This is a genomic window from Streptococcus pseudopneumoniae (assembly GCF_001073085.1).
Classification (GTDB): Bacteria; Bacillota; Bacilli; order Lactobacillales; family Streptococcaceae; genus Streptococcus; species Streptococcus pseudopneumoniae_M.
Genome location: NZ_JVFV01000024.1, coordinates 1 through 41,870 on the forward strand (window position 1 = coordinate 1; position 41,870 = coordinate 41,870).

40 protein-coding genes and 2 pseudogenes are annotated in these 41,870 nt (G+C 38.9%); 6 read left to right on the top strand and 36 right to left on the bottom strand.

The window, feature by feature from the left end; all coding sequences use genetic code 11:
* From ADH90_RS04925 to cdaA, 7 genes and pseudogenes are all read right to left on the bottom strand, one after another.
* A pseudogene (locus ADH90_RS04925) lies at positions 1-253 on the bottom strand (CCA tRNA nucleotidyltransferase); the annotation flags it as partial.
* Positions 250-1,017, bottom strand: a complete 768-nt coding sequence (gene dapB, locus ADH90_RS04930; RefSeq protein WP_049530212.1) for a 4-hydroxy-tetrahydrodipicolinate reductase — start codon at positions 1,015-1,017, stop codon at positions 250-252. The gene dapB and the pseudogene ADH90_RS04925, both read right to left, overlap by 4 nt.
* A 281-nt stretch (positions 1,018-1,298) precedes the next feature.
* Entirely contained in the window at positions 1,299-2,147 is an 849-nt protein-coding gene (locus ADH90_RS04935) for a DegV family protein (protein WP_049530213.1), read from the bottom strand.
* 3 nt (positions 2,148-2,150) lie between these two features.
* A complete protein-coding gene (locus ADH90_RS04940) occupies positions 2,151-2,525 on the bottom strand; it encodes a DUF1149 family protein (protein WP_001050093.1) in 375 nt (124 codons plus the stop codon).
* A 65-nt stretch (positions 2,526-2,590) separates the two neighbouring features.
* A complete protein-coding gene (glmM, locus tag ADH90_RS04945; RefSeq protein ID WP_049530214.1) occupies positions 2,591-3,940 on the bottom strand; it encodes a phosphoglucosamine mutase in 1,350 nt (449 codons plus the stop codon).
* 21 nt (positions 3,941-3,961) lie between these two features.
* A complete protein-coding gene (locus ADH90_RS04950) occupies positions 3,962-4,753 on the bottom strand; it encodes a CdaR family protein (RefSeq protein ID WP_049530215.1) in 792 nt (263 codons plus the stop codon).
* A complete protein-coding gene (gene cdaA, locus ADH90_RS04955) occupies positions 4,740-5,597 on the bottom strand; it encodes a diadenylate cyclase CdaA (protein ID WP_049530216.1) in 858 nt (285 codons plus the stop codon). The genes ADH90_RS04950 and cdaA overlap by 14 nt, the downstream gene beginning before the upstream one ends.
* A 134-nt stretch (positions 5,598-5,731) precedes the next feature.
* Here cdaA and ADH90_RS04960 point away from each other — a divergent pair, with 134 nt between their 5' ends.
* Positions 5,732-6,700, top strand: a complete 969-nt coding sequence (locus ADH90_RS04960; RefSeq protein WP_049530217.1) for an NAD(P)/FAD-dependent oxidoreductase — start codon at positions 5,732-5,734, stop codon at positions 6,698-6,700.
* A 396-nt stretch (positions 6,701-7,096) separates the two neighbouring features.
* Here ADH90_RS04960 and ADH90_RS04965 read toward each other — a convergent pair whose 3' ends face one another.
* From ADH90_RS04965 to rlmD, 17 genes are all read right to left on the bottom strand, one after another.
* Entirely contained in the window at positions 7,097-8,476 is a 1,380-nt protein-coding gene (locus ADH90_RS04965; protein ID WP_049530218.1) for a sensor histidine kinase, read from the bottom strand.
* Positions 8,467-9,126 (bottom strand): response regulator transcription factor, encoded by a 660-nt coding sequence (locus ADH90_RS04970; protein ID WP_000238913.1) that lies wholly within the window; start codon positions 9,124-9,126, stop codon positions 8,467-8,469. The genes ADH90_RS04965 and ADH90_RS04970 overlap by 10 nt, the downstream gene beginning before the upstream one ends.
* 19 nt (positions 9,127-9,145) lie before the next feature.
* Positions 9,146-9,883, bottom strand: a complete 738-nt coding sequence (locus tag ADH90_RS04975) for a lantibiotic immunity ABC transporter MutG family permease subunit (RefSeq protein ID WP_049530219.1) — start codon at positions 9,881-9,883, stop codon at positions 9,146-9,148.
* A complete protein-coding gene (locus ADH90_RS04980) occupies positions 9,883-10,620 on the bottom strand; it encodes a lantibiotic immunity ABC transporter MutE/EpiE family permease subunit (RefSeq protein WP_049530221.1) in 738 nt (245 codons plus the stop codon). Before ADH90_RS04980 ends, ADH90_RS04975 begins: the two co-directional genes overlap by 1 nt.
* 2 nt (positions 10,621-10,622) lie before the next feature.
* Positions 10,623-11,318 carry a lantibiotic protection ABC transporter ATP-binding protein gene (locus ADH90_RS04985; RefSeq protein WP_049530222.1) on the bottom strand — a complete coding sequence of 232 codons (696 nt, stop codon included), beginning with the start codon at positions 11,316-11,318 and terminating at the stop codon, positions 10,623-10,625.
* A 307-nt stretch (positions 11,319-11,625) separates the two neighbouring features.
* Positions 11,626-12,537, bottom strand: a complete 912-nt coding sequence (gene whiA / locus ADH90_RS04990) for a DNA-binding protein WhiA (protein ID WP_000011302.1) — start codon at positions 12,535-12,537, stop codon at positions 11,626-11,628.
* Complete coding sequence (locus tag ADH90_RS04995) at positions 12,534-13,511, bottom strand: YvcK family protein (protein ID WP_049530223.1); 978 nt, start codon at positions 13,509-13,511, stop codon at positions 12,534-12,536. Before ADH90_RS04995 ends, whiA begins: the two co-directional genes overlap by 4 nt.
* Complete coding sequence (rapZ, locus tag ADH90_RS05000) at positions 13,508-14,398, bottom strand: RNase adapter RapZ (protein ID WP_049530224.1); 891 nt, start codon at positions 14,396-14,398, stop codon at positions 13,508-13,510. The genes ADH90_RS04995 and rapZ overlap by 4 nt, the downstream gene beginning before the upstream one ends.
* 51 nt (positions 14,399-14,449) lie before the next feature.
* Positions 14,450-14,830 (bottom strand): RidA family protein, encoded by a 381-nt coding sequence (locus tag ADH90_RS05005; protein WP_001140424.1) that lies wholly within the window; start codon positions 14,828-14,830, stop codon positions 14,450-14,452.
* Between the two features lie 9 nt (positions 14,831-14,839).
* A complete protein-coding gene (yihA, locus tag ADH90_RS05010; protein ID WP_049530225.1) occupies positions 14,840-15,427 on the bottom strand; it encodes a ribosome biogenesis GTP-binding protein YihA/YsxC in 588 nt (195 codons plus the stop codon).
* Between the two features lie 8 nt (positions 15,428-15,435).
* Entirely contained in the window at positions 15,436-16,668 is a 1,233-nt protein-coding gene (gene clpX / locus ADH90_RS05015) for an ATP-dependent Clp protease ATP-binding subunit ClpX (RefSeq protein ID WP_007555413.1), read from the bottom strand.
* 201 nt (positions 16,669-16,869) lie between these two features.
* Positions 16,870-17,376 (bottom strand): dihydrofolate reductase, encoded by a 507-nt coding sequence (locus ADH90_RS05025; RefSeq protein ID WP_049530226.1) that lies wholly within the window; start codon positions 17,374-17,376, stop codon positions 16,870-16,872.
* Between the two features lie 127 nt (positions 17,377-17,503).
* Positions 17,504-18,022: a Dps family protein gene (locus ADH90_RS05030; RefSeq protein WP_049530227.1), complete on the bottom strand. Its 519-nt coding sequence runs from the start codon at positions 18,020-18,022 to the stop codon at positions 17,504-17,506.
* A 148-nt stretch (positions 18,023-18,170) separates the two neighbouring features.
* Positions 18,171-19,952 (bottom strand): ABC transporter ATP-binding protein, encoded by a 1,782-nt coding sequence (locus tag ADH90_RS05035; protein ID WP_049530229.1) that lies wholly within the window; start codon positions 19,950-19,952, stop codon positions 18,171-18,173.
* Positions 19,953-19,965: 13 nt separating this feature from the next.
* A complete protein-coding gene (locus ADH90_RS05040; RefSeq protein WP_049530230.1) occupies positions 19,966-21,699 on the bottom strand; it encodes an ABC transporter ATP-binding protein in 1,734 nt (577 codons plus the stop codon).
* Positions 21,700-21,929: 230 nt separating this feature from the next.
* Entirely contained in the window at positions 21,930-22,688 is a 759-nt protein-coding gene (gene tpiA, locus ADH90_RS05045) for a triose-phosphate isomerase (protein ID WP_049530231.1), read from the bottom strand.
* Between the two features lie 117 nt (positions 22,689-22,805).
* Positions 22,806-24,173: a 23S rRNA (uracil(1939)-C(5))-methyltransferase RlmD gene (gene rlmD / locus ADH90_RS05050; protein ID WP_049530232.1), complete on the bottom strand. Its 1,368-nt coding sequence runs from the start codon at positions 24,171-24,173 to the stop codon at positions 22,806-22,808.
* 55 nt (positions 24,174-24,228) lie between these two features.
* Here rlmD and ADH90_RS05055 point away from each other — a divergent pair, with 55 nt between their 5' ends.
* From ADH90_RS05055 to ADH90_RS05065, 3 genes are all read left to right on the top strand, one after another.
* Positions 24,229-25,002, top strand: coding sequence for an aminoglycoside 3'-phosphotransferase (locus ADH90_RS05055; protein ID WP_049530233.1), 774 nt, complete (start codon positions 24,229-24,231; stop codon positions 25,000-25,002).
* 9 nt (positions 25,003-25,011) lie between these two features.
* Complete coding sequence (recX, locus tag ADH90_RS05060; protein WP_049530235.1) at positions 25,012-25,788, top strand: recombination regulator RecX; 777 nt, start codon at positions 25,012-25,014, stop codon at positions 25,786-25,788.
* 88 nt (positions 25,789-25,876) lie between these two features.
* Positions 25,877-26,410, top strand: coding sequence for a nucleoside tri-diphosphate phosphatase (locus ADH90_RS05065; RefSeq protein ID WP_049530236.1), 534 nt, complete (start codon positions 25,877-25,879; stop codon positions 26,408-26,410).
* Positions 26,411-26,489: 79 nt separating this feature from the next.
* On the opposite strand, the gene ADH90_RS05070 is transcribed toward ADH90_RS05065, so the two are convergent.
* The 5 genes from ADH90_RS05070 to ADH90_RS05090 form a co-directional block, all read right to left on the bottom strand.
* Positions 26,490-27,257 (bottom strand): epoxyqueuosine reductase QueH, encoded by a 768-nt coding sequence (locus tag ADH90_RS05070; RefSeq protein ID WP_000567559.1) that lies wholly within the window; start codon positions 27,255-27,257, stop codon positions 26,490-26,492.
* Between the two features lie 70 nt (positions 27,258-27,327).
* On the bottom strand, positions 27,328-28,524 hold the full coding sequence (locus ADH90_RS05075; protein ID WP_049530237.1) for an MFS transporter: 1,197 nt from the start codon (positions 28,522-28,524) through the stop codon (positions 27,328-27,330).
* A gap of 224 nt (positions 28,525-28,748) precedes the next feature.
* Entirely contained in the window at positions 28,749-30,092 is a 1,344-nt protein-coding gene (gene asnS / locus ADH90_RS05080; protein ID WP_049530249.1) for an asparagine--tRNA ligase, read from the bottom strand.
* 150 nt (positions 30,093-30,242) lie between these two features.
* Positions 30,243-31,421 (bottom strand): pyridoxal phosphate-dependent aminotransferase, encoded by a 1,179-nt coding sequence (locus tag ADH90_RS05085; protein ID WP_049530238.1) that lies wholly within the window; start codon positions 31,419-31,421, stop codon positions 30,243-30,245.
* Positions 31,418-31,906 carry a DUF5590 domain-containing protein gene (locus ADH90_RS05090; protein WP_049530239.1) on the bottom strand — a complete coding sequence of 163 codons (489 nt, stop codon included), beginning with the start codon at positions 31,904-31,906 and terminating at the stop codon, positions 31,418-31,420. The genes ADH90_RS05085 and ADH90_RS05090 overlap by 4 nt, the downstream gene beginning before the upstream one ends.
* 261 nt (positions 31,907-32,167) lie before the next feature.
* On the opposite strand from ADH90_RS05090, the gene ADH90_RS05095 reads away from it, so the two are divergent.
* Positions 32,168-32,716, top strand: a complete 549-nt coding sequence (locus ADH90_RS05095; RefSeq protein WP_049530240.1) for an NAD(P)H-dependent oxidoreductase — start codon at positions 32,168-32,170, stop codon at positions 32,714-32,716.
* Between the two features lie 49 nt (positions 32,717-32,765).
* Here the strand turns inward: ADH90_RS05095 and ADH90_RS05100 are convergent, their stop codons facing one another.
* Positions 32,766-33,956 carry an O-antigen ligase family protein gene (locus tag ADH90_RS05100; protein ID WP_049530241.1) on the bottom strand — a complete coding sequence of 397 codons (1,191 nt, stop codon included), beginning with the start codon at positions 33,954-33,956 and terminating at the stop codon, positions 32,766-32,768.
* Positions 33,957-34,166: 210 nt separating this feature from the next.
* Between ADH90_RS05100 and birA the strand changes: the two genes are divergently transcribed.
* A complete protein-coding gene (gene birA / locus ADH90_RS05105; protein ID WP_049530242.1) occupies positions 34,167-35,102 on the top strand; it encodes a bifunctional biotin--[acetyl-CoA-carboxylase] ligase/biotin operon repressor BirA in 936 nt (311 codons plus the stop codon).
* Between the two features lie 67 nt (positions 35,103-35,169).
* Here the strand turns inward: birA and ADH90_RS05110 are convergent, their stop codons facing one another.
* The 6 genes and pseudogenes from ADH90_RS05110 to ADH90_RS11145 all read right to left on the bottom strand — a co-directional run.
* Positions 35,170-36,360, bottom strand: coding sequence for an acetate kinase (locus ADH90_RS05110; RefSeq protein WP_049530244.1), 1,191 nt, complete (start codon positions 36,358-36,360; stop codon positions 35,170-35,172).
* 49 nt (positions 36,361-36,409) lie between these two features.
* Entirely contained in the window at positions 36,410-37,363 is a 954-nt protein-coding gene (locus tag ADH90_RS05115) for a class I SAM-dependent methyltransferase (protein ID WP_049530245.1), read from the bottom strand.
* Between the two features lie 103 nt (positions 37,364-37,466).
* Complete coding sequence (locus ADH90_RS11740; protein ID WP_049530246.1) at positions 37,467-38,582, bottom strand: N-acetylmuramoyl-L-alanine amidase family protein; 1,116 nt, start codon at positions 38,580-38,582, stop codon at positions 37,467-37,469.
* A gap of 118 nt (positions 38,583-38,700) precedes the next feature.
* A complete protein-coding gene (locus ADH90_RS05125) occupies positions 38,701-40,308 on the bottom strand; it encodes a CTP synthase (protein ID WP_049530247.1) in 1,608 nt (535 codons plus the stop codon).
* Between the two features lie 321 nt (positions 40,309-40,629).
* Positions 40,630-41,205 carry a DNA-directed RNA polymerase subunit delta gene (gene rpoE / locus ADH90_RS05130; protein ID WP_000418422.1) on the bottom strand — a complete coding sequence of 192 codons (576 nt, stop codon included), beginning with the start codon at positions 41,203-41,205 and terminating at the stop codon, positions 40,630-40,632.
* Between the two features lie 524 nt (positions 41,206-41,729).
* Positions 41,730-41,870: pseudogene (locus ADH90_RS11145) on the bottom strand (ABC transporter permease); the annotation flags it as partial.

Below are 41,870 nucleotides of genomic sequence, written 5' to 3' on the forward strand. Positions count from 1 at the left end.
CTTCGTACTCTTCATCTCCGTCTAAAACCAAGACGGTTCCATGCTCAATCCCGATATCAGCTGTACGAGGGAAAATCTGCTTGGTCTCTTCTGGATAAGATGACGTCGCGATATCCACATCATGAATGGGACGATTGAGTAGAGCATCCCTAACAGAGCCCCCAACAAAATAGGCTTCAAAGCCAGCTTCTTTAATTTTTTCTAATACTGGTAAAGCCTTCTGAAATTCAGAAGGCATTTTTGTTAATTTCATAGTAAGTGTTCTAATCCATAGACAAGCTCATGACGCTTGACAACTTCTTTGATTCCCAAATTCACCCCTGTCATGAAGGAGCTACGATCATAGGAGTCATGACGTAGGGTCAATCCTTCTCCCTGATTTCCAAATATAACTTCCTGATGAGCTACCAAACCTGGCAAACGGACTGAGTGGATTCGCATACCATCAAAGTTGGCTCCACGTGCCCCTGAAATGAGTTCTTCCTCATCACTAGCACCTTGTTGGATAGACTCACGAACTTCTGCCATCAATTCCGCTGTTTTGATAGCTGTTCCGCTCGGAGCATCTTTTTTCTTGTCATGGTGAAGCTCAATAATCTCTACATTTGGGAAGTATTTTGCAGCTTGTGCCGCAAATTGCATGAGCAAGACAGCACCCAAAGCAAAGTTAGGAGCAATCAAGCCACCCAAGTTTTTAGAACGAGAAAATTCTTTTAGTTCTTCAATCTCTTGACTAGTGAAACCTGTTGTTCCAACTACTGGAGCAAAGCCATTTTCAAGAGCAAAGCGTGTATTCTCATAGGCAACAGCTGGTGTTGTAAAGTCAACCCATACATCTGCCTCAAAACCTGCCAAGTCATTCTTATCATTGAATACTGGAATTCCCTGCCAGTCAGATGCAGACTCAAAAGGATCTAAAACCGCTACCAGTTCAAGTTCAGGATCAGACAAAACCATTTGACAAGCAGATTGGCCCATTCTCCCCTTAAAACCAGCAATAATTACTCGAATACTCATCTCAATCTCTACTCCTATTTAAGATACAAAGGACCTTAGCTGCCCATGAAAAATAGGGAATGGCGCTGACTTTCCATGAAAGGCAAGACAGGCAGCTTTTTTCAAGAGGCAGGTAGTCCGTGTGCAATTTCTAAGATACAAAACCTGTAAGAACACAAAGTGAATTTGGAGTTCTGATCAAGGAGTGTATACTTCTTGGAAGAACTATCTTTTTCAAACAGGGTTTCAGGCGTGTTCAATTTTCAAGATCCAAAGGACGTAAGCTATCCATGAAAAATAGTCTAGATTATTGGTGTATAGCCCAGAGCAATACTTCCTTCTCCCAGGTGAGTCCCAATAACACTACCGAAGGTTGCAATTGAAACATCTGTAGCCACTCCACCATAGATTAAAAGCTGGCGCAAATCTGCTGCTTTTTGAGGAGCATTTCCGTGAATGACAGTAATCTGGTAATTCCCATTAGCTGTTGCTTCTTTAACAATTTCAACTAAGCGTTTTGTAGCCTTTTTCTCTGTACGAACCTTTTCATATACTTCTATCACACCTTGGTCATTGAAGTATAGGATTGGCTTGATACTAAGGAGATTCCCCAAAATAGCCGCACCATTAGAGAGTCGTCCCCCCTTAACTAGATGGTCAAGATCATCCACCATGATAAAGGCTGAGGTATTTTCAATCTGTTCAGTTACTTTATCTAAGATAGACTCAAAGCCATCTCCTTGCTCTGCCCATTTAAAGACACTCTCAACCATATAGCCTAGGGGAGCGCTTGTAATACGGGTATCAGGAAAGGCAATGGTTAACCCTTCATATTCATCCTTCATAAACTGGATGTTTTGGTAAAATCCTGAAATTCCAGAAGATAGGAAAAGACCTAAGGCATGTGTATAGCCTTTAGCTTTTAATGATGATAAAATTTCATCCAACTTGGCAATACTTGGTTGGCTCGTTTTTGGCAATTCGCTTGCTGAAGCCATTTTTTCATAAAATTCTTGAGCGGTTAGATTTACACCTTCAACATACTCCTGTCCATCGATATTCACAGGAATGTCTAGCACAAATAAATCTTCTTTCCGCAAGGTTTCCGCTTGTAGAAAAGCAGATGAGTCTGTTATGACCGCTAACTTCATTTCTTAAAACTCCAAATTAATTCCCGGTAAATCAAGGGCAATTTCTGTTACTTCATAAGTCAAACGATTAAGCATATCCAAACATGGACGAGCTAGTGTCTCAACCTCTTCTTGGCTGAAATCACTTGGTTGATCGATAATTCGACCTTCAACATGGTTGACTTGAGAAATCGTTCCACTAATGACAAATCTATCAAAGACAATCATAAAGCTCAAAACAACTACTAAAGAGGTAACTTGATTTTCTTGATCATGCTGAAGCAACTGGAAGTTTACATCTACCTTAGTTTCAGGTGCTCCATTTTCATTTTCCCATTCAAAGTTACGCGCATCGAAGTGATACTGGCTAACAAATTCTTGTTCACGTTTTAAATTCATTTTCATCTCCATTGGTACAATATAGTTGTCATTGTACCATATTTTTTTATTTTCTGCTAGATTTACTAAATACCAATCTCAGTTTTAACAACTTGGACAATAGTGTCTACATAGTAGTCTACTTCCTCAGTGGTTGGGGCTTCAGCCATGACACGCAAGAGTGGCTCCGTTCCACTTGGGCGAACGAGGATGCGACCATTTCCTGCCATTTCTTCTTCCATCTTCTCGATAATAGCTTTGATAGCAGGAACTTCCATAGCTTTTTCTTTCATGGTATTTTCCACACGGATATTGACCAATTTTTGTGGGTAAATTGTCACTTCTGAGGCCAATTGAGACAAACTCTTACCTGTTTCTTGCATGATCTTCGTCAATTGAACAGCTGAAATCTGACCATCACCAGTAGTATTATAGTCCATCAAGATAACGTGACCTGACTGCTCACCTCCGAGATTGTAGCCAGATTTTCTCATTTCTTCAACTACATAGCGGTCTCCAACTGCAGTAACTGCCTTATTGATCCCTTCACGATCCAAGGCCTTATGGAAACCGAGGTTGGACATAACTGTTGTCACAATCGTGTTTTGAGCCAATTGACCTTTTTCAGAGAGGTATTTCCCAATGATGTACATAATCTTGTCACCATCGACAATTTCGCCATTTTCGTCAACAGCAATCAAACGGTCGCTATCACCATCAAAGGCTAAACCGATAGCTGACCCGCTTTCTTTTACAAGTTCTTGCAAGGCTTCTGGATGAGTTGAACCAACGTTCAAGTTGATGTTAAGGCCATCTGGTGTTTCACCGATAACTGTTAATTGAGCACCTAGGTCTGCAAAAATTTGGCGAGCACTTGTTGCAGCTGCTCCGTTAGCAGTGTCCAAGGCAACCTTCATCCCTTCAAGAGGAGTTCCAGTTGAAACAAGATAGGATTCATACTTACGTAAACCTTCCGGGTAGTCAACAACCGTACCCAAGCCCTCTGCACTTGGACGCGGAAGAGTATCTTCACTGGCATCAAGCAAGGCTTCGATTTCTGCTTCTTTGTCATCGTCTAGTTTAAAGCCATCACCACCAAAGAATTTAATTCCATTATCAAGGGCTGGGTTGTGACTAGCTGAAATCATGACACCTGCGCTCGCACCTTCTACTTTAACAAGATAAGCTACTGCTGGTGTTGCAAGAACTCCTAGTTTATAAACGTGAATTCCGACCGAAAGGAGACCAGCAATCAAAGCTGCTTCTAGCATTTGACCTGAGATACGAGTGTCACGTCCTACAAAAACTTTTGGTGCTTCAGTCGTATGTTGACTGAGAACATAACCTCCAAAACGTCCCAATTTAAAAGCTAATTCTGGCGTAAGTTCTACGTTTGCTTCTCCACGGACTCCATCCGTTCCAAAATATTTACCCATGTTATATCCTTTTCTAATTTTTTAGTCTTTATTTGAAGAGTCTGGTTTGGTTTCAGACCCTGTAGTAGAAGATTTCGTTGAAGATGAGCTAGTCGTTGAAGAGGTAGAACTACTTGCTGATCTAGCTTGTTTCGTTGTTATCTTCATGGTTGTTTCATACGGTGTAATCACCGTTGGTAAAACTGTTCCATTCTTATCAATAGCTTGTAAAGGAACTGAACCCGTATAATTTCCAGTAATTTTTTCACTCGTTGGTAAGACAGCTACAATCTTATCAATCTTAGATAAGGTATCGGCATCACTTGTAACTGAAACGCGTTCATCTGAAACGGTCACACTATCAATGAGAATTCGTTCATCAACCTTACCAGAATCAATCTGTGGAGTGACTGGTAAATTATCCCGTGTTGCCTTCTTCCCAATTTTAACGGTGATTTTTTGTGGTGTTGCTAGAGCTGTTAAACCGTTTGGAAGATTCTCAATGGTCAAGGGAACTTCAATGGTTCCTTCGGTAGCTTGTGTCAAATCTGCAATAACCTTGAATTTACGAGTACTTTCTTGCATCTCACTAGCCAAGGTCACTCGATTAGATCCAGTTAAAAATACCGTTACTTCTGAACTAAAACCGCTAATAAAATACTGCTCACTATCGTACTGAATATCAATCGGTACATTTACGACCGTATTGGTATAGGTTTCTGTTCGAGCCGGTCTTGCATTATTATTATTTTGGTAATTAATAGAGGTAGCGTAGATAAATAAAACGCAAGCAAAGAGGAGTGAGGAGATGATATATAAACTATTTTTTTTCATTCTTCCAGCCTCCTAATATACGCTCTGTTAAGCTTGGCTCTTGTGAATTTTCCGGGATCAGTATACGACGTAGTTCTTCCTCAAATTCTTCCATCGTTAAATCATGCTTAAAGACGCCATTATAGGTAATGGAAATGCCTCCAGTTTCTTCTGACACAACAAATGTTAAGGCGTCTGATACTTCAGATAAACCAATAGCTGCACGGTGTCGTGTTCCAAACTCCTTAGAAATACCAGTGTTCTCAGTAAGTGGAAGATAAGCAGATGTTACAGCTATACGATCACCTTTTATAATGACTGCACCATCATGTAAAGGTGTGTTTGGAATGAAGATATTGATTAAGAGTTCTGCAGAAATTTTAGCATCTAAAGGAATCCCCGTGGAAATATATTCCTGCAAGGTTCTGACACGCTGAACTGATACCAGTGCTCCAATTTTACGCGGGCTCATATATTCTACCGATTTGACAAAGGCCTGAATCATCTGTTCTTCTGAACTTATTGGTGTACTTGAAAAGAAATCAGTCGCACGTCCTAAACGCTCTAAAACTGTCCGAATTTCTGGGGAGAAAATAACTACCGCTGCGATAACACCGTAAGTAATCAATTGATTGATCAACCAAGAAATAGTCGTTAAGCCCAAGGTATTTGCTGCTATCTGAGCTAAGATAAAAACTAAAACACCTCGAACCAGGATCATAATCTTGGTTCCTGCAATTGATTTTGTAAATTGGTATAAGATATAGGCAACGATAAGAATATCAATCACATTTATCAGAATACTCCAAGGACTGGAAAATAAACTAGACCAGTATTGAAGATTAGATAATTGCTGAAAATTCATTCTGGGCCTCCTCTCCATAAAAAAGCTACTCTTCATTATATCATTTTATATGAAAATTTTCTTCCCCCTACTTCATTTTAAATTGGTAGAAAATATGATAGAATAAAATGATAGAAATGAATTAAGGAGAAACCATGTCCGAACTATATGATATTACCATTGTAGGAGGTGGACCTGTCGGTCTTTTCGCAGCCTTTTATGCTCACCTTCGTCAAGCCAAAGTACAAATCATCGATTCTCTTCCTCAACTAGGTGGTCAGCCTGCTATCCTATACCCTGAAAAACAAATTCTCGATGTTCCTGGTTTTCCAAACCTCACAGGGGAAGAATTGACTAACCGCCTTTTGGAACAACTTGAAGGGTTTGAGACACCTGTTTACCTCAATGAAACTGTTCTTGAGATTGAAAAAGAGGATGATGTTTTTAAGATTACAACTAATAAGGGAAATCATACTTCTAAAACCGTTATTATTGCTATGGGTGGTGGTGCCTTTAAACCACGTCTACTCGAATTAGAAGGTGTTGAAGGCTATGATAATATCCACTACCACGTTTCTAATATTCAACAATATGCTGGTAAGAAGGTAACCATTCTGGGTGGTGGTGACTCAGCCGTTGACTGGGCTTTAGCTTTTGAAAAGATTGCTCCAACTACACTTGTTCACCGTCGCGATAACTTCCGTGCACTTGAGCATAGCGTCCAAGCCTTGCAAGAGTCTTCTGTGACTATCAAAACACCATTTGTGCCGAGTCAACTTCTTGGTGATGGAAAAACTTTAGACAAGCTTGAAATCACAAAAGTCAAAACCGATGAGACTGAAAGCATTGAACTCGATCATCTCTTTGTCAACTATGGCTTTAAATCTTCTGTAGGTAATCTTAAAAAATGGGGATTAGAACTGAACCGCCATAAGATTATCGTCAATAGCAAGCAAGAGTCAAGCCAAGCTGGAATTTACGCTATCGGTGACTGCTGCTACTATGAAGGTAAGATTGATTTAATTGCCACTGGTCTAGGGGAAGCACCAACTGCTGTTAATAATGCTATCAACTATATCGACCCCGAACAAAAAGTACAACCAAAACACTCGACAAGTCTATAAGAAAATGAAGTTGGTCAAAATCAAAATTTGATGAAAAAATCAAGTAAAATTTCATGATAAAACGCATAATAACAAGTATCTAAAGAACTTGCTATTATGCGTTTTTATGATTTTAAAAACTTTTCCACTAACCACCTTTATTTGCTTTTTATAGAAAGTTTAATACTTATTGATTAGTTTTTTTAATATTTCCCCTCATTCCGACATATTCAGACTAACAAACTCTGTGCACCGTATGAGTAATACTAGATAATATTCTATCTTAGTGTAATTTGTAGTGAAAGTTCGAAGTTAACATTTACAAATTGACGTTAAATACAGTTATGAACATGTTATAAAGTTTGATGTTAGTGGCTGTTATACTAATTATTACATAAGTCAAATGTTAATCTGGGCTCATTTATTATTCTGTATCGGTAATCTAAATATAACTTCAGCACCACAACAAGCTTCTCTATTTTTCAAGATTACTGATCCACCATGTAATTTAATTATTTGTTCAGTAATAAATAGTCCAATACCATAATTGGTTGTAGAATGCCTACTATAATCTCCACGATAGAACTGTTCTTTTGCGTGAATTAAATCGATATCAGAAAAACCTTTCCCGTTATCTAATACTGATATTTCTAAAAATTCATCTACAGTTTTTATATTCAATTCCAATATAACTATTCCATTATTATTTTCAATTGAATTCGCTAAGACATTTTGCAATGCTCTCTCTAAGAGTTTCAAGTCTACACTCATTATACCATCTTCAACTACTACATTAGTTTTTAGATTGTTAGAATTAATTGACATTAGTTCTTTAGAAACTGTTACCAATTGTTCTGATACAGTTTTTACTGCCAACGATTGTGGCTGGTATTCAGTGGCATTAGAATTCTTATTCATGATTAGAAGTGTTTTTATATATTCAGATATTCTATTGCTGTTCCTCAGTATATAATCTATATAAATACTCTGGTCCTCTGTCACAGATGTCTTTTTAAGCAACTCAGCATTTCCTTGAACAATAGATACCGGAGTTTTCAAGTCATGTATCAAAGCAGAAATCTGTTTTTGCTTATTTTCTTCCTGTAGCCACTCTTTGATTAATGACTCTTGCAAAGCATTTCTCATTTTCTCCAAGCTAAATAGAACTTCATTAAATTCTTTGACTCTTGAATAATGCAGTTCAAAATCTAAAGTTTGTTCTGATATTTTTTCGGAAGCGGCTAATATAGGTGAAAGCTGTTTTACAAGATATTTAGCCCATACTATTGTAACAACCAATGTATTTAGTAAACTAACTAAAATAAGAATACTGACATACACTGTATTGACATTAGGAAAATATTTTGCCATGAAGTTATTTGTAAAATAGGGTTTTACTGAATATTGAATAATACAATAACCGTCATTTCGTAAAATTTCTATATAGCTATAAGATGGGGTATTATATACTTTCTCATTATTATAGTATCGAATTGCTCTATCTTCTTCATCTTTACTCATTGAACTAGAAATGATATTCCCATCCTTTGAAATTAATAGATATGAAGCATTATCTGGTATAAGATTTTTATCAAAAGTCTCTGTATTGGCTATCGCATTCTTCCTCTCATAAATCTGATTTTCTGTGTAATCGGCAGGTAAAATAAATCCTAATGAATACATGGTGTTGAACATCAGAATTACTAAACCAAGTGAAAGAAACAGTACAATTCCTACACTTATTAGATATTCTAAAAATATTATTCTTAGCGATTGCCCTTTTAATTTTATTCCCATTTATATCCAATTCCCCATACAGTTACAACTGGAGATACACCTTCCTTCTGTAATTTTGCGCGAATATTCTTAATATGTTCTGAAATAGCTGAAGAATTACCTATTCCATCATATCCAAATATCATCTCATAAATCTGTTCTCTTGAAAATACTTGCCCACGCCTACGAGCTAGAAGTTCACAAATTCGATACTCAGATTTTGTAAAAGGAATTTTCTTATCATTTACATAAATCATATTCGCTGATAAATCAAATCTAATTTCTCCAAGATTTAAACTTAAATGTCTCTCTCGGTTTTCTCGACGTAAATGAGCATCAACTCTCGCAATTAATTCGTTTACCCCAAAAGGTTTTAGAATGTAATCATCAGCTCCTGTTGATAAACCCGAAACAATGTCACTTTCCAAAGATTTTGCAGTTAAAAATAAGATGGGACAGTCTACTCTATCTCTAATAGATTTACAATAAGATATACCATCTATCTTTGGCATCATTATGTCTAATAAAATTAAATCATACTCTGATAATTTAGAAATAGGCACCTCTGTTGGATTTTGAAAAATATCTACATGATATAATTTTTGCGTTAAAATATTTTTGATTAAAACTAAGAGATCCATTTCATCATCTATAGCTAATATTTTCACCATCCTATTACCACCTTCATTTCTATTCCATATTAGTTCTGCCGTTCCATTTATTAAACCAAATCAAACTTACAAATAAAATTACAACTATCATTGGTGTTGCAACTAAAGACCATTTAAAAAATTCATAATAAAATAAGTTTTCACCAGATATTTTATCTACAAAATAAAGACCACAAAGTCTTGAAGACCAAGAACTTGGTATGTAATACCAAATCTTATCCCCCATACTTGTAACAGCAAGCAGAGCTATCAATGTTTCAAAGAAACCAAGACCAATAGAGGCACCACTCCCAAATCTGAGGCTAATAACCAGATGTATTAAATATAACGGAACAACTCCTATAATCATTAAGACTAATTCCAATACCAAATCATAAAATTCTTGATAATTAAAAAACATCCAAAAACTACTTTGGAGTAAAACAAGTGATAGAGATGCACACAACAATAAGGATAATAACTTACCAATATACATACTAGTTCTTGATTGCGAACCAGTTAACATTATCTGAAAACAACCTGCTTCTGCTTCCATTTCTATTACCTTTGCAGTAATAAAACCAATAATAATCGGGAACAATGCACCTAACGTAATCAAATAATTTAATGTGACATCCTCAATTGAATACCTACTTAGGCTTGTAAATTTAAAACCAGCATATATCATAATCACAAATAGTATTGGGAGAAACAGATATAACCAGGGTAACCAAGTATGTTTTATCTTATATAGTTCAGACTTTAAAATATTTATCACTATCCCACCTCCTGTTTTGCAAACCAAATAGATGATAAGTAAGATAATAGAAGAAATAACAGAATTGAGAAGATACATGGAGGCAAAATGGATGTACTTAACATCATATTTCCTGAATCTGCTGGTAGTCCATTTGGCATAATTTTCAGCATTGGAACCATAGCTCTTATACTCCAACTATATGGGGAAAACAACCAATAATCTCCAGCAGAAAACATAATTCCAAGTACAACACCTAGTAAACCATTTATCATAAGACTAATAGAAAAACCAAACTTTTTAGCTAATAGTAGGCAAAATGGAATTTGCCATATGCTTGATACCACTAATACTATACTCGAAACTAATAAAGTACTAAAGCTATAGCTTAAAAATATTTGTTCTCCAAAAATAAATTGCACAATTAAAACTGCTATCAAATGAACCAAACTTGTCATTAGAATCAAACAGCTTGCTACAATAATTTTTGATATCCAAATCTTTCTTAAATCAATACTAAGAGGATAAACTGCCCTATATTTTATTTTTTTATCTTCGTATCGATTCATTAAAGCAGGAATCAGTGCATAAGTAATTGGCATAATTAGAGTATACCACCAATTATATGAATCTACTGTAAAATATGGTGGTGCCAGTATATAAGAAAGAATTATCAAAGATATAGGTATTATATAGATTATTTTTTTTAAAAAAGTTCTTTTATATTTTAAATAATCACTAAGGATATAATTTATCATTTTTAATTCTCCTTCTTTACTACTTCCAAAAATAAATTTTCTAAACTTTCTTGAGAGTTTTTTATATCTTGGTATTTTAATTCACCTTCACATATTATCCCGATATAATCTGCAACTTGCTCAACTTCGGAAATATTATGGCTGGATAGAATTACTGTAATGCCTTGTTTTGGAAAGCCAAGAATCATCTCTCTTAATTCTTGAATTCCCAATGGATCTAAGCCGTTGGTTGGCTCATCTAAAATTAATAATTTAGGATTATTTAACAGTGCTATTGCAATTCCTAATCGTTGTTTCATTCCCAAAGAAAATTTTCCACTTCTTTTTTTACCTGTATTTGATAGACCAACGATTTGTAGAACTTCATCAATTCTTGATTCGGGTAATCCAAGTAACATTGTTCTTACTTTTAAATTTTCTCTTGCACTTAAGTTCTCATATAACGGAGGTAGCTCTATCAAGGCACCAATTTGTTCGAGATCCTTTCTACTCCATGTATGATTATCAAAGATAATATCTCCGGACGATTTGTGGAGCATTCCTGTTATCATCTTTAGTGTAGTTGATTTCCCAGCACCATTTGGACCAAGTAATCCGTAGATACAATTCTCTTTCACTTGTAATGAAATATTATTCACTACAAGTTGATTCCCAAATTTCTTTGACAAATTCCTTGTCTCTAAAATATTTTTTTCCATTTTGATCCTCCTTAAATTTACACTTCAATAATAAAATATAAATTTAAAGATTTTATAAAGAAAATACATAACTATCTATTAATTTTTTAAAAAACTATAACTACGCAATTTAATGAAGATTAAAAATAAAAATTTGAAATTTTTAGTATTCTATCTAGAACCTTAATCTATTAAAACAACGAATCCTCTGAAAATGAAAATTCTACTGAATGAAACTTCAGTAGAATTTTTAGGATTTGAGGTTATTTTAAAAATTTTTCAAACATCTATCTCAATGCATCTTTTTTGAACATCAATATATTATGTTTCACAGTTCCTCTGCAATTTTGTTAATCTTTCTCAGTCGATGATTGACACCACTTTTGGTGAGTGGATTTGTCAGACTATCTGCCAACTTTTGAATAGAATAGTCTGGATGCTGAATACGCAGACGGGCAACTTCCTGCAAGTCTGCTGGAAGATTATCCAAGCCAATTCTATCTTTGATTTTACTGATATTGTTAATGGTTTTCATACTCGCTGAAACCGTACGAGCAATATTAGCCGTCTCTGCATTATTGGCACGATTGAGATCATTACGAGTTTCTCGGAGAATCTTGACACCTTCAAAAGTATCTCGCGCCTGCATGGCTCCCACCAAAATCAGGAAATCCATAATATCTTCTGCTCGCTGGAGATAGGTCACTGCACCTTTTTTTCGTTCAATCACCTTGGCATCTAACAAAAACTGCTGCAAAAGCGAAGCAATCCCTTGAGCATGATCTAGATAAACTGAACTAATTTCCAGCTGATACTTGCCTGACTCGGGATCACGAATGCTACCATTCGCTAAGAAGGCTCCACAGAGATAGGCACGTCCTGCTTCTTCATCTCCTAAAATATCTGGATCAATTCCCGTCTCCAGACCAAAGAAAGAATCGGCCAAACGCAAATCCGCTAAAAGTTCTTGAACTTGCTCATCAGTAAATACAGTATAGACGCGATTTTTCCGTAGATTACTTCTCTGGTGGTGACGAATCTCCGACTTGATACCATAGAAGTGTAAGAAAGATTCATAGAGATGGCGGGCAAGCTTGGCACTCTCTGTAACAACGGACAAGGTTAAGCCAGAACTCGACAAACCTACGCTTCCAGACATCTTGATAATGGCTGATAACTCATAGCGACTCAGATGGTGCTGACCTAGGATTTCTTCTTTTACTGCTACTGTGAAACTCATTTTCTCACCTGTATGATGTGCATCAATTCATCAACGATTAAATCCCCATCGTGGAAGGCGCCACCATTTTCCAAACGTAGGAAGTTGGATGAAATGACACGTGGGACTTGCTTACGTAAGCCTTCAAAATCATGCTCAACCTGAACTAGATACTCATCAAAACGGTTGGTGTCCATATAGTCTCTTGGAACCTTTTCGATATTAACTAGTACGGTATCAATAAAGGGACGGCCAAGATGACGATGCAAGACTTCCACATGATCACTATCTGTAAAATGCTCAGTCTCACCACGTTGGGTCATGATATTGCAAACATAAGCCACCTCTGCTTTGGTTTCAAGAAGGGCTTGTCCAATCTCTTCAATGACAATATTCGGCAAAATGGAAGTAAAGAGGGAGCCTGGGCCCAAGACAATCATATCACTCTCAAGAATGGTATTGACAACTCGACGGCTAGCCTGCGGTTTCTCATCGTCTAGAGTGTTGGTGACATAAACATGGTCAATCATACCTGGATGGTCTGCAATGTGACTTTCCCCAGATACTTCTGAACCATCTTTAAAGACTGCGTGCAAGGTCAAGGGATGATCGCTGGATGGGTAGATTTTTCCTGTTGTGTGGAAAAAGAGACTTAGCAGCTGCATGGCATTATAAGTGGACCCTTGCATTTCAGATAGGCCGGCAATGATAATATTTCCTAGCGGATGACCCGCAAAAGCACCAGCGTCTTCTGAAAAGCGGTATTGAAAAACCTTCTCATAGAACTTTGGCATGTCAGACATGGCCACAAGGACATTGCGTAAATCCCCAGGTGGTGTCAACTGCTGCATATTTTTACGCAGTTCACCTGAAGACCCTCCATCATCAGCTACGGTTACAATAGCTGCAATATCGACATCTCTTTCCCGCAAACTTTTTAAAATAACAGGGATACCGGTTCCACCACCAATCACCGTAATTTTTGGTTTTCTCATGAACGGTTTACCGTTTCCTTTCTTCGGTCTTTATCACGATGACTTTCATTTACAGGCCAATTCTTAGACAAATCATTGGCTAGTCGTTTGGCAAATGCAACACTCCGGTGTTGTCCACCTGTACAACCTACTGCAATGGTTAAAACAGATTTTCCTTCTTTCTTATAGCCAGGTAGGATTGGTTCAATCAAGGCCAACAAATGGCGGTAGAAATCCTCAGATTCCTCATGATTCATAACATAGTCATAAACGGCCTGATCTTCACCTGTCTGATTGCGAAGTTCTGGTAGATAGTAGGGATTTGGGAGGAAACGAACATCAAATACCAAGTCAGCATCAATAGGAATGCCATATTTAAACCCGAAAGACATAACCTCAATACGGAAGGACTGAGCCTGTTCTTGATCTGAAAACTGCTCTGCAATGGTCTTACGGAGTTCACGAGGCGTTAACTCTGTTGTGTCAACCACGTTTTGACTCATATTTTTCAAGGGTGCCAAGAGTTCGCGTTCCAACTTGATTCCGTCCAAGATACGACCATCTGCTGCCAGAGGATGGTTTCTTCTTGTTTCCTTATAGCGTGCCACCAATTCCTTATCTGCCGCATCCAAAAAGAGGATTTTAAAGTCTAAATCATCTTGGTTTTCTAATTCATCCAAGACAGCCTGAATCTCTGAGAAGAAAGAACGACTACGCATATCAACCACTAGGGCCAACTTATGATCATCATCCTTGGTCTCAACCAACTGTAAAAACTTTGGTAAGAGGGCAGGCGGCATATTATCAATGGTAAAATATCCTAAATCTTCAAAGGACTGAATGGCTACAGTTTTCCCTGCACCACTCATCCCTGTAACAATCACCAGGTGAAGTTGTTTCTTTGTCATCTTTGTCTCCTTATATCAAAAGAAGTTTGGAAGAACCAAACTTCAACTCGCTTATCCAATCTCTGCGATGACTTCAATTTCGACTTTTACATCGCGAGGAAGACGAGCTACTTCCACAGCTGAACGAGCTGGAAATTCCTTGTTAAAGGCTGTTTGGTATACCTCATTGAAAGGTACAAAGTCGTTCATATCACTCAAGAAGCAAGTTGTTTTAACAACATGGTCAAAATCTGTTCCCGCTTCTGCCAAAATAGCTCCAATGTTTTTCAAAACTTGTTCAGTCTGTTCTTGAATCGTTTCTCCTACGATTTCTCCAGTTTCAGGAGATAGAGGAACTTGACCACTAGCAAACAAAAGGTTGCCAACGATTTTTCCTTGAACGTAAGGTCCGATTGCCTTTGGAGCTTTATCTGTATGAATTGTTTTTGCCATATGTATTCCTCACAATTTTTCTAAAATAGCATCCCAAGCTTGGTCCATTCCTGCTTTTGTCACGGATGAAAAGAGGATGAAATCATCACTTGGATCAAAGTTTAATTTCTTTTTAATAGCTGATTCGTGCTTATTCCATTTACCACGCGGAATCTTGTCTGCCTTAGTCGCCACTATGATGACAGGAATCTCATAATACTTAAGAAATTCGTACATCTGCACATCATCTGCTGTCGGGTCATGACGAAGGTCAACGAGACTAACAACTGCCCGAAGATTTTCTCGATTAGTTAAATATTCCTCAATCATACGACCCCATTTTTCGCGTTCTTTTTTGGAAACACGGGCGTAACCATAACCAGGAACGTCTACAAAACGCATCTTATCATCAATATTAAAGAAATTGAGTAGTTGTGTTTTTCCTGGTTTCCCAGAAGTACGAGCTAGATTTTTTCGATTGAGCATGGTATTGATAAAACTAGATTTACCAACATTTGAGCGACCTGCAAGAGCAATCTCAGGAAGTTCATCCTGCGGATAGTGGGACTTGTTGGCAGCACTCAGTAAAATCTCAGCATTGTGTGTATTGATTTCCATAGTCACCTCTAGGCTGTCTCTAGGATTGGCTTAGCCGTTCCGTCAACCGCTTCTTTTGTGATACGAACTGTTTTCACATTTTCTTGACTTGGAACTTCAAACATAACGTCTAGCATGGTTTCTTCAATGATTGAGCGAAGACCACGCGCACCAGTTTTGCGTTCGATAGCTTTGTTAGCAATTTCCTGAAGGGCTTCGTCGTCAAATTCTAACTCAACATCATCATAAGAAAGCAAGGTCTGGTATTGTTTGACCAAGGCATTTCTTGGCTCTTTCAAAATGCGAACCAAGTCATCTACTGTCAACTGCTCCAGAGCTGCAAAGACAGGCAAGCGCCCAATCAACTCAGGGATAATACCGAATTTTTGAATGTCCTCTGCAATGATTTCTTGCATGTATGAGCTGTTTTCGTCAATAGCCTTGTTATTTTGTCCAAAACCAATGACTTTTTCTCCCAAACGCTGTTTGACAATTTCTTCGATGCCATCGAAGGCACCACCCACGATGAAGAGGATATTCTTGGTATCCACTTGAATCATTTCTTGTTGAGGATGTTTGCGTCCTCCTTGAGGTGGTACGCTAGCTACAGTTCCCTCGATAATTTTGAGGAGGGCTTGTTGCACCCCTTCACCAGAAACATCACGTGTGATGGAAACATTTTCGCTCTTCTTAGCAATCTTGTCAATCTCATCCACATAGATAATTCCACGTTCTGCACGTTCGATGTTAAAGTCAGCTGCTTGCAAGAGTTTGAGGAGGATATTTTCCACGTCCTCACCAACATAACCAGCCTCAGTAAGTGCTGTTGCATCTGCAATGGCAAATGGTACATTCAAACTTCTAGCAAGAGTTTGAGCAAGGAAAGTCTTCCCTGAACCAGTTGGGCCAATCATCAAAATGTTTGACTTTTGCAAATCCACATCTTCAGTCTCTTCACGAGTGTCATGGAAATTGATGCGTTTGTAGTGGTTATATACAGCCACTGCCAAGGCACGTTTAGCACGATCTTGACCAATCACATAGTGGTTCAAAATATTCAGGAGTTCGATTGGTTTTGGTACTTCAGACAAGTCTGCCAAGACTTCCTCAGCCAACTCCTCACGAATAATCTCCTGGGCCAACTCCACACATTCATTACAGATAAAGGCATTGTTCCCAGCGATTATTTTTTTAACTTCTTCTTGGCTTTTGCCACAAAATGAGCAATAAACCATCATATCATTTTTCCTATTTGTAGGCATGATTCCCTTCCGTTCTAAATGATTTTTCTATCTAAAATAAGGTCATATAAAAAGCATGAATGCTATTCACCAAGTTTGTAAAAGCATTAAGCCAAAGCAGAGTAGCAAGTCCATAGCGCTTTTTACGAAAAGCGTGTGATCCAGCCACAAGACAGACAGCACACAAAAGAGCTGTAAAAAATCCAAAAATACTGCGCTCCATTAGACTTCCTTTCTCTTTCTATATTCGATGGTAAAATCATAGGCATTTTTCTCATCCTTGATATAAGATTTGCTTGCAACAGTCTCAAAAACAGTCAAGTCGAAATCTGATGGAAAAAAAGTATCCCCTTCAACTTGAGCATGGATTTGTGTCACAATAATCTCATCGAGATAAGGTTCAAAAAGCTGAAAAATCTGCTTGCCACCAATGATATAGAGATTCTTAGCCTGATGATGATACCAACCTAAAACATCCTCAACATTTTGGAAGATCAGAGCACCATCGATTGCTTCTTCAGGATTTCGAGTCAAAATTAAGGTTTCACGTCCTGGAAGCAATCGTCGTCCCATTCCATCAAAGGTGACACGTCCCATCAAGATGGCATGATTCAAGGTTGTTTCTTTAAAATGTTTTAACTCTGCTGGCAAATGCCATGGTAAGCGATCCTCTTTTCCGATTACACCCTTTTCATCTTGTGCCCAGATGGCTACGATTTTCTTTGTCATGCTTTCATCCTTTTTATTGATAGTTCTATTTTATCAAAAATCTTGAAAAAAGACTGTTTTGGAACGCCCTCCGAAATAGAAAAAATCCGTAGAAACTTTCTACGGATTTTTGACAAAATAGAGTATCTTACAAACCAGGTGCTTGTCCTAATTCTGCTGCAAGCATCCAGACAGTTTTTTCAAGGTCTGCCTTAGCACCAACAAAGATATCATTAGTTACATCATCGCCTTCTTCATCAGTCACATCCAAAGCTTTTTGGAAAAGAGTGATGAGGTAACGATAAATTTCAAGAACACGTTCCAAACTTTCTTCTACATTGCGGAACTCTCCAACTTCTTCTTCGATTTCACTGTGTTGAAGGAATTCTGTCAAAGTAGAGTATGGTTTTCCACCAAGTGTAATCAAGCGTTCGCTGATTTCATCTAGGTAACCATCAAGGCTATCCATGTATTCATCCATCTTAGGATGCCATACCATGAATCCACGTCCACGCATGTACCAGTGTACTTGATGAAGAGCGATATGTGCTACATACAAGTCTGCTACTGCTTGATTCAAAACTTCCTTTGTATTTACTAGCGCTTCTGCCGCTGGTTTAGTTAATGTTGCTACGTCTTTTACTGCTTCTTTTTTCAATTCTACCATTTTTCTCACCTCATAATTATTTTTTGTAACCATCTTTATTGATTACTATTTTAGTATACTACTCCCAGCATACGATAGCAAGGAAAGTGTACTATCTGAGAAAAGTTGTAATTGACTGATAATTTAAGAAAATGAGTGGCTATTTATCCTAGCTATTTTCTCTGTTTTTATTCGAAAATTGACTTTGATAAAGATCATAATAGAAACCTTTTGCAGCTAAAAGACTTTCATGATTTCCCTGTTCGATTATCTGTCCATCTTTAAGTACCAATATCTTATCAGCTTCCTGAATAGTAGAAAGTCGATGGGCAATGACAAAGCTGGTTCTTCCCTTCATCAAACGTTTCATGGCCTTTTGAATCAAGAGCTCCAAGCGGGTATCGACTGATGATGTCGCTTCATCAAGGATTAGAATTTTAGGATCCGCCAAGAGAGCACGCGCGATAGTTAACAACTGTTTTTGCCCAAGAGAAATATTACTAGATTCTTGATTCATCTCCATGTTATAGCCACCAGGAAGAGTGCGGATAAAGTGGTCAACATTGGCCGCCTTAGCAGCTTCAACGATTTCTTCATCTGTTGCCTCAAGATTTCCAAAGCGAAGATTTTCCTTGATACTGCCTTCATAGAGCCAGGCATCCTGTAAGACCATACCAAACTGTCGACGATAGTCCTGACGAGACAGGTCACGAATATCTTGGCCATCCACTAAAATGGCACCAGCTGTCACATCGTAAAAACGCATGAGAAGGTTAATCAAGGTTGTTTTCCCTGCTCCAGTAGGTCCTACGATAGCCACCATCTCTCCAGGTTCAACATCTAGGTTGAAATTGCGAATCAATGGTTTGTTTTCCACATATTGGAAATCGACATTTTTGAAACTAACTTGACCTGTCAATGGTGCCAAGTCTTTTACTTCTGTAGTTTGAACTTCTTCCTGTTCATCTAGAACTTCGAAGACACGGTCAAGCGAAGACTTAGCACTTTGCATTTGTCCAGCTAATTGAGTGATATTTTGGATCGGCTGGCTAACTTGCCACACATACTGAACGAAAGCTTGCATATTACCAATCGTCAAGCGCCCTGCAATAACCTGCAATCCACCCAATACTGCAACAATCAGGTAGGTTAAATCAGATACGATGTGAAGGGCAGGCATCATCAATCCTGAAATAAAGCTAGCCTTAAATCCGACTTGTTGCAATTCATCCGTAATCTTTTCAAATCTCTCTTGAGAGTTTTCTTCACGTCCGAAAAGTTTTAGAACATTAAAACCTGTTAAGCTTTCCTGTACAAATCCATTCATTTGTCCCAGAATAGCTGCTTGCTGTTTAAAGTACGGCTGCGAACGATTCAGAATCGTTTTAGCACCAAAATAAGTAATCGGAATCGACAAGATAACAATGATAGCCAATTGAAGATTTAGATAGAGGACCATTCCCATAACAAAAAGAATGGTAAAGACTGCATTAACAATCTGTAAGAAGGATTGTTGTAGAGCGTTCGAAACAGTTTCAACGTCACTGGTAAAACGACCTAACAAATCTCCAAACTGGTGCTTGTCAAAGTAGGACACAGGGATGCGATTGATTTTTACGCTCATTTCATTTCTCAAATCCTGTATCATGGACTGCACCGCATTGGTCATAAAGTAGTTTGAATAATATGACCCCAACTCATAGAGAAGACCACGCAAGAGATAGATAACCAGAATCATTGCGATATAAGGGGTATTAATACCTGCTCCTGCAACACCATTTGCCATGGCAAGGAGGTTGCTGGTTAACTCAGTGATAGCAAGCCCCAATACGAATGGCTCGATAACACTCATAATGACGCTGACTATTTTCAAGAAGACTGCAAAGAAAACAGAAAAACGGTAGGCTTTCAAATAGCTCCATAGACGAGCTAGACTAGATTGTTGTTTCATCTTTTACCTCCTATTATTCTGTCAGAGACGCATTTTTCAGTTGCGACTCAGCAATTTCTCGATAAATGTCATTGGTTTCCATCAATTCTTCATGACGACCACGACCAACAATTTCACCCTTATCAAGGACGATAATCTGGTCAGCATCCATGATAGTTCCAACACGCTGCGCGACAATCAATACCGTAGCATCTTGTGTCACTTCCTTGAGACGACGGCGCAAAATAGCATCTGTACGGTAGTCCAAGGCTGAGAAAGAATCATCAAAGATATAGATATCTGGACCCTTGATGACTGCTCGTGCTATCGACAAACGTTGTTTCTGACCACCTGATAGGTTGCTTCCGCCTTCTGCCAGATGCGTCGCAAAACCTTCTTCTCGACTTTCGATAAAGTCTTTGGCTTGGGCCACATCTGCTGCTTGGTGCAAGTCCTCATGACTGGCATCCTCTTTCCCGTAACGGAGATTGTCTGCGATAGTCCCAGTAAAAAGCAAGGCCTTTTGTGGAATAAATCCAATCTTCTGACGGAGTGATTTGAGACGGTAATCCCGAACATCAACACCATCGACCTTGATTTTCCCTAGCGTAACATCGTAGAAACGAGGAATCAATTGAACTAGAGTAGACTTACCTGACCCAGTTGAACCGATAAATGCAATGGTTTCACCCGGTTTAGCAGTGAAGGAAATATTATGCAAAACAGGGCTTTCTGTTTCCCCAGGATAGGCAAAGGTCACATTATCAAATTCTAGATATCCATGAGTTTCTGTTTCTTGAATTCCATCCTCATTTGGATCAATGGAAATGGGCATGTCCATGATTTCCTTCAAACGCTCACTAGATACAGCCGTACGTGGATACATGGTAAAGAGGTTTGACAAGAAGAGGAAGGACAAGAGGGCGTGGAAACTATACTCGATGAAGGCTACCAAATCCCCAATCTGCAAACTTCCTTGCTTGAGAGGATCCAAAGCAAACCAAACGATAGCCACAATCATGGCAATAATGATTTGCACAAAAAGTGGTTCTGTCAAACCAGTTAATTTGAACAAGCGATTCGAATTATCCGCATAGATTGCATTTTTCTCTTCGAAACGTTTTTCTTGGAAGTCTTCACGAGCAAAGGCACGAATCACTCGTAGCCCCATCAAATTTTCACGGACATACTGGTTAATCTTGTCCAGTGTTTTCTGTTGCTTTTCAGATAAAGGACGCGTTTTGACCGCCACATAAATGACTACTACAGCTAGAAAAGGAACGGAAAAAGCGACAATCCAGGCCAGTGAGGGACTCGTCAAGAAAATCATGAGAATACTCGACAGCATCATCATGGGAGTGATGACACCCAACTTAAGCGTCTGTTCTGCAAACTGCATGAGGACAAAGGCATCACTCGTAATACGAGTAACTAATGAGGATACTCCGATTTGTTCATACTCATGATGAGAATACTCTTGTAATTTAGCATAGACATCATTTCGCATATCCTTGACCATATTGGTGGTCAATTTACTAGCCGCATAAGATAGCACAATCCGTCCACATGTTCCTAAGACGATAATAACCAACATGATAACAGCCCAAAAATAGAGTTTATCCTTATCGCCTTGGTTGATTCCTTGGTCAATCATGCGAGCCAGAACAGTTGGTAGACCTAGATTGACAATGACAAAGAAAATAGCTCCGAGGAAGTCTAAAACTAGCCACTTGGGATAGCGTTTGAGATAAGACCAAATATACAGCATGATTCTCCTTTCTTTTTCTTCTAATACTCTTCAAAAATCAAATTCAAACCACGTCAGCTTCGTCTTGCCGTACTCAAGTACAGCCTGCGGCTCGCTTCCTAGTTTGCTCTTTGATTTTCATTGAGTATAAAATGCAGAAAAGAGCGTGCTTTCGCACGCCTTTTTACTAAAAAGAAGACAGGCAGTCTTAACCTCGAGGGAGGGAACTGTCTGTCTCAGATATTTGAAGCTTATTTTACAAAGTCAAGCAACGCCAAGAAGCTTTCTGGATCAAGTGATGCACCCCCAACAAGAGCTCCGTCAACGTCTGGACAAGCCATGTATGAAGCAACGTTTTCAGGTTTAACTGAACCACCGTATTGAACACGTACTTTGTCAGCTACTTCTTGACCGAAGTCAGCAGCTACAACGTCACGAACAACTTTACACATTTTTTGTGCGTCGTCTTGTGAAGCAGATTTACCAGTACCGATAGCCCAGATTGGCTCATAAGCGATAACTGATGAAGCTACTTGTTCTGCAGTCAATCCAGCAAGAGCAGCTGAAACTTGAGCACCTACGAATTCTGCTGCTTTACCAGCTTCGTAAGTTTCAAGTGATTCACCACAACAGATGATTGGAAGCATGCCGTTAGCAAAGATTGCTTTTGCTTTTTTGTTGATGTCTTCGTCTGTTTCGTGGAAGTAGTCACGACGTTCTGAGTGACCGATAACAACGTAGTCAGTACCGATTTCTTTCAAAACTTGTGGGCTAGTTTCACCAGTGAAAGCACCAGCATTTTCAAAGTAGCAGTTTTGAGCAGCAACTTTAAGGTTTGAACCTTTAGCAGCAGCAAGAACAGTTGTCAAGTCAAGAGCAGGAGCTGCGATACCTGCTTCAACAAGGTCTGATGAAGGAAGTTTTGATGCTACAGCTTCAACAAATGCTTTTGCTTCTTCTGGGTTTTTGTTCATTTTCCAGTTACCAGCGATAAATGGTTTACGTGACATTTCACATACCTCTTTTTTCATTTTATTTTCTACTTATTTTATCATATTTATAGATAGCTTGCAAATCTTACTCTGTAACTAGAAGTCTTCTTTTCAAAAACTTTCCAGTTGCCATTTCTATTTGGAAGCTACCTTGCGCCTCGTTAATTTGACCACTGCTTCTGTTCTAGCCGTGTGTGGAAACATGTCAACGGACTGGATATAATGCAGGTCATAGATCTCTACCAAACGGACTAAATCACGCGCCAAGGTAGATACATTGCAGGAAACATAGACCATCTTTTCAGGAGCGTATTTGACAATGGTATCCAAGAGCTTATCATCTAAACCAGTACGTGGCGGGTCCACAATCAAAGCATCTGCACGATAGCCTTCCTTGTACCAGCGGGGGATGATTTCTTCTGCAGTTCCTGCTTCATAGTGAGTATTGGTATAACCCATGCGCTTAGCATTTTCTTTGGCATCCTCAATAGCTTCTGGAATAATATCCATCCCTCTCAAGCTTTTGACTTTCTTAGCAAAGGCAAAACCAATGGTCCCAACACCACAATAGGCATCAATCAGATGGTCATTCTCATTTACATCTAAGGCCTTAACGGCTTCACTATAGAGAATTTCTGTCTGTTCAGGATTGAGTTGGTAAAAAGCTCTTGGTGAAAGAGAAAATTCATAGTCTAGAACACCTTCGCCTATACTATCTTGACCCCAAATAATCTCGGTCTTGTCTCCATAAATCTCACTGGTTTTTGCAGTATTGGTATTGACTGCGACAGTCACTACTTCAGGATAATCCTTGACTAAATCTTTCACAAATTGAGTCAGATTTAATTGACGATTGGTCACAATGATAATCTGAACTTGCCCAGTTTTCCGTGCTCGACGAACCATGATGGTTCGAACTCCAAGAATTTTCCGTTCATCTGTAATCGGAATTTGATGGTAGGTCAAGAGTTCAGCAATGCGATTGGCAATAATTTGCGTCTCCTTGTCTTGAACCAGACAGTCTTTTAGCTCAACCAAATAATGGGAATTTTGAGCATATAATCCTGCCTTGACCTGGCCCTTAAACTTTCGCGTTTGGAATTGTAGTTTAGCTCGATAATACTTGGGTTCCTGCATACCAATGGTTGGTCTGATTTCATAGTTTTCATAGCCAGCAGGGGCAAACTTTTTCAGAGCTTGATGGAGGAGATCCGTCTTAAACTCCAGCTGCTTGTCGTAATGCAGGTGCATGATTTGACAGCCTCCACACTCATTATAAATGGTACAGTCTGGAACCACTCGAAACTTAGATTTTTTATTGACCTCAAGGAGTTTAGCCTCAACAAAGTTACGCTTAACAGAAGTCACCTGACAATAGATATCTTCACCCTTGAGGGCACCAGGAACAAAAACAAGGGTTTTCTGGAAAAAACCGATACCTTCCCCGTTAATCCCCATGCGCTTAATTTTTAATGGAATTTTTTGTTTGACTTTTAGATTCATAAGTCTATTATACCACGTAGTTTCTCAATGGTTAAGAATATGTTACAATAAAAGCATGAATACAAAGATATCTTTTTCCTCATTGATTTTTCCTGAGCAATTACGAACTTATATAGAGGGGGCAAGCCTTTCTGACAGCTCTTCTCATTCAGGCGCAAGGGTCCTTTATCTTGACTCAGGTTACTATTTAAAAATAGATCAAAAGGGAAGATTAGAGCGAGAAGCTAGCATTGCAAGGTGGTTTGAAACCAAAGGACTGGGAACTCCGGTTATCGAATATCTATCTAAAGATAAAGACTACCTCCTGACTAAAGAGGCTATTGGTCGTAATGCTCTCGCTTTTTTAGATCAGCCAGAAAAAATCTGCCGAACAATGGCAGAGGCTCTTAAAAAGCTTCACAGCTTAAACCCACAAAATTTTCCATCAGAAAATCATTTAAAATCCTATAAAGACAGAGCCTTTAAAAACTATGAAAAAGGGGAGTTCTATGCCAAGGCGCTCCTACCCCAATTCCAGATTAACAGTCGCGAAGAGGCCTTCCAACTCATCCAAGAACAAGGGTACCTTTTAGAAACAGATGCCTTTATTCACGGGGATGCCTGTCTACCAAACTTTATTCTCAAAGATGCTAGCCATTTCTCTTGCTTTATTGATCTTGGTTTGGCTGATTTCAGTGATCGGCATATCGATCTCTTTTGGGCAATTTGGTCCCTCAATTACAACTTAAAAGACCCCAAATATGCTGAACTATTTCTCGACTGTTACGGGAGAGAGCTAGTTGATAGCAACAAACTTCGACTCGTTGCCGCCTTTGAAGCATTTGGGTAAGAGGAAAATATGAAAATCACAAAACTGGAAAAGAAAAAAAGACTCTATCTGCTCGAACTTGATATCGACCAAACCTGCTATATTACAGAGGATACCATTGTTCGCTTTATGTTAACAAAAGGGAAAGAGATTTCAGCTGAGGAACTAACTGAGATTAAATCCTTTGCGCAATTTTCCTACAGTAAAAATCTAGCTCTCTACCACTTATCCTTCATGGCCCGTACTGAAAAAGAAGTTAGAGATTATCTTGCCAAACATGAAATTGATGAGAAAATCATTCAACAAGTCATTCAGTCTCTAAAGGACGACAATTGGATCAATGATCGTCAGTATGCCTACGCTATTATCAATTCCAATCAACTTTCAGGAGATAAGGGAAGCTATATGCTGATGCAGAAGATTTCTCAAAAAGGGGTTGCTAAGTCTATCATCCAAGAAGTTTTACAAGAATTTGATCTGACGGAAGTCGCAGAGCGTACAGCCGAAAAACTACTGAAAAAATATCAGGGTAAATTGCCTGCTCGCGCTCTACAAGATAAGATAATCCAAAATCTTACTAACAAAGGGTTTTCCTACTCGGAAGCTAAAACAGCCTTTGACCAACTGGATAACCAGATAGAAGAGGAAACCGTTCAGGAGCTAATCTTTAAAGAGTTGGATAAGCAATATCGAAAATATTCGCGGAAGTATGAAGGATACGAACTCAAGCAGCGTTTGACCCAAGTTTTAGCACGAAAAGGCTACGATTTTTCGGATATAGCCAGCGCTCTCAGAGAATATCTTTAATTTTTTCATAAAAAAACTAAGAACTTTAAACAAAAATGTGATACAATAGTAAACGATAAACTTATAAATTGTAGAAAGTTGGTTAGTTATGAGACTTCCAAAAGAAGGCGACTTTATTACAATTCAAAGTTATAAGCATGATGGGAGTCTTCACCGCACTTGGCGAGACACCATGGTACTAAAAACAACAGAGAACGCTATTATCGGCGTCAATGACCATACACTCGTTACCGAGAGTGATGGTCGTCGTTGGGTGACTAGAGAACCGGCTATTGTTTACTTTCACAAGAAATATTGGTTTAATATTATCGCTATGATTCGTGATAATGGTATTTCCTACTACTGCAATATGGCAAGTCCTTACTATCTGGATGAAGAAGCTTTAAAATACATTGACTATGATTTGGATGTTAAAGTTTTTACAGATGGTGAGAAACGCCTCTTGGACGTTGAGGAGTATGAACGACACAAGCGAAAAATGAAGTATTCTTCTGATCTAGACTATATTCTGAAAGAGCATGTTAAGATTCTTGTTGATTGGATTAACAATGAGCGAGGTCCTTTCTCAGAAGCCTATGTCAACATTTGGTACAAACGCTACGTAGAACTAAAGAATCGGTAAAGTTGTCAGAGGTCAGGATTAAAATCCTGACCTCGTTTTTTTATAAGCAAAAAACCTGCCACATTGGGCAGGTTTTCGTCTAAATATCTAATTTCGTAACAGTAAATTTAATATGGGAATAGTCTTTCTCGATATCCTTATCTACCATAAAGGCGGTTGCATCCTTTTTGACCTGTACCAAGTCAATATTCTGTGCTTGAGCTGCATAGACACAGCCACAGTAGCATTGGCGATAGATGTCATACTCTTCACACATCTCTACAGAACGTTTATAGCCTTGATTTTTCTTAAAGTCGCTCGGAAGATAATGAGTGGTGTAAATTTTCTGCACATCAATCCCGATACTATTGATGGTTTGTGAATTTTTGTGAGGACTGATAGTCAGGGCTGAACCGAAGTAGTCAAATCCTAAGTCCATAGCCACTTGGGCTGTCTTGTCCAAGCGATAGTCAAAACAAACCTTGCAACGATCGCCACCTTCAGGTTCTTCTTCCAAACCTCTGACCAGCTGACGGTATTCGTTGGGTTCATAGGGTGCTTCTAGATATTGAACCTTGTTGCCAGTTCGTTCATTGAAATCACTGACAAACTTTTTTGTCACATAGGCACGCTTATGATACTCAGCTTTAGGATGGATATTTGAATTAGCAAAATAAATGGTTACATCTGCATACTTGGTCAAATACTCTAAAGTATAGGTGCTACAAGGAGCACAACAGACGTGCATGAGAATGGTTGGTCTTTCTTCATTTTTTTCCCAAACTTGAACCATCTTTTGCATGACACGGTCATAGTTGATCTTTTGATTGGGATTCATCTTACTTAGAATTTCTTCTACATCGATCATACTCTTCTCCTTTTCCTCTTGCTATTGTACCACAGGATAATTCTTTGGGCAAATAGGTTTTCGTGCTTTACTAAGTTTTTAAGTCCTTATCTAATAGCTTGCCCATCCTTGTCAGACTGATTATTAATATAGGATAAATTAAAAGCAAGATAAGACCTAGAACTAAAAAGACCGCTACAAGACCCCAACGATCAATCATCCAGCCTGTCAACGGGAAAATGACAATCATAGATAAACTAAAGAGCATGGAATTGATACTAAGCATAGTTGCTCTTACACTGGAAGGTAAATAACCTTGTAAGTCATTGAAATAGATTGGCTGATAAACTGCATAAAATGTATCAGTTAAAAGATATACAAGAAGAAAAGCAAAGGGGGTTCCTGAAAACACCAACAACAAGGCCAAGCCCGTTAGTGCAACAAGAGTCGGAAAAACTCGATTACTATTCCATTTTTTACCGATTTGACTAGCTACATAAACCGCTATAAGATTTAAGCTACTACCAATAAGCATAACCAGTGAAACCTGCCATCCTGCTAAGTCACTTATTTTCTGCTGATAATAAAAGTAAAACATACACATGAGTGTCCCTACTAGCTGATAAGTCAGCATCCAGTAAAAGAGTATTGGTTTTTCCTTCCATTCTTTACGAACTTGCTGGACAATCATTTTAAAGGTTAAGACTTCATTTTTCTCTCTCTTAGCCATTGGTTCTTTCATAAAATAAATCAAAATGATAGAAAGAAATGAAAATCCTATAGCAATCAGATAGGTCCAGGCAAGTGCTCCGTGAATGAAGAAGCCTGCCACAACTGTACCTAGGGTTCGGGTGACTTCTGCCACACCAGATAAAAAGCTAGAAATCTGAAGATATCGGTCCTTTTGACCCGCTTCAACCGCCGAATCATATAAGAAAGCGGTACTGGTTCCCGAGTCAAAATTATAGGACCAAGCACTGACCATCATGGCAAGAGCATAGATCCAAAAATTCCCCTGACCAAACAAAATCAAGATAGAGGATACAATACTAGCCAAGCGAGCCAAATAGAGATTGGTCTTGTAACTAAATCGATCTGCTAACATACCAGATGGGATTTCACACAAGAGACTTGTCCCATGAAAAATACTCTCTAATAGACCGATTTGAAGTAAGGAAAGACCATTCTGAATAAAAAATAAAATCCAAAAACTGGTAATCCCAAAATAAGAAGTGAATTCCAGACCTGCTAAGAGTGGAATATTGCGTTTGTAAGTTCTTTTAAACATTGTTTTCTCTCTTTCAATATGTAATATGAGTTTTTCTAAAAGACTTACTTAAAGTTGCCTACATTTTCTCCACCTCTTTCATTTAAAGTAATACTCAATGAAAATCAAAGAGCAAACTAGGAAGCTAGCCACAGGCTGTACTTGAGTACGGCAAGGTGAAGCTGACGTAGTTTGAATTTGATTTTCGAAGAGTATAAAAACGCCAGACGGCGTTTTTATGGCTATTAAGGTTTAATACGGTGCAACATACGTGGGAATGGAATAGCTTCACGGATGTGTTTTGTACCTGCTGCGAAGGTTACCATACGCTCGATACCAATACCAAATCCACCGTGTGGTACTGTACCGTATTTACGAAGATCAAGATAGAATTCATATTCTGTACGATCCATACCAAGAGATTCCATCTTCGCTACAAGGGCATCGTAGTCTTCCTCACGCATTGAACCACCGATGATTTCTCCGTAACCTTCTGGTGCGAGCAAGTCTGCACAAAGTACGCGATCTGGGTTACCAGGAACTGGTTTCATGTAGAAGGCCTTGATGTCTGCTGGGTAGTTAATCACGAAGGTTGGTACACCAAAGTGGTTTGAAATCCATGTTTCGTGTGGTGAACCAAAGTCATCACCATGCTCGAGATGTTCGTAGTCTGCATCTTCATCATTTTCATGCTCTTGCAAGAGATCAATGGCTTCATCGTAAGTGATACGTTTGAATGGCTCTGCAATGTAGCGTTTCAAGAGCTCTGTATCACGTTCCAAGGTTTCCAAGGCTTGAGGGGCACGATCAAGAACACCTTGAAGCAAAGCTTTGACATAAGCTTCTTGCAAGTCAAGTGACTCATCATGTGTCAAATAAGAGTACTCCGCATCCATCATCCAGAACTCAGTCAAGTGACGTCGAGTCTTAGATTTTTCAGCACGGAATACAGGACCAAAGTCAAAGACGCGACCAAGAGCCATAGCACCAGCTTCAAGATAAAGCTGACCAGATTGACTCAAGTAGGCTGGTGTTCCAAAGTAGTCAGTTTCAAACAGTTCAGTTGAATCTTCTGCAGCATTTCCTGAAAGAATTGGGCTATCAAACTTCATGAAGCCATTTTTATCAAAGAACTCATAAGTTGCATAGATGATAGCATTACGGATTTGCATGACAGCTACTTGTTTGCGTGAACGAAGCCACAAGTGACGGTTGTCCATCAAGAAGTCTGTTCCATGTTCTTTTGGAGTGATTGGGTAATCTTGAGATTCACCGATAACTTCGATGTCTGTAATATCCAATTCGTAACCAAATTTAGAACGCTCATCTTCTTTAACAATCCCTGTCACGAAAACAGATGTTTCTTGACTTAGACGTTTGATGGTGTCAAATTTTTCAAGACCTACTTCTTCTCCAAATTTTTCGATAAAGTTTGGTTTAAAAGCCACACCTTGGAAAAAGGCTGTTCCATCACGCAATTGCAAGAAAGCAATTTTCCCTTTTCCTGATTTGTTGGCAACCCAAGCACCGATAGTGACTTCTTGACCAACGTAATCTTTTACTTCGATAATTGTTACACGTTTTGTCATCATTTATCTTCCTTTTTTCGTTTAACTTGTCCAAAGACATTATTACCCACTATTGTACCACAAATAATGGCTGATAGCTAGCTTGTTTGATAGAAATTCATAAGTTTTTAGCTACAAAAACCTCCGCCAAAAGGACGGAGGTTTAACTTCTTATTTTTCCATAAATTGGTGCAAACGACGAATGGCTTCTTTTAGAGTTTCCAAGTCTGTTGCGTAGCTGAGACGAACATTTTCTGGTGCTCCAAATCCGGCTCCTGTAATCAAGGCCAGACCAACTTCCTCAAGGATAGCCGTTGTAAATGCTGTTACATCGCTATAACCTTTCATCTCCATAGCTTTTTTGACATTTGGAAAGAGATAGAAAGCTCCTTGTGGTTTGACAACTTCAAAACCAGGGACTTGGCACAAGAGAGGATAAATGGTATTGAGACGTTCCTCAAAAGCCTGACGCATAGTTTCTACAGAGTCTTGCGGTCCAGTTAGCGCTTCAATCGTTGCATATTGAGACACTGCTGTCAGATTTGAAGTTGTTTGACCTGTCAATTTACTCATGGCAGCAATGATTTCTGGATCACCCACTGCATAACCTACACGCCAACCTGTCATTGCGTAGGCTTTTGATACCCCGTTAATGACAATGGTTTGCTTGCGAATGGCTTCTGATAGACTAGAGATTGGGACGAATTCATTTCCGTTATAGACCAAACGACCATAAATATCATCTGCTAGGATGAGAATGTCATGTTCAACAGCCCAATTTCCAATGGCCAAGAGTTCCTCACGAGAATAGATCATACCGGTAGGATTAGATGGTGAATTAAGAACCAAGACCTTGGTCTTATCTGTACGAGCTGCTTCTAATTGCTCAACAGTCACTTTAAAGTGATTGTCTTCCTTGGCTTGAACAAAGACTGGAACACCTTCAGCCATTTTCACTTGATCCCCATAGCTAACCCAGTAAGGTGTTGGAATGATAACCTCATCTCCAGGATTAATCACAGCCATAAAGAAAGTATAAAGGGAGAACTTGGCACCAGTAGCAAAAGTGACTTCATTAGCCGCTACAGAATAACCATAATAGCGTTCAAAATAGGTATTGACCGCTGCTTTTAATTCAGGCAAACCTGAAGCTACCGTATAGAAAGAAGCACGTCCATCTCGAATAGCCTCAACAGCAGCATCTTGAATATTTTCAGGAGTATGAAAATCGGGCTGACCTAAAGTTAAGAAAAGAACATCTTTTCCTTCAGCCTTTAACTTCTTTGCTCTTGCATCACTAGCCAGAGTGACGCTTTCTTCCATTTCTAAGACACGTTTAGATAATTTCATAGTTTCTCCTTTTCAATTAGGGCACCAGTTTCAAAATCCACTAGATAATAGTCTCCTCCAGACTTGATTTCCCAGACAGGCTTATCAGCATACCGCCCAAAGGTAATCGTGTCAATCTCAGTTGCTCCTTTTTCTCTGACAACTGCTTCTGCTTTTTCTTGTGAAGTGCCACTTTCTAGTTGATACACATAGATTTTTTGACTATTTTTCTCAATTAAAACAGCTACTGGTTTTTGATTCTTGTCTTGGCCAAGGACACTATAATAGCTCTCTAAACCATTGAAGAAATCAACCTGGCTGACCGTTTTTAGATTCGCATACTGCTTGGCAAGTTTTTCCCCTTCTACCTTCGCTGTCTGATAAGGCTTCATGCTAAGCCACACCAAATAGAGAAAGGAAGAAGTCACAACTAGTACCAGCAGGGTCATACCAATACCGTACTGAATTAATAAGGAATTTTTTTCTTTTTTCTGTCTCATTTTCACTCGTCTATTTTACCATCTATCCAAGTGAATTACAAGTGAATAAAGGAGAAGGATTTGTCTCGGAACTTCTCTTATGACAGGAATATATGACGCTTGAATCATTGATTTCACAGACTTTTCCTAATCTCTACTCCTAAAAATAATCTTGACTATCATCGATTTTTATTTTCTGGGCAAATTTCTTGCAAATGATTTCGTTTTGTTGTAATATTGTTTATAACAACAGAGAAAGCCCTGATTAAAATATAAAGGAGACTCCCTATGTCTAAAAAAGTATTATTTATCGCTGGTTCACTTCGTGAAGGTTCCTTCAACCACCAAATGGCGCTAGAAGCCGAAAAAGCTCTTGCAGGAAAAGCTGAGATTAGCTACCTTGACTACTCAGCAATCCCACTTTTTAACCAAGAACTTGAAGTTCCAACTCTTCCAGCTGTAGCAGCAGCTCGTGAAGCTGTTCTGGCTGCTGATGCTATCTGGATTTTCTCTCCAGTCTACAACTTCTCAATTCCTGGAACAGTGAAAAACTTGCTTGACTGGCTTTCACGCGCAATTGACTTGTCTGACACTCGTGGAGCATCTGCTCTTCAAGATAAAATCGTTACTGTGTCTTCAGTAGCAAATGCAGGTCATGAACAACTCTTTGCAATCTACAAAGACCTCTTGCCATTCATCCGTACACAAGTTGTAGGTGAATTCACTGCAGCTCGTATCAATGATTCTGCTTGGGTAGATGGTAAACTAGTCCTTGAAGACAGTGTTACTACTTCACTAAAACAACAAGCTGAAGACTTGGTTCAGGCTATTCAATAATTGAATTGAAAAAAGATAGTAGAAAATGTTAGTTTCTACTATCTTTTTCTTAATCAACTAATTCATCAATCATACTATGTTTTAGTGGTAAACTACACATCACTAACAGGAAAATAAAAGATGATTGAATCCAAAAGAGAGCCAAATCAAAAATTCCGTGCACAGCTACTACTGTCAAGAAAGAGAGGTAAAGTCCAAGGATAGGACGCTTACTAGGTACTTGACTCATATCAATCAACATTCGTACTGGAGTGGCAGAAGCAATCCCCAAGAGAACGGTACCGACAACTCCATAACTCAAAATCGTATCTATATAAATACTATGAGCATGTTCATGATAAGGTGCTCCAATACGGGGATAAGAATGCATATAGGTTAGTGGCCCTTCCCCCCAGAAGGGATTTTGTTTAAACAAGGCCATTCCAGCATTCCAGATAGAAACACGTTCTTCCATAGATGAATCTAAGGTTCCCATTCGAACACCTAAATCACTCGAAAATAGAAAGGCTAAACCAACACCAAAAACTCCAATACTAAGCCAGAATGCACGCCAGTTTTTAATGGTCGTGAAGAGGTAAATGATGGCTCCAAAGATGATGGCTGGAAAAGCTGTACGATTCTGCGTAAAGTTTAAACCGAATAAATTAGCAAAGATGGCAATCATAGAAAAGATTCGTAACCACCTTAACTTAGTTGTGCTAATCAGGTAAAAGCCAATCATGATACAGAAACAACAGATAATTCCATAGTAATTGGGATTAAAGAAGGCAACCTCCGCTCGGTTTTGATGCCAAACTTGCATTCGTGGTGAGAGGAAGGTATAATCAAATTTCTTTACAATTTGGAAATGTTCCAAGGCTGCAAAGGCTGCTGCCAAGACACTCGAGGCTAAAACTCCTTCAATCGTCAACCTAAAAAATTTAGGAGTCAATTGAGCTTGGTAATAGTAAAAGAAAATGGCAAACAGAAACATGGCCACCGAAGAAACTACTCCCATCACATTTTGTGCTAGAAGAGAAATTGCAGTGCTATAGGCAATAAAAAAGAGTAAGACCGGATGTTGAAACAAACGTTTCAAAATCCCCTTCATCTCCCCGGTATATACTAACCAAAGTAAGTAAGAGATAAAAATAATAACAAAAAGATAAAAAGGAAGAAAAATACTCAGAATAACTCCCAAAAGAAGTCCTTCTTGTTTCGATAAACTTTTTAACTTTTCAATGACACCTATTGATTTCACAACAGATCCTTTCCTTCTGAATATCACATTCAGATAAATAAGTTATTAAAACATTTTACCATTTTTCAAGCGATTTGAAAACCTCTTTGCCTCTATCATCCTAACTAAAACTGGGTAAAATTTTATAGTTAGCTAAGATTACTTGAAAATCACTCTCCCTTTTTTAAAAATATGGTACAATAAATCTAATTATTCCAGAAAGGGGCTAGCATGAAATCCTATCAAGAAGTCTATAAAATACTAGCTACTGAGACTGATTATCTAAGCGGAGAAAAAATAGCTGAGAGATTAAACCTATCTCGAACTTCAGTATGGAAAGCTATCCAACGTCTCCAGCAAGAGGGACTGGAGATTGACAGTATCAAAAATCGTGGGTATAAACTTCTGGACGGTGACCTTATCTTACCTCAGGAAATCGAAGCGAATAGTCCCATTACTGTCCTGTTTAAACCATCGACTAAATCTACCCAAACCGATGCCAAAGAGGCTATGGAAGCTGGTGCAAAAGGAGATAGGCTCTACCTTTCCACTAGTCAAACCATGGGACGTGGCCGTTTTCAACGTCCTTATTACTCACCTGATAAGGGGGGAATTTACATGTCCCTTCACCTACAGCCCAATCTCCCTTATCAGAATCTTCCTGCCTATACACTTCTAACAGCTGGAGCTATCTACAAGGCTATCAAAAACCTTAGTTTAATCGACGTGGATATCAAGTGGGTCAATGACATTTACCTGAACCAGAAAAAAATTGCTGGTATTCTAACCGAAGCCATTACCTCCGTCGAAACTGGACTCGTTACAGATGTTATCATTGGGGTCGGAATCAACTTTTCTATCGCTGAATTTCCTAAGAATCTACAAACTAAAGCTGGAAGCTTATTTTCTCAAAAGACTCCCATTACTCGCAATGAATTGATTGCTGAAATCTGGAAATGTTTCTATGAAACAGAAGCCGATGAACTCCTCTATCTCTATAAAAATCGCTCAATCGTTTTAGGAAAAGAGATTTCCTTCAAGAAGGATCAAGAAATAATCACAGGAAAAGCCTGTGACATCTCTGACCAAGGACAACTGCAGATAGAATTAGCAAACGGTGAAAAGATTTGGCTCAATAGCGGCGAAGTTTCGCTGACTAAATGGTAGTTTTCATGGTAGTTTTCCTAGATTAAAAAAATCGACCTTTATTATTGAAGGTCGATTTTTTGATCTGTTATTTTTTCAAACGTTCAACGTCACGTGCAATGACTAATTCCTCGTCTGTTGGAATTACCAGTACTCGGACACTTGCTGCATCTGTCGAAATATCTCCGGTTGCACCAAAGACATTTTTCTCTGGATCTACATCACAACCGAACCAAGAAATCCCTGAAATGACAGCATCACGTACATGAACAGAATTTTCACCGATACCTGCCGTGAAAATAATGGCATCTGCTCCATTTAGGACAGCCAAGTACTGTCCGATGTGTTTTTGGATACGATCAACATACATTTCATAAGCCAAAGTAGCATCGTGATCTCCTGCCTCCATAGCAGCAATCACATCACGCATGTCACTAGATTTACCAGAAACACCCATCAATCCTGACTCACGATTGAGAATACGACTGATATCCTCAGGCTTGTTAAAGTCCTCTGTATATTGCATTAAATAAGGAATGATAGCAGGGTCAATATCCCCTGTACGAGTTCCCATCATTACACCACCAAGTGGAGTGAATCCCATTGAGGTATCAACAGATTTCCCATCCTTAACAGCTGTAATAGAGGCACCATTACCGATGTGACAGGTGATTAACTTCAACTCTTCAAGTGGACGCCCCAAAAGTTTTGCTGCTTCTTGAGCAACATACTGATGGCTAGTTCCATGGGCTCCGTACTTACGAACCTTGTTTTCTGTGTAATATTTTGTTGGTAGAGGATAGCGATAAGCTTTCTCTGGCATACTTGTATGGAAGGAAGTATCAAAAACAACGACACTCGTAATATCTGGCAATAATTCCTTGAAGGCACGAATACCCGCAGCATTTGCAGGGTTGTGCAATGGAGCAAGAAGACCTAACTCTTCAACTTTTTCAATTACATCACCTTCAACAACTGTAGACTCTTTAAAGTACTCTCCACCTGCAACGACACGGTGTCCTACACCAGTAATCTCATCATAAGATTTAATAATATCAAAACGAATCAAGTCATCAAGTAAGATTTTTACAGCCAAAGTGTGGTTTGCAATATCAAGAACTTGTTGCTCTGAACGACCATCAAATTTAACTGTAGAAATAGAATCTTTCAATCCAATTCGCTCAATCAACCCTTTTGCAAGCACTTTTTCTTCTGGCATTTGGTAAAGTTGCCATTTCAAGCTAGAGCTTCCAGCGTTAATTGCAATGGTTTTTGTCATAATGTTTCCCCTTTTTTAAGCGTTTTCAACTATTATATCAAAATTTATACTAGATTTCATGTTCTTGACACCAATTTTGAAAATTTTCCTTAAATTCCAACAAAATTTCAGGATCCCGAAGGCTAGTAAGTGGATAAACAAAGGGCTCTGTCCCTTCTCCCACCTTCTTTTGCAAAACAAAAATGGTCTTAGACTGGGCTCCTTGAGCGAATAGATCCTCTGGTAAAGCTACGATAGCTACTAGTTGAGCCTGATTAGTCAGCCAGGATTTCAAGAGGACACTCTGAGGACTCGTCAAAAGATCTGTTGGAGCAAGAAAAATAGCATAGCCTCCCGTCTTAAGATACTTGAGAGATTGCTCCATTAATAGATGATGAGCGTAAGTATGTTCATCCTTTGCTGCCACTTGGTAACGTGAGGCAATCTGATCGTCTGGGTAGTAGCCAATCGGGAGGTCGCTCACAATAATATCACTTTCTTTTAACACTTGTGGACGTACTGCATCTCCTTGGACAAAGCCCATTTGCAGATCCATAACTTCAGCCATACTTGCAGCCAGATCGATCAAGAGGTCATCTAGCTCAATCCCAAGGTAATCTACCTTTTTGTTCATGGACGTTAAGAAGCTGGCACCTAGAATTCCCATCCCAGAACCCAACTCTAATAAACTTAGATTTTCAGCAGGCCACAGTTGCTCTATCAGAAAAATCATCAAGTGACCAATGGCGTCTGGTGTAAACTGGTGATTTGCTTGGAGAGGTTCTGTTTGCGCTGCCTTCATTAATAAAAATTGGTAGGTTCGTAACCACTCTTCTTTTCGAAGAGCCAATCGTTTTAATGCTTGATTATTTTTCTTGACATCTTCCAGATTTGTCTGACCATCCAGATAGATTCCATTTTGCTCAATCAAGGCATCGTAAAAGTTTGTCGTCAAATCATTTTGAATGATTTGGACATTTTCTAGTAAATAGGTATATGCTTGTTCAATTTTTTCAAAATCCATACCCTTATCTTACCAAAAATAATGTCCTTTTTCCAGATTTTCATAATTGTGAAAATGAAAAAAAGAAAATCTACCTCCTCAGTAGACTTTCTCTGTTTAACATTTATTTCCAAACGCCATTGGCATCTACATAATAGCCATCTGGTGTGCGTGTTTTGCTAAGCATATTACCAGATGAAGCCAGATAGTACCACTTACCATTATCTTTGATCCAACCTGTTGCCATCGCACCAGAATCTTTTAGGTAATACCAAGAGCCCTTATCTTTGATCCAGCCTGTTGCCATGGAACCTGAGTCTTTTAGATAATACCAAGTACCACCATCTCTAAGCCAGCCTGTCGCCATTGAACCTGAGTCTTTTAGGTAATACCAAGAGCCGTTATCATATAACCAATCAGCTGAAATCATAGCTCCTGATGATTTAAAGGCATACCAGCTACCACCTTGATGAAGCCATGTTTGATTAAACATAACCCCTCTATCATCCATAAAATACCAGCTTCCCTGATCCTTAATCCAAGCATTTTGAACTAATTGACCTTGTTTTTGATAATACCAGTTTTGGTTTGATTTTAGCCAGCTAGCAGTTTCAAAGATTGGAGAAAGTTCTACATATGATCCACTGCTATTATATTGTCGAGCAATTTTTCCTGGTTTAATTAAATTAAGAGTTCCTTCTTCTTCACGCCAAGCAACAACAGATTTTCCTGATGTTACAGTTGGGAGCGTTGCAATATAAGACTCATTTACAGAATCCCATGAACTTTCTAAGATTTGGTCACCATCTAAAACAAAGTAGCCACTCTTAGCAGTATCTGAATCAACATCGTCAACTACTTTAGTCGACCAGGTCTTTACTTCATTTCCACTCTTAGCCTCTACTACAATATCCCCACGATATCCATAGGGGATATAAAAGTGCAAGAAACGTCCCTTATCTTCAGTTTTAGATACAGTTCTTTCCTCCGCTAAGAAGTTAGTATTTTGTTTTTCTCCATTCAATCTAACTGTCCATTCGATTTCGCTAGTACTAGGTAAATCTAACACTTTAATATTTACTTCATATCCATTATTAATCTTGCTGACTTTCCCATTCTCGTATCGAATGCCACCTTTAAATGCCCAGTCTTCTTTAAGTTCAAAAGCCTTTCCTGAATGAGGAAAAGCTAGTAAAACTAAACCTGCTAAAGACAAACTCAATAGTGTAATTTTTTTCATGAGATTTCCTCCTGTTTTTATCCATGTTAATTATATCACTATGTTGTTTTTTTGCAAGAGATATCCTAAATGTATATAGGAAAAACCTCTGAGATGACTCTCAAAGGTTTAATCATGACTATTTACTATTTTCAACCGCTGCTGTTACAAAAGCAGTGTAGAGTTCTTCTGGGCGGTTTGGACGACTTGAAAGCTCTGGGTGGTACTGACAAGCCACAAAGAATTTGTTTTCTGGAATTTCCACAATTTCTACCAAGCGGTTGTCTGGTGAAACGCCTGAAAAGACAAAACCTGCTCCTTCAAACTGTTCACGGAAAGCATTGTTAAATTCATAACGGTGACGGTGACGGCGTTGCACCACCTCTTTGTTATGATAAGCTGCCGCTGCCTTAGAACCACGTTTTAGCTTAGAAGGATAAAGTCCCAAACGAAGGGTACCACCCATGTCCTCAACATCAATCTGATCACGCATGATATCGATGATAGGATATTTGGTATCAGGATTTAGCTCTGCTGAATTAGCTCCTTCAAGTCCTAAGACATTACGGGCAAACTCGATACAGGTCAACTGCATACCCAAGCAGACTCCCAGCATTGGTACATCATTTTCACGCGCATAGCGAATCGCTTCAATCTTACCTTCTGTTCCACGTTGACCAAAACCACCCGGCACGATGATTCCGTCAGCGTCCGATAGGAGTTCTGCCACATTGTCAGCTGTCACATCGTTAGCATTAACCCAATCAATCTTGACTTCTGCATCATTGGCATAACCAGAATGTTTCAAAGCTTCAACAACGGAGATATAGGCATCTTGCAACTCAACATACTTACCGACAAGGGCAATCTTGACTTGTTTTTCGAGGTTCATGACCTTGTCAACCATAGCTGACCACTCTGTCATATCTGCTGCAGGCGCATCAATTTTCAAATGGTCACAGACGATTTGGTCCATACCTTGTGCTTGCAGATTCAGTGGAATTTGGTAAAGATGATCCACATCCAAGGACTCGATAACTGCTTCTGGCGCCACATCACAGAACTGGGCTAGTTTATTTTTAATCCCTTGTCCAGCTGGCTTTTCAGTACGGATGACTAACATATTAGGCTGGATTCCCAGACCACGCAATTCTTTGACAGAGTGTTGAGTTGGTTTGGTTTTCATTTCACCAGCTGCCTTGAGGTAAGGAAGCAAGGTTGTATGGATATACATGACATTATCAGCGCCGACATCTGCCTTCATCTGACGAAGAGCTTCTAAGAATGGAAGAGACTCGATATCGCCAACAGTTCCCCCAACCTCTGTAATAATAACATCAGAGTCAGTCGTAAGAGCAGCACGCTTGATTTTTTCTTTCAAAGCATCTGTAATATGAGGAATAACTTGGACAGTTGCACCAAGATATTCTCCACGACGTTCCTTGCGAAGAACTTCGCTGTAGATTTTACCAGTTGTCACATTTGAATATTTATTGAGATTGATATCAATAAAACGTTCATAGTGTCCTAGGTCCAAGTCTGTCTCAGCCCCATCATCAGTTACAAATACTTCCCCGTGCTGATATGGGCTCATGGTTCCTGGGTCGATATTGATATAAGGGTCAAATTTTTGAATGGTCACCTTCAAACCACGGTTTTTCAAAAGACGCCCAAGGCTCGCTGCAACGATCCCTTTCCCAATAGACGATACCACACCACCAGTGACAAAAATATATTTTGTAGACATAGATTCCTCTTTCTAAAATGCTCAAGGTCTTGTTCACTAACAGGGGATTGAGAAAACAAGACCTTCATCAATAACTACACCCCAAGAAGAAAAGCTTCCTGGAAAAACAAAAATAGCTCCCTAATAACTAGGGAGCTCCGACCTCTAAAAGAGGTGCCCGAACAATATATTACCTCAAAATGAAGCATTTGTCAAATAGAACAAATCGTTGACTTGCCATTCTATCTTGCAAAACTCATTCAAACTAAAAACTAAAAAAGAGGCTGGATCTAGGAAATCGAGACTTGATAGACCGACTCCAGCTCCAACCCCTTTTTATTTTTATTCTTCCTCTTCTTCAGAGTCTTCGTCGTCCTCTTCATTAAGATCGACTTCTTCATCTAGATCATCTGGGGCGATTTCATTAATTTCAGCATCGTAGGCTTCCACTTCATTCTTCTCATCATCTGGATTTTCATCATCATAAGAAAGAGCTGGATCTTCTTCGTATGCATCCTCGTCTTCTGGATCATCTGCACTGTAATCAATAGCATCTGCATCACCATCCATGAAGGCGTTGACACGTTTTTTCTTAGCCTTAGGTGCTACTTCTTCATCATCACTTTCTTCAAGAGCAATGATTTCCTCATCAATTTCATCGACTCCATACCATGAACGAAGCCCCCATTTGTTATCTCCAAGTGAGATAAAGCTACCGTCAAAGTTCAACTCTGTGTAGAACAAAGGCAAAGCTTCACGAATATCGCTATTAGAGGTACCGAGATAGTTTTGGATTTCATTAACCAAATCACTAAAATGCATTTCGTGATCACGACCACGGAGTTCCAAGATGGCACGAGCCACCTCAATCATAGATAGTTCACTTTTTTCTTGCCCAGCAAATACTTCTAATTCCAAAGCGTTTCTCCTCATTTTTTACTACTAACGCCAGAGTGGATAAACTCTGATCTCATTTTATCATGTACTCTTTATTGTACGATAATTTTGCCTAATAGTCAAAGGTTTAGAAGAAATAAATATGAAATATTTCAGCTAATTAATACTCAATGAAAATCAAAGAGCAAACTAGGAAGCTAGCCACAGGCTGTACTTGAGTACGGCAAGGCGACGCTGACGTGGTTTGAATTTGATTTTCGAAGAGTATAAAAGACCTGGGAGATACACTCACAGGTCTTTTGACTTATTTATGACTCAAGGATGCAGCTCCAATGCCAACCACAAACTGCAAGAGGATTCCTACCTAGATAAAGGATCATTTGTTGCGCCAGATTAAGTAAAAGGTCCCTTTCAGGTCCTGCCAGTAGTTCCGTTTCATAATGTCTCACTTCCATTCTATCATTCCCCTAGAATAGCGGAAAAGCCTCTCTCTATCAATCATTTATCACAAAGAAAAAAGGCTGGGAAAACCAGCCATTTTCACACTATTCTGCTAAGAGTACTTCCTTAATCGTTTGTTTTTGGAGTTTTCTGTTTGATAGATAAAAGAGGCTTTCATATACCAAAGCAAAACCGATCAAAGTCCAGAAGCAAACATTCCCATCAAAGTGATGCTCAATCTTTTC

Bases quoted from the DNA above. Each gene is read 5' to 3' on its own strand.
- dapB (WP_049530212.1), bottom strand. From the start codon at position 1,017: ATGAGTATTCGAGTAATTATTGCTGGTTTTAAGGGGAGAATGGGCCAA.
- ADH90_RS04935 (WP_049530213.1), bottom strand. From the start codon at position 2,147: ATGAAGTTAGCGGTCATAACAGACTCATCTGCTTTTCTACAAGCGGAA.
- ADH90_RS04940 (WP_001050093.1), bottom strand. From the start codon at position 2,525: ATGAATTTAAAACGTGAACAAGAATTTGTTAGCCAGTATCACTTCGAT.
- glmM (WP_049530214.1), bottom strand. From the start codon at position 3,940: ATGGGTAAATATTTTGGAACGGATGGAGTCCGTGGAGAAGCAAACGTA.
- ADH90_RS04950 (WP_049530215.1), bottom strand. From the start codon at position 4,753: ATGAAAAAAAATAGTTTATATATCATCTCCTCACTCCTCTTTGCTTGC.
- cdaA (WP_049530216.1), bottom strand. From the start codon at position 5,597: ATGAATTTTCAGCAATTATCTAATCTTCAATACTGGTCTAGTTTATTT.
- ADH90_RS04960 (WP_049530217.1), top strand. From the start codon at position 5,732: ATGTCCGAACTATATGATATTACCATTGTAGGAGGTGGACCTGTCGGT.
- ADH90_RS04965 (WP_049530218.1), bottom strand. From the start codon at position 8,476: ATGGGAATAAAATTAAAAGGGCAATCGCTAAGAATAATATTTTTAGAA.
- ADH90_RS04970 (WP_000238913.1), bottom strand. From the start codon at position 9,126: ATGGTGAAAATATTAGCTATAGATGATGAAATGGATCTCTTAGTTTTA.
- ADH90_RS04980 (WP_049530221.1), bottom strand. From the start codon at position 10,620: ATGATAAATTATATCCTTAGTGATTATTTAAAATATAAAAGAACTTTT.
- ADH90_RS04985 (WP_049530222.1), bottom strand. From the start codon at position 11,318: ATGGAAAAAAATATTTTAGAGACAAGGAATTTGTCAAAGAAATTTGGG.
- whiA (WP_000011302.1), bottom strand. From the start codon at position 12,537: ATGAGTTTCACAGTAGCAGTAAAAGAAGAAATCCTAGGTCAGCACCAT.
- ADH90_RS04995 (WP_049530223.1), bottom strand. From the start codon at position 13,511: ATGAGAAAACCAAAAATTACGGTGATTGGTGGTGGAACCGGTATCCCT.
- rapZ (WP_049530224.1), bottom strand. From the start codon at position 14,398: ATGACAAAGAAACAACTTCACCTGGTGATTGTTACAGGGATGAGTGGT.
- ADH90_RS05005 (WP_001140424.1), bottom strand. From the start codon at position 14,830: ATGGCAAAAACAATTCATACAGATAAAGCTCCAAAGGCAATCGGACCT.
- yihA (WP_049530225.1), bottom strand. From the start codon at position 15,427: ATGGAAATCAATACACACAATGCTGAGATTTTACTGAGTGCTGCCAAC.
- clpX (WP_007555413.1), bottom strand. From the start codon at position 16,668: ATGCCTACAAATAGGAAAAATGATATGATGGTTTATTGCTCATTTTGT.
- ADH90_RS05025 (WP_049530226.1), bottom strand. From the start codon at position 17,376: ATGACAAAGAAAATCGTAGCCATCTGGGCACAAGATGAAAAGGGTGTA.
- ADH90_RS05030 (WP_049530227.1), bottom strand. From the start codon at position 18,022: ATGGTAGAATTGAAAAAAGAAGCAGTAAAAGACGTAGCAACATTAACT.
- ADH90_RS05035 (WP_049530229.1), bottom strand. From the start codon at position 19,952: ATGAAACAACAATCTAGTCTAGCTCGTCTATGGAGCTATTTGAAAGCC.
- ADH90_RS05040 (WP_049530230.1), bottom strand. From the start codon at position 21,699: ATGCTGTATATTTGGTCTTATCTCAAACGCTATCCCAAGTGGCTAGTT.
- tpiA (WP_049530231.1), bottom strand. From the start codon at position 22,688: ATGTCACGTAAACCATTTATCGCTGGTAACTGGAAAATGAACAAAAAC.
- rlmD (WP_049530232.1), bottom strand. From the start codon at position 24,173: ATGAATCTAAAAGTCAAACAAAAAATTCCATTAAAAATTAAGCGCATG.
- ADH90_RS05055 (WP_049530233.1), top strand. From the start codon at position 24,229: ATGAATACAAAGATATCTTTTTCCTCATTGATTTTTCCTGAGCAATTA.
- recX (WP_049530235.1), top strand. From the start codon at position 25,012: ATGAAAATCACAAAACTGGAAAAGAAAAAAAGACTCTATCTGCTCGAA.
- ADH90_RS05065 (WP_049530236.1), top strand. From the start codon at position 25,877: ATGAGACTTCCAAAAGAAGGCGACTTTATTACAATTCAAAGTTATAAG.
- ADH90_RS05070 (WP_000567559.1), bottom strand. From the start codon at position 27,257: ATGATCGATGTAGAAGAAATTCTAAGTAAGATGAATCCCAATCAAAAG.
- ADH90_RS05075 (WP_049530237.1), bottom strand. From the start codon at position 28,524: ATGTTTAAAAGAACTTACAAACGCAATATTCCACTCTTAGCAGGTCTG.
- asnS (WP_049530249.1), bottom strand. From the start codon at position 30,092: ATGACAAAACGTGTAACAATTATCGAAGTAAAAGATTACGTTGGTCAA.
- ADH90_RS05085 (WP_049530238.1), bottom strand. From the start codon at position 31,421: ATGAAATTATCTAAACGTGTCTTAGAAATGGAAGAAAGCGTCACTCTG.
- ADH90_RS05095 (WP_049530240.1), top strand. From the start codon at position 32,168: ATGTCTAAAAAAGTATTATTTATCGCTGGTTCACTTCGTGAAGGTTCC.
- birA (WP_049530242.1), top strand. From the start codon at position 34,167: ATGAAATCCTATCAAGAAGTCTATAAAATACTAGCTACTGAGACTGAT.
- ADH90_RS05110 (WP_049530244.1), bottom strand. From the start codon at position 36,360: ATGACAAAAACCATTGCAATTAACGCTGGAAGCTCTAGCTTGAAATGG.
- ADH90_RS05115 (WP_049530245.1), bottom strand. From the start codon at position 37,363: ATGGATTTTGAAAAAATTGAACAAGCATATACCTATTTACTAGAAAAT.
- ADH90_RS11740 (WP_049530246.1), bottom strand. From the start codon at position 38,582: ATGAAAAAAATTACACTATTGAGTTTGTCTTTAGCAGGTTTAGTTTTA.
- ADH90_RS05125 (WP_049530247.1), bottom strand. From the start codon at position 40,308: ATGTCTACAAAATATATTTTTGTCACTGGTGGTGTGGTATCGTCTATT.